The following is a 57,671-nucleotide window of genomic DNA, read 5'->3' as shown; positions in this document are numbered from 1 at the left end:
ATCTCGCAAGAGTCAACTCCATATCGCGGGTGTGAGCAGTCGAAGCGGCTTCGCTTGCTGGCGTACGGGCCTCAATATGGAGCGCTTGCGACTCAACCGTGCCTTCGTCGGGTACGGCATCCGGCGGATCCACTGCCTGGCTGATATTGGGCGCCGCCCTCGGGCCATCCTCGCCAGAGCTTCCATTGATGTCCAGCGAATTTCGATCACTGTACGCTGGCGACACCGGTATCGTTTCGTCGCGCTCCCCTACCGCCACGAAAATGATCTTGCCCGTTGCGAGAATAAGAAGGAATACTATACCCACGGCAGAGGCCAGGAAGCCTCTTCTCAAAACGCCGCGCTCGCTGGCAGCAACAGGAACATCGTCCGGGCGATACCAACCGAACCGCGTGTTTGCTACGGCTCTAACCTGGTTCTCTGGGCCAAGAACCATATCGCAATGCGGGCATACCTCAGCGTCGGATGTGACCAGCCTCTGGCAATGCCTGCAAGCGAAGAACCGGTGCCTGGAAAAGATGCTGCTCATGCTGATCCTCTACTGCAAGCAAGGTTGCGGGCATGGCGCATTACAACGGACGATAGACCATCGTAGCTTGATATCTTCGGAAGCGCAAACGATGTCTTTCTACTTCGATCCAATCTTGCTTTGCGGCCTACCGATAAGAAACAAGGGACGGGTTCGACGATTCCGCCACAACGGCGGAATGGTTTCGATTGCTCATGCCACAGGCCACTTTTTGATGCTTGGCTAATGAACGCAGGTCACAGCGATATTGTCTGAGATGACCGATTTCTCGTGCATCAGAAAGAAGCAATGTCGTGCTTAATATCGTTGTTGCTGGTGATGGACCAAACTATTACTATCGGTATGGAGCACGTCGCAGCCTTCGTGCGACGCGAAAGTCTGCTTTGCCTCCCTGGTGGTAGTTGGTCTATACGTACTCCGGGTCATAACGAAAATCTTTCTCGCGAACGACAAGTATGTTCGCCCGTCGCGCGTGATGCGCTGTACGGAAAGAGCCGTACGTCGAGGAGACAGGCATGCAAGAGTGCAGAGTGTTGGTTGTCAACGATTTCGTGCAAAAAGGCGGGGCCGAGGAGGTCTATCGCCAATCCGTTGAGTCGTTGAGGGCGATGCCCGGTGTTGATGTCAAATGCTTCGACAATAGTTCTCTGGATCCGCACGCGCCTGCGTCGCCAGCGTGGAACCGTGCTGCGGCGAAAGCACTGGAGGAGGCCATCAAGGATTTCAGGCCGCATCGCGTGATGGTCCACAACTATCACAACGTGTTGTCGGCATCGGTGCTCGGCGTCATTGCCCGGTACAAGCGAGAAATGGGCTATTCGACGTATATGACCTGCCACGACTATCACGTTGTCTACTACAACCCGATGTTGCAGTACTACACAAAAGATGGCGCTTACACGGTGCCGCTCGACGCATTGAATACCCTGCGGACCTTCCGCTTGCGGGCGAGCAAGAAGGGGCTGATTCATGACGCCCTGAAAAAATGCTATTGGCATGCAATGCGCGCGTTGATCAAGCCAGAGCGCGTGTTCGATGCGGTTCTGTGCCCTAGCCCATTCATGCAGCAGGCGTTGCGCCGTCGCGGCATCGTCAATACCGTGATGGTGTCCAATCCGTCGGCAGTCGATTTGCCGCCAATGCCACTCAAGGTGAGCACATCACCGCGCGTCAATCTGGCATTCGTAGGACGTGTCGCACCGGAGAAAGGGCTGGTGCAGTTCATCGAACTCGCGCAAGCGGCCGGCTTCGCGCATATCGAGCGGCTCGAGGTATATGGCGACGGCCCGGATCGCGCCGCGATCGAGCAACGGTTCGCATCGCTCATCGCAAGTGGCCAGCTAGTCTTCTTCGGCCGGCTCGCGCAGGACGATCTCTTTGCTCGATTGCGCGCATCCGCGGACGCGCTCGTGCTGCCCTCGTTGTGCGCCGAGAATGCACCGCTTGCGATCATCGAGGCCGCCTCGCTCGGTCTTCCCGCGCTAGTTCACGATGTGGGCAGTCTGTCTACCTTCGGCAACGAGGTCGGCAACAAGATCATGTTTCGGAGCGATCCGTCCAGTCTCCGAGCAGCGATGTCACAACTCGTCGAACATCTGTCGCAGCCGGGACGCGAGTATCACATCAGCGACTATTCGCCTCGTCATTACGCGGCACGGCTTGCCTCCGTCATGCGGATCGGTGATGAAAGCGCGATGCCCGCTCATAACACTGGAAGCAGTGCGCTGGCGGAATCGAAGCGGTACTACGCGTAGAGGACCATGCCGGCATATGCCCGCTAGGTTGGCCGCAGCATGGGATCTTTCAAATCAGGTGGTCGAAGCTGGCGGCAGAAATTCCAATCACAACACGATTCGGCTCAGCGGAGCCCGGTGCTTGCTGTGCGAATCGTGTTGGATCTTTCAACCGGTGTGAGTGAACGATGAAAGCGAAAACGTTGTTGAGAGAGTCCTTTGCGCACATCGTGGTTTATGGCGGAATCGCCAAGGCGATCCGCTCTTTTCTCTGGCGCGATCGTGTGGCGTTCCTCCTCTATCACGACCCCGATCCCGCCCTCCTCGACAAACATCTGGAGTATCTAAAAACGATTTGCGACGTCATTCCAATGGACCAGGCCAACACGCCGGGGCGCGGGCGGCCGAGAGCGGTATTGACGTTCGATGACGGTCACGCGCGTAATGAACAGTTGCTGCCCGTCTTGATCAAGCATGACGTAAAGCCCACGATCTATCTTTGTAGCAGCATCGTTGGGCACCCTCGCTCGTACTGGTGGCTGGACCCTTCCACAAGAGGCGCTGATTGCGAGCGCCTGAAGAGGCTGACGAATCAGGAACGACTCTCCGAGCTCGGCGCCCGGGGGTATCGCCAGGACGGCGACGCGAATCCAGAATACATCAGCGGCCTTAGCACTGCGCAACTCGAAGCGATGCGCCCCTATGTCGACTTTCAATCGCATACGAGGTTTCATCCGATCCTGACACGCTGCGACGACCGGGAATGCTTTGACGAGATCGCTGGTTCGAAGCGCGAAGTTGAGGAACTGATCGGCGGGCCGTGCGAGCACTTCGCCTATACCAACGGGAACTACGGACCGCGCGAGATCGCGGCGCTAAAAGACGCGGGGTATAAGACTGGACGCACGTGCGACGTTGGCTGGAACGATGAGCGCACCGATCCGTTCCGGCTCAAGGCGTTCGAAATTCCGGACGACGCCTCCGTTTCATGGCTTGCTGCGAACCTGACCGGTATCCCGCTATATCTGCGCCATCTCCGGCAAAGCGGTAATTGGAGGGGCTACAAACCACAGTTTTGAAGCCACGGGCGAGGTAAGCACGATTGATTCAGCGCGGTCGCTTATCGAAGCTGCGTTATCCGTCGCGTCTTCGGCGGACGATGCCGATCTACCAAAACCCATCATTAGTTCATTCGGTTTCCTACACGTCTCCCGCACATGCTGTCGACAAACCGCTGCCCTCGTGATAAGTGACGGGCACAAGTGGACGAGCTCCCCCCAGCGGCTACTCGAACTTCGGCCTAACCGAAAGACCAAGCGTCGCTACGACAAGCTCGCCGACAGCGCTCTCATGGCTGCATCGCCAGCCCGCATCGTTGGATCGAGCGTGCAAGCTGGAACACGACCTAGTCCCCTCCCATGACCAGCACGTCCGGCATGAGCCGCGAAACGAGCCGTTCGGGTGTGTCCTCGGATAACGGGACCACCCAGTCGACGCACGAGAGCGCCGAAACCATGCGCATGCGCGTCGAGAGCGGATTGACCGGACGCCGTACCCCTTTGCGACGTTGGATGGAAGCGTCGTCATTGACGGCCACGATCAGCTTGTCGCCCAACGCGCGCGCTTTCTCCAGGGCATCGATGTGTCCGGGATGAAGAGTGTCGAAATACCCATTCGTCATTACGATACGCTCACCTCTTGTTCGAGCGCCGCTTACCTGACAGAGCAAACCGTCTTCTTCGAAAATGCCTCCGGCCGCGAACGCCGCCTCATAGTTGAGCGCTTGCTGAAGCTCGACGGGACTGACTGTGGCGGTGCCCAATTTGGTCACGACAACACCCGCCGCAAGATTCGCAAGTGCGACGCACTCCGGAAGCGAAACACCGGCACCCAGCGCAGCGCTGAGCGTCGCGACGACCGTGTCGCCCGCCCCCGTCACGTCATACACTTCGCGCGCGCGCGTCGGCAAATGCAGTGGTGCGTGATCGCGAGCGAGCAATGTCATCCCGTTTTCGCTGCGAGTTACGAGCACTGCTTCAAGGTCGAGCGTGTCGCGGAGTACTTCACCCTTGCGTTCAATATCGGCTTCGTTCTCGCAACGCCCGACTACCGCCTCGAACTCCGACAGATTCGGCGTAATGATGGTAGCGCCGCGGTAGCGTTCGAAATCCGTTCCTTTTGGGTCGACGATTACAGGCTTCCCAGCCTCGCGAGCGGCCGAAATGAGATCCGATGACCGGCGCAAAGCACCTTTTGAATAGTCCGACAGAATGACCGCGTCGACGCCGCTTAACTGTCGCTCAAAGGCAAGCTGCAGCTCGGCGAAATTCCAGTTAAGAAATTGATCTTCGAAATCCGCTCTTATCAGCTGTTGATGGCGCGAAAGAATGCGAAGTTTTGTTATGGTTCTACTGCCCTTCACGCGCTGCACCAAACATTCGACGCCCCCGGCGATCAGCATCTGTTCGAGCTGATCGGCATGAATGTCCTCTCCTGCAAGACCAAGAAGACGAGTATGTGCGCCGAGGACCGCTGCGTTCAACGCGACGTTGCCAGCACCGCCGATCCGCGTCTCTTCCATTTGGACATGGACCACGGGGACAGGCGCCTCCGGTGAAAGACGAAGCGCCGGTCCGTGCCAGTATCGGTCGAGCATAACATCGCCGACTACCAGGACACGGGCTCGCGAAAAATCAGGTAGCGCAAGGAACGGCGGGTGATTCCCTGTCTCCAGCATGTTCATGGCTGCTCCAAAGAGTTCGCTAGTCCGAGCGCCACTTCCACGGCGCCGCAAATCGTGTGGCCGATGAGGATGTGTGCTTCCTGGATACGCGCGGTGACGGAAGACGGCACGATAATGCTCGTGTCGCAGAGCTTCGCCAACTTCCCGCCCTCACGGCCGAGCAGACCAATGGTACGAATGCCCATTTCTCTTGCCGACTCCACCGCGCGCAATACATTCGCTGAATTTCCCGAGGTTGAAATGCCGATCAGGCTATCGCCCTTGCGTCCCAGTGCAACGACCTGTCTGCTGAAGACATCATCGTATGAATAGTCATTGCTGATGCAGGTGAGCGCGGAAGTGTCCGTGGAAAGTGCCATCGCCGGAAGTGGCCGGCGATCCTTGATGAACCGCCCGGTGAATTCGGCCGCCAGGTGCTGGCTATCTGCCGCCGAACCCCCGTTTCCGCACAGCATCAACTTCCCGCCTGAGCGCATGGAATTCGCAATGACGTCGACAGCCGCCCAGATCTCGTCGTTCAGACTCGCCAGCCTGGAAATTACCGCTGCGTGCTCGTCCAGATTAGCCAGAAATATATTTGACATATCGAACCCCCAACGGATACCCACTAGATAATGGAATACTCGTCACGCAGAGCGTTGACGACCGCATCAACGCTAATCTTGTCCATCAGATACTTCGGCTTTTTCGGATACTCGAATCCCAAGTTTAGATACATCCCCCCTTCTCTTTCCGACACCGCGAGAACACCTCTTTCCTTGGACACGGGTCCCCATCGCGAGGGATTCGTGGGACCGTGCAAACTGATCATGGGCGTATCCAGCATGGCGGACAAATGCATGATTCCGGTGTTCACGCAGATTACGCAAGCCGCCCGACTGATTAGCTCGGCGACGCCGGAAAATCCAAACTTGGCTGCGGCGTTTATTACGTTCTCGCCTCCAATTAACTTCCTCAATTCCTCGGCGCGATCAGAATCGCCAGGACCTCCGGTAATTACAATTACATAGCCTCTCTCGATCAATGTGCGAGCGAGGTTGCACCAATATGTGATGGGCCACTCGCGCATGGCGCTATTAGTGCCCGCAGCCCACGGATGAAAAACGATATATTTGTCGCCCGTAATCTGTGACGCCCCCGTTGCTTGAACGTCTTTGGTTATCCGAGGATACTCCCGCGACTGCACCCCCAACGGATTCAATAACTTCCTGAAATTGTCAACCTCGTGCACATTACTGTTGTGCTCAACACATGCGTCATAGGCATAGTGACGAAATTGCTGACGTGTCTTGAATCCGATAGTAAATTTCGAGCGCGTGAAAGCCGCCAATATCGCAGATATTCTGGGCCACTGTGAAGTATCGATCAGCACATCGACCTTGAACTGCCTCACCAGACGAACGGCCTGGAACGGGTTTGTCACCGGAACGATCGAAATTTCATCGAATCCCTTGAACAGGTCATATATACCGGCATTACTTTTTGAAGCAAATACGATTACCTTCGAGACATTTGCAAGCCTTTTTACTTCGGCTATCAAAAACGACGATAGAATCGAGTCGCCTATCGCTGCGAACGCAAAGATCCCTACCGTCGAGTAATCGGACGGTACGCTCCTCTTCTTGCGAATTGCGCCCAATATGTATAGAAGGACGCCACCCACACAAAGATCAACCTTCTTCATAAGACCCTGCCCGCGCTCACTTTTCATATCAAATTCCGATAGATCGAGTCATTCAGTGGATCACCTGAGCAATTGCACGACAGCGGCAAATGCATGAGGTATAACGCGACAAATTCGCTGATCACCTCTCATGTACGGTTCGCGTCACGTTCCCGAACCCGCGCCTTCGACGATGGGGCGCTTGAGGAACGGTACGCCTTCCAAGTGCAGCGTGAACGCCATTCCGGCGGCCACGAGCGCCTCAACGATCAGCACTGTAGCCGCCGCACCCTGTTCGCTGAAGAGTTTCGCGAGCACGGCGAGCAAGCCAAAATTCAGCACGGCCGACGCGACCAATACCCGGCTAAACTGCGACTTCATGCCGAGCGGAAGCATCGTCTGAACACCGAACAGATCTGAGAGGCCAACCATCAACGGCACAAACGCCATCCAACGCAGTACCTCTACGGTGGGCAAGAACTGCGGTCCATACAAAAGTTTTACTGCAAGCGGAGCACCGAAAAATATCGTCAAAGAGATCAGCGACACTACCACGCCCTGTACGACCAACATCTTGCGCAGAAACGCAAATGCATCGTCCTTGGCGTGGTGCATGAGGAAGCTCACGCGAGGATAGGCAGCGGTCCTGAGCGGCTGAAGTATGTTCGTCGCCGCGCGGATCAGCTTGTCACCGGCGGCGAAATAGCCGCCCGCGACGTTGCCTGCAATGAAGGTGAGCAGCACAATGTTACTCGATGCATAGATGTCGACCAGCGATGTGGCGATGAACACGCTCCAGCCTTCTTTCAGACGGGCGACGATAGTCTTGAACGACACCCTCACGAAGTCGAGCTCGCGACGAAAGTACAGATACGTGCATAGCGCAATGCCCGAGAGCAGCGGCACCAGCGCGTTCACCACCATCGCAGTATTCAAGTCATCGCGCTCGCGCACAAAAATGTAGATCGCGGGAACGCTCAACGCGCGACCGGCGAATACCAGTACGCTTTCCACGCCCAGTTCCTCGATTCCCTGGAAGTACCATGTCGGAAGCAACATGGCGCCGACCGCTTGCCCATAGCCGATTAGCAAGAGTTCGCGATTCTCTTGCAGGTAGGGAACGACGACTGTCAGCGCGATCAGCACGGCGAAGCCGGCTATCGCGAGCGCAACTTGCGTGAGAATCGTTTCCCAGAACACCTTCGAGCGCAGTTCACGGCTTTCTCGGTTGATGGAAATCTTCGGTGTGGCCGTCAACGAGAAGCTGTAGTTTGTGATCGAAATGAAATAGGCGGTAAAGGCCATGGCGAATGAAAGGCGTCCATAGTCGGTCGGACCCAGGACGCGCGCAAGCCAAGGCAACGTCAGCAGCGGTGCAAGGTACGTGGACACCTGCAACGTCATCAGAATCGTTAAGTTCTTTCGAAAAGAAGCCATGCGACAATCCCCGTATTTATCCCAGCATAGTTTTGATGGCTATGATGCAAGGTTGCGAATTCGCAGGATCGACGCCTGATTCGAAATGGACTTGGCCGGCAAGGACTTCGAAAAGTGACCCAGAGAGCGATGCGAAAGGAGGCTTTTTTGTAGGAGCAGCATAGTGGGGCCTGTCATGGTGTCGGCGATCAACGACCGCTGTCGTCCGCGGCGGAGACGCTCTTATAGACCGCATTCGGCACTTTAGCCCGGCGCGACGATGTCAACGCGTGCGCAAACCGGATACACGGGGCTTCGACTGCCCGAAAGCTCAGCCATGAAAGACCAACCGCCATCACCGTCGTAACGATCATGTACACGCCGAGAGGGGCGCCGACCCAGCCAGCGCGCTCGCATACCCAATAGAGACAATACAAGGGTATTCCGTGCAGCAGGTAGATCGAATAGCTGATCTCCCCAAGCCACGCGAAAAGGCGCAGGTGTATCTTCCATATGGTCGTCAACAACGCAAACAGCGCGAGCCCGAGCACATAGCTGATCGAATTGATCATGTGCTGGCTGTCGTTTTGCACGAACGCGACGGCACCCGTCAACAGGGCGGTTCCTGCTATCACAACCGTCATCGCAAGCAGCCAGGTCCTGTAGGACCACTCTATATGCATTGCCAAGATACCCGGCAATCTTAAAGTCATCCGTTCATTCGGGGTATCGTACGCTTTTCGAAAGCATGCGCCCCAGAACATGATCGACAGGTGATACAGCATGCCCTTGTATTGGCCGAGCGCCGTGGCGGGAACGATCTTCAAAGCAGAGGTGACAACAAAAGCTGCACAAAGCCCGATGCAGGTCAGGCAAAGTGCGCGCATTTGCTGAATGCCTCCCAGCCAGAACAGCCCGAGGCACAGTAGGTAGAACACGAGCTCCGTCTCAAGTGTCCAATAGTGGCCCATCACTTCGGGCTGGCCAAGCACAACAGGAATCATTGTTGCGTTCGCCAGCCAACCGGCAGCGTCCAGCTTCTTGTCGAAGAGCGTCCAGTAAGCGAAATACCCCAAGGGTATCGATAGCCAGAAGGCCGGATAGAGCCGGAAAAATCGTCTAATCAGGAATCGACGCGAGCCATCGACAGCCGCCCCGGTCAAGCCTCGCGGAATCAGGAGACCACTGAGGGCGAAGAACACTACAACGCCAATACGGCCGAAGCCTCCATATTGTTGAAGGGCATTCAGCCATTGTTGCGAACCTGCAATCCCGGCAAACTCCTCCGCGTAGTGCGTCCACATGACGAGTAACACTGCCACGGCACGGATCGCGTCCACATGAGCCATGCGATGCGGGTGCACTTCCTCTGTCGTTCTCAACGGTAAGCCCCCTCCTGAAACAAGCAACCGTTATTCAGATGAATCCGTTTAAGCAGCGCCTTGTCATGCTAATTGCGCTACGTCTCTTGCTGAATCCATGAATTAGGTGCGGGTCAGGATATTCTCGACCAGTTCCTCTGCGGCCAATCCCCAATCGTAGAATTGCACGCGTCGCCTTCCCTTCTCGATCAACTCTCCTCTTATCTCGTCGCTTTTCAAAACCTCTTCAATCACCGTTGCCATGTCCTCGGGCGAATGGGGGTCGAAATACCGCGCGGCGTCGCCGCACACTTCGGGAAGCGATGCCGCGTTCGAACACACAACGGGAACGCCTAAGGCCATCGCTTCTATCGTGGGCAGCCCAAAGCCTTCGTACGTCGACGCCTGAACAAAACAGGCCGCGTGCGTGTACAGGGATCGAAGCTCGTCTTCGTTCACATATCCGGCAAAAACGCATTTCTTCGCATCAACGTCGATGCCTGACGAGAAAAGGCTCAGGTCGGTTCCACCGGCGACCACGAGCACATGATCGGTATCGATGTGGCTCACAGCGGCAAGCAAGTTGCGTAGATTCTTTCCCGCCTGCCGGCTTCCGACTGCTAATAGGTAAGCTTTCGGCTCCACCCCTAACCTGCTCAGAACATCGTCCGATCGACCGTTTCTCAAGACGTGGCCAGCACCTTCCCGGACGAGGATGAAGTCGTCATGGCGCTTACCGAGCGCAGACGCCAGTCGGCCCCTCGAGAAATTCGATACGGACGCCAGCCGACTTGAACCGGCCGCCAATAATCTCATCTGGAAGATCGCCCAACGTCGATACAACTTTGAGAAATTCTCAGGGACATCGAATACGGCGGCGTCGTGTAGAAGCACCAGTTGACGTCCATGAGCAAAAACTGGCGCCGTATTACATAGGTTGACGAGCGCACCGCGACGAGCTCGAAGCGGCAAAATCAGCTGCTCCCATAGTGCCGCGATAACGGGCCGTAACTTCGAACGCCCAATCCACTGTGGGGGAGTCAACACCTCACACGCGACATTTCTCCTCCGACATTCATCGACGATCCGGTTACCCAATTCATGCCCGACGCGCTGGACACCCGTCAGGCGTGTGAGTCGATACTTTCCGTTAATAAAAATCATTGTCGGTCGCGCGTTGAAATATTGGAGGCAGCCTCAAGCCACACGTTTCTCAGTAGGCCCCATCTTTCTCAAAGACAACCTTGAACGTCCGCAGAAGAATGGTCACATCGAGCAGGACGGAGCGCTCTTTTACATAGGAAACATCGAGCGAGACTCTCGTTGCATAGTCGACATTGTTTCTTCCGCTGACCTGCCATAGTCCTGTCATTCCTGGTTTAACCATCAAATAGTAGTGCGCGTCCGAGCCGTACCGTGGCAACTCCTTTTCGACGATTGGTCGCGGACCGACAAGACTCATGTCACCGACGAGCACGTTCCAAAGTTGTGGGAGCTCGTCAAGACTCGTCCGACGTAGAATCCGTCCGATAGGCGTTATCCGGATATCGTTTTTGAGCTTGAAGTCTCGATTCCATTCCTCTCTCGCCTGGGCATCTTTGGCAAGGAGATCAGCAAGCACCGCGTCGGCGCCGTTTACCATGGAGCGAAATTTGAAGCACCTGAATACGCGCCCGTCCCGCCCGATCCGATGATGACCAAAGATGGGGTTTCCCCCGTCCCTGGATACGATAAAGCTTATGGTCAAAAAGAACGGAAGTAACAGGATCAGCAATGTCGACGATCCGAAAATATCAATGGCGCGCTTGGCGCCGTCGCTAACAGAAGACCGCAGGCCGCGATTTTCGGCGCGCCCGGCAGGTCCGTCCGATGAAATCGGTTCGCCAGCGCCTGCGTACTCGGACGCACTGTCAATGCACGAACCGGATGGGCCTCTGCCACCCGAATGCAAAGCATTTGAGCGGGAGAGGGCCTCGTGTTCGTTTGAACCTGATTCCCATACCTCGTCGACTAAGGCCATTGCTGTCCCCGGTTCAAAGTTACATGACATTACATCAATGTTTCATATCGAAGTCGTGAATCGGCGCGCACGTTAGCGAGGTCATTGCTGTGTTCGCACCGCTTACTAACATTCTGATAGCAAAGAGCCAAACCAAGAATCCCGGTATATCGCGCATATCATTCCCAACCGGAATGCCGCGGCATTTGAATCAACTGTAGGAAGGCAACGCGCGACCGTACGTGTCTTCGAGGCGTACGATATCGTCCTCACCAAGGTAGGTTCCGGATTGGACCTCAATGATCTCAAGCTGCACTTTTCCCGGATTCTCAAGGCGATGTCGAACGCCGATCGGAATGTACGTCGACTGATTTTCCGATAACAGGAATTGTTCTTCGCCACGAGTCACCAGCGCGGTACCACATACGACGACCCAGTGCTCTGCACGGTGATGATGCATTTGGAGCGATAGTCGCGCACCGGGCGTCACCACGATGCGCTTGACCTGAAAACGCTCGCCATGTTCGATCGAATCGTAGAACCCCCACGGACGGCGCACCTTCCGATGCGTTTCTGCTTCGGGCGCGTTCTGCTCGTGAATGCGGTCGACGAGTCCCTTGATGTCTTGTGCACACGAGCGGTCCGCGACAAGCACCGCATCATCGGTCTCGACAACGATCAGGTTGGTCGTGCCAACGCATGCGACAAGGCGGCCGCCTTCGGACCGCGCGTAACTCGACGTCGCGCCCTCGAAGATGACGCGTCCGCTTGCGACGTTGCCAAACCGGTCCTTTTCCATCGCCTCCCAAACCGCATCCCACGAACCTAGGTCCGACCATCCAGCGACGAGTGGAACCACAGCGGCTTCGCAGGGGGAGTCCTGTTCACCGAGACGTTCCATCACGGCATAGTCGATCGAATCGGATGGAACACGGCCGAACGCAGACGCACAGGGACGGATGAACTTCCCGTCGTCGTGACCTCCTTTTTGCGCGGCGAAGCACTCCGCGTACATCTCGGCGTTGAGGTGGGCGAGCGTGTCGAGCCAAACGCTCGCGCGCACGATGAAAATTCCGCTGTTCCACCAGTAGATATTCGACGCAACATACTGCGCAGCAAGTTCAGGCGCAGGCTTTTCCACAAAGCCTTCAATGCGGTGTGCGCCGTCATCGAGCGCGTCCCCGATGCGGATATAGCCGAACGCGGTATCGGGGCGCGTGGGTGGAATGCCGAGCGTCGCGATCATGCCGCGTTGTGCGTATCCGGCGGCGACGGAAATTGCATGGTGAAGAGCAGGACCATCTGGGATCGAATGGTCAGCGGGCATGGCAACGATGATCGCGTCCTGCCCGTCCTTCATCACCTCGAGCGCGGCCAGCGTGAGCGCGGGAGCTGTGTCACGCCTCACCGGCTCTACGATGATGGTCGCTTCGAGGCCGCAGGAGCGCATCTGCTCATCCGTCGTGAAGCGATGCTCTTCGCCGCAAACGATGATCGGTTGCGCATCGACATCAAAGTCCCCCGTGAATCCTCTCATTCGTGTGGCGGTGGCCTGAAGTAGTGAGGTAGATGCGACCACGCCAATCAACTGCTTCGGAAACTGCCCCCGCGACATCGGCCACAGTCGCGTCCCGGAACCGCCAGCAAGAATAACCGGAACTAGCCTGCGACACGCCTGGCTGGCGAATGCCGGCATCGCACTTTCAGTTGTGCCCGCCGTCGTATGTTCCTGGGCCGTTGTATTCAGCATATATGCACTCCTAATTGGTGTTAGGAATTACATTGACGCTCTTGCTCGACCGCTTTAGGTCATCGATCCGACAGAAAGAAAGCCCGCTTCCGGGCAGTGAACAGCGAAGCTGCTCCGCTTATGCAGCTCAGATAGAAAGTAATCTGGAACAACCCTGACAGATGATCGATCGCACCGTATCGGCTTACGTCGTATGGCTGGATGCGACCAAGCACTCAGCATACTTCATGAGAGAAAAAATTCTCGCCAACACCTTGGTCAATCCTGCCAAGTTCCTCTTCGGCGGTCGAAAAAAGGCTGCCCGTTCTGTTCCGGCGCGATGAACGAGGCCCGCGCTCTCTGCCCCCGCGCGGTAAGGCTAAGGTTATGTTCTGCTGAATGTCACCGAGACGCGACAGGTCAGTACCGTGCTTTTCTGCGAATGCGGCTTATCCGCCGCTTACTGGCCGCTTTTTCTTCTCTTTGCGTGCATCTGCCGATCGCTGGAACAGGGGTTTGTGCGAGGCTAACTCACTTCGTCATCGCAATTTTATTGCTCGTGTTCGTCCTTCGGTGCTCTTGATCGCGCGACACATAACGCGCAGCCGAAAATTCCGATCAGCACCCCAAGTATTAAGCACGCAAAATGGGTAACAAAGCTCATCATTTAATGAAGTCCTTGATTGGTATAGATGCCTTAATAGACTTACCGTCACAGTTCGCGAGCCGCAGCGTCCCCATATTGTCGTGCTTCCGATGTGGCCAACCGCGCACACGTTCGGCTCCCGCCGCCCTCCCGGCCTCGACCAGGCGTCGTTCACTGTTTGCGTGGAATCCCGGGCCTAATATCGAAGCGTTCTTATCGTTACTTAAGAGCGAAGGCAGTACGAAAAATTAATGCTCGATCCCGGAGGCCGGCGGCCAAATTCGGCAGGCTTTGGATTATAGGCTCCGGCGTTGGTGCCGAACCGCACTCTTGGCGAAGGAGCAAGATGCGACCTGCATTTAGCTCTCAATCTGCTTTCGGCGAGACGAACGTTCGGGTGTCCGCGACGCTTTGGTTCGAACTACCGAAGACTTTTAACCGAGCAGAAGCTTAAGAAGACCTTCTTTCACGCCTCAATAGATCAGACAAATACATCACTTTCTGCTCCATCCGGTAAATTATCCCGCAAATACTACTTACACCTGATGATATAGCGGCAAATAGTATTTCATGTTATTATCTTACTATAGAACGCGTCCAATCGTATGAGTAATGATGTGTAAGAAGACGCGAAGGGGAGAAAGCCGGTTAGTTTTCGGCTTTCAATACAAACGTTTGCGGATATTCGGGGCCGCAGCGAGCTTGCGCGGCAGTCGGTCAAACTGGCCCTTAAAGCTGTTGTGCATTCGACGACGGTAGCGTCGTCGGGTCATCGCCTTGGCTCCGCTGCTTCGTCGTCGATACGTTAAGAACAGCGTTCGAACACGAAACGTCAGGCCTGATATGGCGTCTTCAAAGTATTCGTCGATCGCACCTTCAGTCAAACCCTTTTATTTCATTACCACTTTCAGTACTCCTCATTGATGAATCGCTCAAACTTTCCCTTTCGACTCACGACCATCTTTCCCATCAATCGGGCCAACAATCAGTCTTCTTGGGCACCTAAAGCCCGTCTGATCGCCGCAGCTATTACTGGCGGCGTCTTGCTGTCAGCTTGCGGAGGCGGCGAGGACGTGTCGGACAGCTCGGGCGTTAGCGCGGTCCAGAATGCAACACGAAGAAGCTACTCGGCATTCACGGTGGATTCGCCGGCGGCGAACGCCAACGTCTCAGGGACGGTAACGGTCAAGGGAACGGCTGGATCGAAATGGGTTAGCGTCGCGGTGTATGACTCGGCCAGCGGAAAGAAGATCGGTGCTTCCGTACAGCCGTCCAATGGACAATTCTCCGTATCGGTCGATACGTCGAAGCTGTCAGCCGGCTCGCAGACTTGGCAGGTAATCGCATCCAGTTCTCAAAATGGGATCCGCACTACGATCAACCTGAATGTCTCGGTGTCCCAATCGACTACCGCGCCTTCGAGTACCACCAAAGCTCCGGTGACGGGCAACCTGTTCTACGGTATCAACGGCCATATCACGCAAGGCGGCTCGTACGACAATTCGAGTACCGATGTGCAGCTCGCACAGCTGAAAGACCTTGGCGTCAAGATCTATCGCAACGACGTCGGCGACCGTACGGGCGCCGCAAGACTCGCTGCAGCCGCCAAGACGATGGCTGCCGGCGGTGTCACGCTCTATCCGGATATTGTCACCGACCTGAACTTCAACGACGAAGCCTCGGCTTACAACGCAGGATATACGCTGGCGCAACAGACAGCCTCCGAGATGCATGCACCGTACTACGAGATCGGCAATGAGTTGGAATTGGACTCTCTGGTCGGCGATGTAGACGGCACGCGTCCCACTGACTATGACAACCGCAAGTTCATGATTGCCCGCGGTGCAATTCGAGGAATGATTGCAGGCGTTAAGGCTGTGGACCCGCAAGCCAAGATTGTTATGGGCGGGTTAGGCTGGCTGCATTTCGCTTTTGACCAGATGCTCATGCAAGGCACTCAGCCAGACGGTACTAGTGGACATCCGGTTGTCTCATGGGACGTCACCGCATGGCATTGGTACTCGGACTTCGGCGACATCCAGAACGCGTGCGGTGGCACGGGATGCTACAACGTACTGTCCACGCTCCATGACTTCGGTAAGCCCATCTGGCTGACGGAGTATGGTGTGCGCCCCGAGATGGGCAGCAACTCTCAGGTCGCGACGTATCTGACCGGCAATTCCATGATGTCGCAGTACGCCTCGGTTGCGTCCACCTACGGCCTCGAGTCGATTCAGATGTATGAACTCTATGACGATCCCGCTGGGGGCGAGGGTGCCTACGGCTTGATTCAAAACGACGGAAGAACTCAAAAGGCCGCATATAGCGCCTATAAGTCTTTTGTCGCGTCCCACCCGAAATAAAGCGAGCCGCGGAACGCCAGGGCAGACTTCCATTCGCATAAGCACTTGACGCCGGGACACGCTGGCAACTCCGGTTCATGTGCCCGTGTGTGAGGTGAAGATCTCCGACTGCGAGGTCTTCCTGGCCGATGTGGAACCGCAGTTTATTCGCCTACTGCAATGCGTGAATAGCGCGCTGGCGAACTTTAATATTGCGAAGCAGGGCGGCTTGCCGCCCTGCTAGATAGCTCCGTTTTTGCGACGCTTCTCCTACAGCGTCGATGAAGACCCGACGCGCCGCTGCTCTCCGTATGCCGTCGTCGTCTTACAAACCTGTCACCACCCACGCCCGCACGCAAGGGCCGGGGCCCGCGCACTTCGCGTTTTTTTGCGACCCGTTTTCCCGATAAGTTCTGGCGCTCGACGGAGCAGTGAGCCGCGCTTGCGACGGGGTCCGACTCTATTAAAAGCAGGATTCCTATCCGCTGTCGCCTTCGTTGAGCGACAACAGTTCACGATGTTGAACGCAAAGGCGAAATATTCGCGCCAATCTACCACCTAGCTACATACGAAATGTAAAAGAACTCGCGTGCGAATTCTTCCAGACTAAAATGCTATGGTGTACGAAATGGAACCAAAGAGGAACCAAAAGGACGGGAACTACCGTACAGCGACGGCGCAGCCGTATGCGATCTGGGTCTGCAATACGTTTCTCACACGTGATCTTCAAGGTCGCCGGACCTGTCGGCGGCCGTGGAGAACAGTTGTGCGTGGCGATAGAGCCTGACACGAAAGGACATCTTCGCGATGAAAGTCGGGATCGTTATTGGCCTCGGTAAATAATGCGGGCGAGATGGCGACCGACTTGTGGACCGGCGTAAGCAGGATTCCCGACCTTTACTGGCGATATTGTCATGAAACTGGCGATTTTGTCATGGAGACGGTTCGTGACGACGCCCGTATTGTTGCACAGTCAACGTTAGGAGACTGAATGTCCGGCATCTGACAACACTCAAGGCAGATCGCATGATGGCCGCGAGATTACAGAATGCACGGTGTGGATTCGTTGCGAATGTTGGCTTGTCAGAAGTAGTAATCTAAAATTTTAAACAGCGGATGTTCGTTAGTACTTTTAATCATATATCGAGGTGTAAAACAGACGCTAATTGCTAGCAATGTCAGGAAGGCGAAATTTGCACGCGAATCCGCGGATTCACGGACGCGTGCCAGATGTATCGGGGCGGCACGAGTCGAAATCGGGTGGCGCAAATTTAAAGAGCGCCACGGCTACGGCGGAGGACATTGCAAATGTTCCATCGAGACCTTCGCGTGGTCACGGAGTTCATTGCGGATAAGAAAGCTCGAAAGTGGACTCGCCGCGACTTCCTGCGCGATATTACTTTCGCGATTCTTTCCGGCGTAGCGTCCCCGCTCTATGCACAACATGCCAGTCTGGTAGGAGTGGTCAACCCACCGACTTACCTCGGCGATTTCCCGCTGGTCGATCAAAACGGAAGGAAGCGGCAACTCAATGACTTTCTATTGCAGAGCGTAACGGCCCTGCAAACGATCTACACCGGCTGTGGGTCGGTGTGCCCTCTTCAGGGAGCCTTGTTTAGCGCCGTTCAGGATCGCATTCCTCAAATCAGCAATAAGCGTCAGGTTCGATTGCTGTCGATCGGGATCGATCCGCTCTCAGACTCGCCGTCCGCACTGCGCAATTGGCTTGCGCACTTCAATGCTGGCTCCGCCTGGAGCGCTGCGACACCGACTTTGCAGGACGTCGACCGTATGCGCTTGGCGCTTTCGGCAAGCACCCTTCCTCTAGGCGATATCGCCGAACATTCAACTCAAATCTACTGCTTCGACCCGAACGGGATGCTGCGCTACCGCAGCACCGAGCTTCCGCGCGTTGAGGAAATCTGTGACGTGATCGGCAAACTTGTTCGCCTGTAGCCCGGCATCAATGGAAGGTGACGAAATGAAACGCACTCGCTCAGTAAATTCGTACGTCTACACGATCGGCCGGTTCGCCCTCGCCTTATTCGTGTTGATCGCTGCATCGACCTTCGACAGCCAGTGGTTGGTCCACGCGCAGACGCCCGCCACGATCGTGCTTAGCGGCACCGGCCTTTGCGCGGACGTCAGCGGCCAATCCGTCACCCCTGGCGCGGCGGTAATTGCGTGGGCTTGCAACGGTGGATCGAATCAGAACTGGACGCCCCGAGCTTCCGGGTCGGGCTATAACTTCATCAGCCAAAACAGTGGCCAGTGCATGGATGTGAGCGGCGCGAGTACATCAACGAATGCGAAAATCATCCAATGGACTTGCAACGGTGGCACTAACCAGACCTTCACGCTTACTGCACAAGGCAGCGGCTACGCCGTCGTCGCGTCGCACAGTGGTCTTTGCGTCACCGCGGCGAGCACGACCGCGCAAGGTGGACAACTGACCCAGCAGCGGTGCAATGGGAGCGCAACACAGACGTGGCAAGTGAGCGGGCTGACTGCCGTTTCAGCGCTGCCGTCAAAATGGACTGCCCCGATCAAGCTGCCGCTCGTTCCGGTCGCAGCGGCCAATCTTATCGACGGCACCATTTTAGTTTGGTCTGCGGATTACACCAACAACTTCACTACGGGCGAGGTGACGCCGGGGAGAACGTACACGGCCATTTTCGACCCGACGTCGCAAACCGCCAGACGATACTTGGTAACAAACACCGGGCATGACATGTTCTGTCCGGGAGTCGCCAATCTTCCCGACGGTCGTATCTTCGTGACAGGAGGATCAAGCAGCGCGAAGGTAAGTTACTACGCGCAGGCGACAAATACATGGGTGTCGACGAACCAGATGAATATCCCGCGTGCCTATCAAGGCAGCCTGACCTTGAGCAACGGCAATGTGTTTGTAATCGGCGGCTCCTGGAACGGTGGTTTGGGCAACAAGACGGGCGAAACCTGGACTAGCGGCAGTGGCTGGAGGGTGAACTCGTCGCTGCTCGCCAACTACATCCTCACGCAGGATGCAGGCGGTATCTTCCGAAGCGATAACCATGCCTGGCTCTTTGCAATGTCCAACGGGCGGGTGTTTCACGCGGGACCGAGCAAAGCGATGCATTGGTTCGACACTGCCGGCAACGGTTCCGTGACCAACGCCGGGAACCGGGCAAACGACACCGACGCGATGAACGGCAACGCGGTCATGTACGACGTCGGAAAGGTTCTCGCGGTGGGCGGTGCGCCGAGCTACGAACAATCGACGGCCACCTCGAACGCAACGCTCATCGACATTAACAGCGGCTCGGCGACCGCAATCGGCCCGATGAGTTACAGGCGCGCGTTTGTCAACGGTGTCGTGCTTCCGAACGGGCAGGTGGTCGTGCTGGGTGGCCAGACTTTCGCTCAACCTTTTTCCGACGATACCGCTGTGCTCACGCCCGAACTCTGGGATCCGTCGACCAAGAAGTTCTCATTGCTGGCGGCCCAGGCCGTACCACGCGTGTATCACAGCGTGGCCCTGCTGCTTCCCGATGGCCGCGTATTGAGCGGCGGCGGCGGCCTGTGCGGTGGCTGCGGGACCGACCACGCCGACGTTGAGATCCTCACCCCGCCCTATCTGCTCAATGCGGACGGCTCGGCAGCGACCCGGCCGACGCTGAGCAACGCCCCCGGGGACGCGACGCTCGGCACGACGATCGCGGTAACGGCAAGCAGCGACGCGCAGGCCTTCGCGTTGATGCGGCTGTCATCGGTGACGCATTCGCTTAACGGCGAACAGCGGCGTATCCCGGTGACTTTCACGATTGGCACGGGCGGTGAGTTCCTGGTGAACGTGCCCTCGGATCCCGGCGTGGCACTGCCAGGCTATTACATGTTGTTCGCCCTGAATGCGAAGGGGGTGCCGAGCGTTTCGAAGACGCTGAGGCTGCATCAATGACACCGCAGGTAGCGCTGCGCCGGACCTTTCGCGCTGCGATCGGACTCGCATTCATGAGCGCGATGCATGCGAGCTGCGCGGCGCAGTCATGCTCGTCCGCCGATATGGGTCGCGCTATTTTCACGGGAGAGTGCGCCTTGGGGGCTCATCTTCGCGACGATGACCGCCGCTTACCGCCTTCCACTACCCGATGCGTGAACTGTCATGCCGGGACCGGTCGGGCAGCGGCGTTCGGACCGCTCCTGACACGAGACTACCTGCTCGTTCCGACGATGCGGCGAGGCGGCCCGGCGAGCAGCTACAACGAGCAGAATTTCTGCCGAGTCCTCAGAGAGGGCGTGGATCCGGCGGGCGTGATTGTGCGCAAAGCAATGCCACGCTACGAGATCTCCGATAGCGAGTGTGAGACGATGTGGCGCTACCTCGTTGCGCGATAGCGCCTTTCGGGAGAGGCTAAGGTCCGTCATACGCGTGGCAGCGCTGCTCTCACTTGATGAGTTCTTTTACTTCTCCTTTTTCAACTGTCCATTCGGTCACTCAGGTTGCTTTATTACAACAGCCACCTGTTCGTGCTTCGCGTTGTAACCGATGTACTCATAGGCGAGATGATGCGCGTCCAGAAACTCATGAAACGCCTTTATCTCACCGTCTTTCCACCCGGGATAATTAAAGTATTCGTCGAATACGATGATGCATCCCGGCTTTATTTTCTTCCCTAAATTTTCGAATATTACTTTCGTTGATGAGTAAAGGTCACAATCGATATGCAAGAATGCCGCGTCTTTTGATTGACTCTTTACAAACTCGGGCAAGGTTTTATCGAACCATCCTTTAATCAGGGTTACATTTTTTGCAACTCTGGGCAGTCTGTCGACGCTAAAGAATCCCCGACTATACCCATCTCTCCAGCGCTCGGGAAGACCTTCAAAAGAGTCAAAGCCGTAGACTACAGCATCTACCTGGCTCGCAATATGGTTGATCGACTTCCCGCTAAACACTCCAAATTCACAGATTAACCCGTCACCTTTTACCATCGACAAGGCTTTCGAAAGCAGTTCCTGCGCAGATGCCACGGAGTCTACTCCGAGCATCTTTCTTTCCACGTAATCGATTGTTTCCTCAAGGGCTCTTCTCTGAAGCGCGGCGTGAATATTCTGGTCTCTAAGTGCTAAGGAGGAATTTATTTCAGACCTTATGAGATACCGGAGCGGCCTACTTACGAAGGTTAGCGGCAATTTTAGAAAATTATACAATTTCGTCGCTCCATTCAAAAAGTCATCAATTAATCGCGACAGCCTTCCTGCCCGCCCAACGTAATAACCGACGATACGGCGCGAGTATTATTTCAACGAACCGGATTGGCCTCTCGAAGGCCGCGTTTTTCGCTTGGTATAGTGAAGCCACGGGAGATACTCCTTTACAAGCCCCATATAATTGACGAGATTTTTCCGCCGCACAGGGTGGCTGCCTTTCACCGCATGGATAAGAAAGACGGGATTGCCCAGCCGCCCACTGGTGTACGTTGTACCCACGATACTCCGTTTGCCCTGCAGGACTTTTATCGACGCGCGCAACCCGTAGCGTGAGAGCGCCTGGTTCAGTTCAGACCACGGGTTTGTCTTCGCCCCGTCTCCTGTGCCGTGCCCAGCCGAACCGACCGGGCGTGTATGGAATACGGAAACCCGATCGACAATACCAACCTTTCCCAGTGACGCTACCCGCGCGGGCCACAGGAAATCGAGGCCCCAGCCTGATTTGGTGTTTTCGAAGCTATCTTTTATCGCATCCAAAGCGCTCGACGAAAAGCATGGCACCATCACTTCTACAAAGTTTGTTTCGCGAAATTCGAACGCCCTGTTTTGCAACGTCGCTGCGTGACAGAAATAGCTTCTCTCGTCGAGAGACGGTTGCGCGAGCGCAAAATTCTCCCGTTCCACATACCCAAAAAACTCGTTCAAGGTTTGAACGTCGGTCAGGATATCGTCGTCCGGGAGCCAGATATAACGATATTGCGAAATCAGTTGGGCATTGTGCAATATGAAGTCGTGGATGCCTTCCCACTTTGACCCTTTGAATCGATGTATGGTACTGGCAAACCCGTCTGCGTAGTTTTCGTTTTTCCCATAGTAGCTCAGCGCCAGGTCGAAGCTTGGGGTCTCCGCGCCAGTGAACCACTGCGGATGCAAGGAACTATCTCCACACCTGAGAATGACCAAATACCTTTTCATCTCTCAATCCCCTATGACATAAGAGCCAGATTGCGGGACACAGAAAGACAATCACTGGTGAAAAATTGCATCTGACCGAGGGCGGTCGTGACACCTTGAAGCAATTACTGCCGACAGCGGTTTATACGAGTCCTTCGGCAGCCTTGAGCGCGGCGCCGATAACCTGGTCCATGTTGTAATAGCGGTACTGCGCCAGCCTGCCCACGAAGGTGACATCCACCGTTTCCTCCGCGAGTGCGCTGTACCGCATGAACAAGGCCTCATTCTCCTTCCGTGGAATCGGGTAGTACGGCTCACCTTCAGCTCGCGGATATTCCTTCACGATCGACGTTCCCTGATGCTGTTGGCCGGTGAGATGCTTGAACTCCGTAATCCTTGTGTATTCGTGATCGTTCGGATAGTTGATCGTTCCTGTCGACTGAAAGCGCTCCACGTCGCTCAGATGAAGATGTTGAAAGTGCAGGCTGCGGTACGGAAGTTTGCCGAAACGGTAGCCAAAATAAGCGTCGATCGGTCCAGTGTACACAAGGTGGCCATATTCGATAATCGCCTTCATCTCGTTGTAGTCGGTCGAGAGGCGCACTTCGATATCCGCACTGGCAAGCATCTTTTCGAACATCGCGGTGTAGCCTTGTGCCGGCATGAATTGAAAAGTGTCGGTGAAGTAGCGGTCATCGTCGTTGGAGCGCGTCGGGATTCGCGCAGCAACACCCGCGGATAGTTCGGACAGATCCAGTCCCCATTGCTTTCGCGTGTACCCACGGAAGAACTTGTCACACAGATCGCGGCCGACGTTGCTGAGCACCACATCTTCGCTGGTGGTGACGGTGTCTCGCGCTTCACGTACGGATTCGAGGAACGCCACCGTGTCCTGCTCGCTCAAATTTATACCGTATAGCTTGTTGATCGTCGTGCGATTGATCGGTATTGGATAGAGATCACCATCCACCCAGGCCTTTACGCGATGCTCGTAAAAGCGCCAATCCGTAAAACCGGACAGGTATTCGAAGATGCGCTTGCTATTCGTATGGAAAATATGCGGACCATACGGATGGATGAGCACGCCGCTCGCATCCTTATGATCATAGGCATTGCCGCCGATATGATTGCGCTTATCGACGACAAGCACGCGCTTCCCGTGTGCCGCCAGGCGTTCGGCACAAACCGCGCCTGCAAATCCGGCGCCTACGATAAGGAAGTCATATTTCATCTCTGCGCATCCTCGTATGGAAGGCCGGAATTTTTCGTTTGATCAGGTAGAGCGCCATTGAGCTCGTGACGAGAAATTCGGTGGCAAGCGCTGACATTGCCGCGCCCTGAGCGCCGTAGACCGATGCAAGCGGAATGAGCAAGGCGAGGTTGAACAGGCCGGCGACGATCAGTATCTCGCTGACTTTTTTCTTCATTCCAAGCGGCAGCATCACCTGAACGCCGAGTACATTGCTCAGACCGACGAGCAAAGGCATGAGCGACATCCACTTCAGAACGATGATTGCTGGTTCATACCCGGGGCCCATTGCAATGCGCACGATCCATTCGGCGCCCACCCAGAGCGCGATCGAAGCCAGCAACATTGTTGAGCCCAGCAAATAGAGCATCTTGCGCACCAACACAAACGCCTTTTCTGAGTCTTCAGAAAAAAGCGCCGTCACGCGCGGGTAGATCGCGTTGGAGAGCGGTCCGAGCGGCGCTTGCGCGACATTCCGAACCTTGTCGGCTACGCCAAAGTAACCAACAGCGACGTCTCCGGAAACAAATCCGAGGACCACGCTATTAGTGGTTGTGTACAGACTGATCGCTGCCGTGGAGATGAACGTGTGCCAGCCTTCACGAAGCGCCTCGATGATGTCCGCCCTGCTCGGCATCAACGCGATGATCATCCGGTTTTTGGCTATCAGAATTGATGCGACGACTCCGGCAACTACCATGCTCATCGAGTTGATGAGCGACGCAATCCACGTGTCATCCGACGAGCGCACCAAGACGAACGTCAGCGGCAAGAGGAGCAGCCGCGCGCTCAAAACCGAAACCGTGGTGTACGTCATCCGTTCCAGCCCTTGGAAAAGCCACTGTGGAAATAGAACTGTTCCGAGAACGAGCGGATAAGTAGCCAGCAAGAGCGGCAGCATTGCACGCAACCTTGGTGCGAAGAATGCGACTGACAGCAGAATGGCGAAGCCGACCACGGCGATAAGGGCCTTTGCGCCTTGTGTCGCCCAGAAAATTCTGGATACCGCATACCGATCATGCTGGGCCCGTGCGACCTGGGCCGTGGATGACCAGTTAAACCCGTACTCAGTCAGTAGCACGAGATAGCCAACGATGGCTTGCGCAAAGACGTATGCACCGAAGTTTTCCGGACGGAGAACGCGCAATAGATACGGAAATGTTGCTAGCGGAAGCAGCATATTGGCCGCTTGCAGAACTGCCAGCGCAACGATGTTCCGTCGGAGTCGGCTCGCCATGACTTATCTCGTCGTCAGTACATGATGAGGATCGCTTGGAGACATGTCTTTTGTACACGAGTCAACCGAGCCTCGCACGAAATGCGCGTTGTGTTTCCGCTGCAGCGAAACCAAGGCGACGCTAGATGCTAACGTCCGAGTCCCATCGCTCCAAGCTTGGAAACTTCAGTTCGCACTGCCGGCAGGTGTGCGCTGGTGCGAAAGCAACAGTAGGAAGAATGGCGAAGGCAATACGAAGAATGGCACTAAGTATCTCGCGTTGGCGTTTGTCGAGGCGGCCAATTTCATCATCCGCTCGTGTCCGGAAGCCAAGCGCGTTCATGTGCGCAAAAGCAGATTATCGCGATCGAGGCACCGGCGCACCGACTGGCGCGGGCCTGCTAATCCATGCCTCTGAAACACAGGCCATTTGAGATGGACCTATGGGCACTAGTTCACCATCGCCGAAACGCCGGCCCGATCCGGACATAGGCAAGTTGGCGTGCGCATCGCGGTTCAGTGGAGCCGGCTTATTATGCTGATGGCTTCTTTTGTTATGTCCACTGAGAAATTTCGTCCTGGCCAAGCCTTTCGCGCGGTGTAAATGCTACGACCATAGCGATTGCTGCCTCGTGGATCGCGCGCATGTCCACGTCGTGAACGGGGCCCACGGCCAGCACGTGACGCAATTAAATGGATATGGAGAGGGACACGACAGTTTCGTCGGACAGACAAAGATCCGATCTGACATTCGTTCGATGTCTCTCGATCGAATCGCCCTTTTCGGCGTGCTGCTGCACGGAGCGGGCGGCTGCTGCCAGCCGCGCCCGCGTCCGGCACGCTTCAAACGATGGCTTCCATCTGGCGACGCGGCAGCATCCGGTCGAACTCACGCTTGACGATGCCGTAGCATTCGCATGCGCGCTCTTCCAGAGCGGCGCGATCCAGGATCTTGATGCAGCCGCGGCTGTGATGGATCAGGCCGGCGTCATGCAGCTTTCCCGCGGCTTCCGTTACGCCTTCGCGACGCACGCCGAGCATGTCGGCGATCATCTGCTGCGTCACGCGCAGTTGATCCGACGGCGTGCGGTCCGTCTGAATCAGCAGCCAGCGGCACAGTTGCTTCGAGAGCGAGTGATGCCGATTGCATGCAGCCGTCTGCGCCACTTGCGTGAGCAGGGCTTGCATGTACAGCAGCATCACGCGGCGCAGGAAGTCGGAGCGGCCGAAGTGCTCGCGCAACGCGCCCGCGCTCATGCGATACGCGAAGCCCGCGCACTGCACCTGGACGCGCGTCGGCATGGTGTCGCCGCCCGTCAGCACGGGAACGCCCGACATGCCTTCACGCCCCACCGCAGCGACCTCGACCGAGCCGCCGTCTTCCATCGTATGCAGCAGCGAGATGATCGCCGTGGTCGGGAAATACACGTGGTGGATGCGTTGCCCGGAATCGCACAGCAACTGCTCCGTGCGCAACTGAACCAGTTCGAGATGCGGTGCGATGGCTTGCCATTCTTGCGCGGGAAGCGCGCCCAACAGATGGTTGCCGTGCAGGTCTGATTGAAGTGTCAGCATTTTTTTAGTCTCGTGCGTGTGCGCTTCGCGCTATTACTTTTCTTCTGGCTCGCAACAGGATTCGTGCATGCATCTGACGGCGTGCATCGAACCCTGTTGCGACCAGCCCCGTGTCATGAAGTCCCCGCTCGTTGGTTTTGGTTGAGCGTCGCGGTGATCTTCGTGCGTGGTCGTACATTAGCGAGAGCCATGCCAGCGCGCGTCAATCCTTATACCAGTGAGGGTTTGCGCGATCCCCGCTGCAACGGCCCCGAACGTGCGCTCAAGTACGAACAAAATTGATTCAATCGTGAAAAGCGACCTTCATATGGTTCGCCGTCCGGGGCAGGTCAATGCCAAACGTTTTCCTCTGTCGAATGCCCTGTCGGCGCGAGATCCCGGCGATGCGCTCAACAGGCAAAACGCTGCTCATCAGGGGCGCGAAAGCCTTGTCGCAGTGGAAACAGACCGCGCGTCAAAAATGTTGCAAACGTGGTCGATACTCCCGCGGTCCGCATCGGGCGTTGTTACATCAGGCACGCCGGGAGCCTTGTGTGGCGGGCCTCGGCGGTAATCACCGAGATCTGTACGCCCGACCCGGCACGATCGGGGCCGGACCGGCGGAGCGGACAAAAATGTTGCATTGCCTATACCGAGACGCAATGCGGCCACGCATGACGCAAGCATGAATGGCACTCATGCATCCTTGAACAACCTTCGTTTGTACTCAGGCTTCGCTCGCGGCACCATGCATCACATACCCACTTTCATCCGCATGGAGCGAGAACATGAGCGACGTCATGGAGACCCCCGAGAAAACCGCAACGGCCATCGACCTCAAGGGCCGTGTTTCGATTTATCAGCCGGAGCAGGAAGGCCTGATCTTCCCCGAGCTGCCGACGTTTGCGAGCCACGCCGAACATCGCCAGTATCTGAAGGAGCGCCTCGTCGCCGCTTGCCGCGCGTTCGCGCTGCAAGGCTTCGATTACGGTTTCGCGGGCCACCTCACCGTGCGCGATCCGGAGCATCCGTCGCTTTACTGGACCAACCCGATGGCCGTTCACTTCGCGCAAGTGAAGGTCTCGAACCTCATCTGCGCGGATCATCAGGGCAATGTCGTCGAAGGCAATCATGCGATCAATCGCGCGGGCTTCGTGCTGCACGCCGCCGTGCATGAGCAGCATCGGGACATCGTCGCGATGTGCCACGCACATACCGTCTACGGCACCGCGTTCGCGGCGCTCGGCAAGCCGCTCGTCCCGATGTCGCAGGACGCCTGCGCGTTCTTCGAAGATCACGTCGTGATCGGCGACGAGGCGGGCAAGGTCGCCGTCGAAGTAAAGGGCGGCAACAAGGTCGCCAATGCGTTCAAGGGCGTGAAGGCGGCGATCCATCAGAATCACGGCCTGCTCACGGCGAGCCGTCACAGCATCGATTCGGCGGCGTTCTGGTTCATCGCGCTCGAGCGCTGCTGCCAGCAACAGCTGATGATCGAAGCGACGGGCATCACGCCGAAGCTCGTGCCGGAAGACCGCGCGCGCTATAGCCGCGAGCATGTCGGCAGCGACTACATCGGCTGGCTGCACTTCCAGACCATCTGGAACGACCTCGTCGCCACGCAGCCCGACATGTTCGACTGATCTTCCTGTTCCCAGCAATACCTCGCCTTCGGAGAAAGGCGAGGCGATTTCCCTTATAAGATTCGGAGACTTCCCCATGACTACGTCGAGACAAGCGTTCCCGACGTCGCCTGAGTATCAGCGCGCGCACACTTCGGAGTCCGCGCTCTACGCGAAAGTGACGTGGCGCCTCATTCCCCTTCTGTTCCTGTGCTACGTCGCGGCCTATCTGGACCGCGTGAATGTAGGCTTCGCCAAGCTGCAGATGCTGAAGGATCTCGGCTTCAGCGAGACCGTGTACGGGCTGGGCGCGGGCATTTTCTTCATCGGCTATTTCATCTTCGAGGTGCCGAGCAACATCATCCTGCACAAGGTCGGCGCGCGGCTCTGGATCGCGCGCGTGATGATCACCTGGGCGATCATCTCCGCCGCGATGATGTTCGTGCAGACGCCCACGACGTTCTACATCCTGCGCTTCCTGCTCGGTCTCGCCGAAGCGGGCCTGTTCCCTGGCGTGATTCTGTATCTGACGTACTGGTATCCGTCGGCGCGGCGCGGCAAGATCATCGCGCTCTTCATGACGGGCATTCCCATCTCGGGCGTGATCGGCGGTCCGGTGTCCGGCTGGATTCTTCATGCGATGAGCGGCGCGCACGGCTTCGCGGGCTGGCAATGGCTCTTCTTCCTCGAAGCGATTCCTTCGTTCGTGCTGGGCTTCGTCATCATCTTCATGCTCGACAAGGGTATCGAACAGGCGAAGTGGCTCACCGATAGCGAGAAGAAGATGCTCGCCGCCAACGTTGCGGCCGATGCGCAGGGCGTCGAATCGCACTCGTTCAAGGACGGCTTCACGAACCCGATGGTCTGGGTGCTGTCCGTGATCTATCTGTTCTTCATCATGGGCCTGTACGGCGTGGGCTTCTGGCTGCCGACGCTCATCAAGGGCTCGGGCGTGAAGGATCCGCTGATGATCGGCTTCCTGACGACGCTGCCGTATGCGGCCGCCGCGATCTCGATGATCGTCGTCGGACGCAGCTCGGATGCGCGCCGCGAACGCCGCTGGCACGTCGCGGTGCCGGGTCTGATCGGCACGGTGGGCTGGATCCTGGCGGTGATGGCGGGCAGCGGCAACGTCACGCTCGCGATGACCGGCCTCACGATCGCCACGATGGGCGTCATGACCACGCTGTGCCAGTTCTGGTGCCTGCCGACGGCGATCCTCGCCGGCGCGGCTGCGGCGACGGGCGTGGCGGTGGTGAATTCGTTCGGCAACCTCGCGGGCTTCGTGAGCCCGTATGTGATCGGCTGGATCATCGACAAGACGCATTCGACCGACCTCGGCGTCTATACGCTCGCGGCTTGTCTCACGATCGGCGGATTGCTGGTGCTGCTGATGCCGAAGCGGATGGTGAATCGCTGATCCGAAAGGGCCTCGCAGAAAAAGGGCGATGCGGCGAAATCCGCTTCGCCCTTTTTTGTATGATGGCGGACCATCCCTCGCAAACACTCAAGGACCACCGCCATGACCGCCGCAACCCAATTCGATCAGGTTTCCGTTATCAAACGCGCCAACGTCTACTTTGACGGCAAGTGCGTGTCGCACACTGTTCTCTTCGCCGACGGCACGAAGAAGACGCTCGGCGTGATCCTGCCCGGCGCGCTCAACTTCGGCACCGACGCGCCCGAGCTCATGGAAGTGCAGGCCGGCCAATGCCGCATCCGTCTCGATGGCAGCGACGAATGGAAGACGTATGGCGCGGGCGAATCGTTCTCGGTGCCGGGCAAGAGCCGCTTCGATATCGACGTGATCGAAACGCTCGACTACGTCTGCAGCTATCTCTGATCGTCCCGGCAAGCAGTTTGTCCAATTTTTCATGCTGTCCACGTTTCGTGTACACTGACTGAAATTGGACAATCGATCCGCCAATGCCGCCCGCCGACCATCACATCGAGCAGTTCGTCGAGGCTGCCGCAGCCGCCTTCACCGATGCGACCGGCCTCGCCGCCCGACGCGTCAAGGCGCCGGCGCGCGGTAACTTCGACGCCGCCATCGAGTTCCGCATCGGCGGTGCGCGCTTCAGGCGTCCCGTCGTCGTGCGGGACCATATCGACCGGTACGCCGCGTTATCGGCCATCGGCACACTGGACAGCGCGAAATCCACGCTCGTCACCACGCATCTCTCCCCGAACATGATCCGCGCCTGCCGCGAACTGGGCGTCGATGCGCTCGATCTCGCCGGCAACGCGAGCCTCATCGAAGGCGATAGCGTCGTGATCGTTTCGGGCCGGCCGCGCGTGGCGGAAAGCCGGGCGCGCCGCGCCAGAACCTGGACGAAATCCACACTGCGCGTCACGCTCGCCCTGCTCGTCACGCCTGCGCTATTGGAACGCGGCTATCGCGATATCGCGCAAAATGCGGGCGTGAGTCATGGCACGGTGCAGAACGCCGTGCGCGCGCTCGTCGATCATCGCGATATATTCGAGCGGCCCGATGGACGCGGCCTGCAATTCGCCGACAAGGACCGCCTGATCGACGAATGGGTCACGCTGTATCCGCGGCAATTGCGCGAATCGCTCGTCATCGGGCGCTATCGCGCGGAATCGAACGACTGGTGGCGCGAGGTTCCCGATCTGCCCGGTCAATGCCAGTTCGGCGGCGAGCCCGCCGCTGCGATACTCACCGAATATCTGAAACCCGCGACGGTCACCGCTTATTGCGCCGATGCCGTGCCGCGCGAGTGGATCATGAAGGCGCGATTGCGGCCCGACCCCGCCGGAAACGTCGAATTCCTGCGCGCGCCCGTTGCGCTTGCGCCCGTCGACGGACTTCCGCCGAACGTCGTCGCGCCGCTCATCGTCTACGCCGATCTCATCGCGAGCGGCGACCCGCGCAATCTCGAAACCGCCAGGATGCTGCGTGAACGCTATCTTGCCGCTTGACCTGCTGCCGCACCGGCCGATCGTCGCATCGACCGCCGCGATGCTGCGCGAAGTCGTCGCCGCGTCGCATGTGACGAACATCGCGTGGTTCGTCGGCGGGGCGAGCGCGCGCGACATTCTGCTCACGCACGTCCACGATATCGAAGCGATCCGCGCGACCGCGGACGTCGATATCGGCATCTCGATTCAAAGCTGGACCCGCCACGAAGCGTTGCGGCACGCGCTGCTCGCATCGGGCAATTTCAAGGCGCCGAAAGGCTCGGCGCATCGGCTGAATTACAGCGTGCCGAAAACCGGCGAGCGCACATGGCTCGATATCGTGCCGTTCGGCGGCGTGCAGGACGAGCATGGGGAAATCGCGTGGCCGCCGGACTGGTCGGTGCGCATGAACGTCGCGGGCTTCCGGCAGGCGCTCGACGCGGCGATTCCCGTGCGTATCGCGAAGGATTGCGTCGTGCCGGTCGCGTCGCTGCCCGCGCAGGCGATGCTCAAGATCGTCGCGTGGCAGGACCGGCACGCGGCCGACCGCAAGGACGCGATCGACCTGCTCTTTCTGATGGCGCGTTACGCGCAGGCGGGCAACCTGGACCGCCTCTATTCCGATGCCTTCGATCTCGTCGAGCGGCACGGCCACGATCCGGATATCGCGGGCGCGGCGCTGCTCGGCCGCGACATGGCGGCCATTGCAGGCGACGACGACATCCGCACGCAGATTCTCGCGATCCTGCGCCCGGACGATCCCGCGCCGCCAATTCTCGCGCACATGCTCGGCTCGCGCATGCCGGTCTTCGAAGCCGATACGTCGGAACGCGTCGCCGCGTTGTTTTACGCATTCCGCGACGCCTTCTAGACAATCAGCCGTTGCGGAACAAGTAGCTATAAGCGTTGATCGCGGGCACGCCGCCGAGATGCGCGTACAGCACCTTCGAGCCTTCCGGGAATTCGCCGTTGCGCACCATCTGGATCATGCCGTCCATCGATTTGCCTTCGTAGACGGGATCGGTCAGCACGCCTTCGAGCCGCGCGCACAGACGAATCGCCTCCAGCGTGCCTTCGTTCGGCAAGCCGTACTCCGGGCCGCCGAAGCGCGTATCGAGAATCACGTCCTCGCGCGTGATGTCCTGCCCGAGATCGACGAGCTCCGCCGTGTGCTTCGCGATGCGCAGAATCTGCTCGTGCGTCTGCTCCGGTTTCGCCGATGCATCGATGCCGATCACGCGCCGCGCGCGCCCATCCGCCGCGAAGCCGACGACCATGCCCGCCTGCGTGCTGCCCGTCACCGAGCACACGACGATGTAATCGAACTTGAAGCCCAGTTCCGCTTCCTGTGCGCGCACTTCTTCCGCGAAGCCGACGAAGCCGAGCCCGCCCAGCGGATGCTCGGAGCAACCGGCGGGAACCGGAAACGGCTTGCCGCCCGCCGCGCGCACGCTTTCCATCGCGTCCTGCCAGCTTTTGCGGATGCCGATATCGAAGCCATCGGCGACGAGGCGCACGTCCGCGCCCATCATCCGCGACATCTGGATATTGCCGACGCGGTCGTACACCGCATCGGAGTAATTGACCCAGTTCTCCTGCACGAGCACGCACTTCATGCCGAGGTGCGCCGCGACCGCCGCGACCTGACGCGTCTGGTTCGACTGCACGCCGCCGATCGATACGAGCGTGTCGCAGCCTTCGGCGATCGCCTCGGGAATCAGATATTCGAGCTTGCGGGTCTTGTTGCCGCCGAATGCGAGGCCGCTGTTGCAGTCCTCGCGCTTGGCGTAGAGATCGACCTTGCCGCCGAGATGCGCGGAGAGGCGCTTGAGCGGCTGAATGGGCGTCGGTCCGAAGGTGAGCGGATAACGGGGAAAACGTTGCAGGTTCATGATCGGCATCCTCGTGAGGGTGGGACTGCATGAACGCAATCGTAGAGATTCTCGTGGTCGTCCGGGTTGCGAAAAAAAGGCGCTCGGCCTAACGTTTCATGATGTCCGAAATCGGACACTTTCTTTTATTTTGCAAAATGCGCTGTTGACGCAATGAAAAAAACCGCATCCGCCGCAAAGCCGCATCCGGCAAGCGCTCAGACCGACCGCGTCGATCGCGCGATCCTGCGTCAGCTTCAGCGCGACGCATCCATCTCGAACGTCGCGCTCGCCGAGAAGGTCAACCTGAGCCCGCCCGCGTGTTTGCGGCGCGTCGAGCGGCTGCGCGAAGCGGGATTGATCCGCGCGACCGTCGCGCTGCTCGACCCGAAAGCGCTCGACGCCGGCATGCTCGTGCTGATCGGCGTGATCCTCGACCGTTCCACGCCGGACTCCTTCGCCGAATTCGAGAAAGCGGCGCAGAAAGTGCCCGGCTGCATGGAATGCCACGTCGTGACGGGCGAATTCGACTTCTTCATGCTGATCCGCACGCGCGACAGCGAGAGCTTCAACCGTCTCCATGCCGAGAAGCTGCTGTATCTGCCCGGCGTGCGGCAGATCCGCACGTTCATCGTGCTGCGAGAGATTCTTTCGACGACGGCGTTCCCCATCGGCGAATCGGCCGGAACGCGCACGGCGTAGCCCCGAAGACACAATGCGCAAGATTTGCTGAAAAATTACGCTACGATTCAGGGTTTTCCATGTCTGGGCATCCCGTTTCGTTGTGACCGCGTCTGAAATCAAAGCCCTGGCCAAGGCGGTTCTGGCTCGCGCGGCATTGCGGCTGCGTCCGCATCTGCGTCCCCGCACGCTGCTCCTGCTGCCAGCGCTCTTTCTTATATATGTGCTGGTGCTGATTCCGTTCACGCCCGGCATCCGCGATATCCGCCGTGCGAAGGTCGACCAGCCCGCGCAGATCTATTCCGCCGATGGCAAGCTCCTCGCCGAATTCAAGCCGACGCATCGCGAATGGGTGAGCCTGAAGGAAATCTCGCCGCAGGTGATCGACGCGCTCATCGCGACGGAAGACCGGCGTTTCTACGAGCATCACGGCATCGACTTCAGGCGCACGGCGGGCGCGGCGCTGCGCACGTTCTCGGGCGACCGGCAGGGCGGCTCGACGCTCACGCAGCAGCTTGCGCGCAATCTGTATCCCGAGGAAATCGGCCGCTCGCAGACGCTCACGCGCAAGCTCAAGGAAGCGATCACCGCGTTCAAGATCGAAGCGGTCTATTCGAAGGACGAGATCCTCGAAACGTATCTGAACACGGTGCCGTTCCTGTACAACGCGTACGGCATCGAAATGGCCGCGCGCACCTACTTCGACAAATCCGCGGGCCAGCTCGACGTGCTCGAAAGCGCGACGCTCATCGGCATGTTGAAGGGCAACAGCTACTACAACCCGGTGATCAACCCGGAGCGCGCGCTCGACCGGCGCAACATCGTGCTCGGGCAGATGGTGAAGTTCGGCCACTTGCCGGCCGCGAAGCTCGACGCGCTCAGAAAGCGTCCGCTGCGCATCGATTTCGAGCGCCAGACGGAAGAGCCCGGCCGCGCGCCGCACTTCGCGCAGCAGTTGCGCAAGTGGCTGATCGCGTGGGCCGACGACAACGACTACAACATTTATTCCGATGGCCTCGTCGTGCGCACGACCATCGACTCACGCCTGCAGACGATGGCCACCAACGCGCTCGCCTGGCAGGGCAATCAGCTTCAGTCGATCGCCAACGCGGCGTGGGGCGGGCGCGGCGGCTGCGCGGGCGCGAACGCGGACCTCGCGCATGCGTTCATCCGCGAGACGGATCAATACCGCGCGATGCGCACGAGCGGCGCGACCGATCCCGATGCGCTCAAGCATCTCGGCTCGGACCGCGCGTTCATGCAGGCGCTGTGCGAGAGCAAGACGCGCGTGCAGGCCGCGTTCGTGGCGCTCGATCCGCGCAATGGCCAGATCAAGGCGTGGGTCGGCAGCCGCGATTTCACGCAGGACCCGTTCGATCACGTCGCGCAGGCGCGCCGCCAGCCCGGCTCGACCTTCAAGCCTTTCGTCTACGGCGCGGCGTTCGAGCACGGCGCGAAGCCCACGGACACGTTCATCGATCAGGCCGTGGAAATTCCGGTGCGCGGCGCCGAAACCTGGCGTCCCACCGACGATTCGCCGCCCTCGGGCCGCCCGGTGAGCCTGCGCGACGGCATCGCGTACTCGAAGAACCGCATCACCGCGCAACTGATGGAACAGGTCGGACCCGGGCGCGTCGCGCGGCTCGCGCGCGACATGGGCGTGCGCGAGAGCCATCTCGACGTGGTGCCGTCGCTCGCGCTCGGCACGAGCCCGGTCACGCTGAAGGAAATGGTGTCGTCGTACGGCACCATCGCGAATGACGGTAGTTATATAGAGCCGCTGCTCGTCACGCGCATCGAGAACAAGGACGGCGACGTGCTCGCGCAGTTCGAGAGCACGCCCGAGCGCGCGCTGTCGGTCGATGCGACCCGCAAGCTCGTCGACGTGATGCGCGACGTTATCAATCGCGGCACCGGCACGGCGATCCGCACGCGCTTCGGCATTCGCGCGGATGTCGCGGGCAAGACCGGCACGACGCAGGACAACGCCGACGGCTGGTTCATCCTGATGCATCCGCAGCTCGTGGCGGGCGCGTGGGTCGGCTTCAACGACAGCCGCGTGACGCTGCGCAGCGATTACTGGGGGCAAGGCGCCCACAGCGCGTTGCCGATCGTCGGCGACTTCATGCAGCGCTCGCTGCGCTCGCATCTGATCGACGCGCGCGCGCGCTTCGACACGCAGGAAACGCCGGGCGTCTGGCAGACGATGGTCACGCGCGTGCGCGCCTGGTTCGACGAGACGTTCTCCAAGGCGCCGAAGCCGGGCGCGCCGAAGACGGCGCAAACGGCGGCGCAACGTCCGGTGCGCGCGAAGCGCGCGGCGTCGGAGCCGGTCGCGGAAGTGACCGAAGCGCCGCCGCAAGCGCCGGTTTTCACGACGATGCCGCCGATCCTGCCGCCGCCGGGCGAAGGCGCGAGCGACGCGGCCACCGCACCGGCACCGGTACCGGCACCGGCACCGGCCGAAGCGGCTTCCGGCATGCAGCAGTAACGATCATCGCGTGCAGGCGGCTGGCCGCATGGCGCCGCCGCACGACCGTCCTATTCCCGCCTTTCCTCCGATATGAGCGCCCGCGCACATAACGCGCGCCGCAACGATGGTTCGATTCGATTAGGCGAAACGAGCTGACCCAAGATTTCGCCGCACCCGCCGGCGCGCTGTGGCCACACGCGCCAGTCAAACCGGACAAGAGCCGGTTCTGCTGAGTTTCCAATCCTGAGGACGCACGCGGCGTGTTGCGTAACGTCCGATCAATACCCGGCTGGTATCGGAGAACGAAGTGAACAAGCGATTTCCTCGCCTCAGGCGAGCCCTCGTGGCCACCGCACTCGCACTACCCTTCGCATCGTCTAGCTTCGGGCAGAGCGTCAGCGCTACCCTGCCGTGGACCGGCACATGGTCCGCCGCGCCGATGATCACCGGCGACGGCGGCTTCAATAATCAGACGATCCGGCAGATCGTGCACACGAGCATCGGCGGCACGGCGGCCGGCGTGCAGTTTTCCAACCTGTACGGCAACAAGCCGCTCGTGATCGGCGACGTGCATGTCGCGTTGCGCGATAGCGGCCAGCGCACCGTGCCCGGCAGCGACCGGCCCGTCACCTTCAACGGGCAAACCTTCGTCACGATCGCGCCGGGCCGCTCGGAGATGAGCGATCCTGTCGCGTTCCAGGTGCCGGCGCTCGCGGACATCGTCGTCAGCGCCTATCTGCCGCAACAGACGCCGATGGAAACGACCGGTCACGCCGAAGGCTTTCAGGACGTGTATATCGCCCCGGGCGATGTCAGCACCGATCCGGAGTTCAAGGGCGGCGCCGTCAACGCGCTCGGCGCGCAGTCGTATTACTTCCTCACCGACGTCGTCGTGCAGAACGCCAGTGCGACGGGCGCGGTGGTCGCGTTCGGCGCGTCCATCACGGACGGCTCCGCATCCGCGCCGAACACGAACGGCCGCTGGCCGAACCTGCTGGCGAAGCGCCTGCAGGCGTCCGGCATGACAGTCGGCGTGCTGAACCAGGGCATTTCCGGCAACGACTTCTTCACGAACGATTCGGGCGAGTCGGGCCTCGGGCGCTTCAAGCGCGACGTGCTGGATCAGTACAACGTGAAGTGGGTGATCATTTCCGACGACGCGGTCAACAACCTCATCGGCGGCGCGCCGCCGTCGGCGGACCGTCTCAACAACGCGCTCGCCGAGCTGGTCCGGAGCGCGCATGCGGCGGGCGTGGGCGTGATCTGCTCGACGCTCACGCCGTTTCGGGGCGTGGATTCGTGGACGCCGGACATCGAGGCGTCGCGCGAATCGGTCAACGCGTTCGTCGCCACGTCCGACAGCGGATGCGACGCCGTGCTCGATCAGGCCGCGGCGCTCGGGGATCCGGCCAACCCGGCCACGATGCGCGGCGCGTACGACAGCGGCGACCATCTGCATCCGAATCAGGCGGGACTGCAGGCCATCGCCAATTCCGTGAAGCTCGACTGGTTCAAGTAAGCGCCGCGAGAAAGCAAAAAAACGCCATGCGGAAATGTTTCCCGCATGGCGTTTTTCATGGCGTCGCCGATTACGACTTGACGATCGTCGGGTTGGTGACGTTGATGCTCGGGCCACCGTTGTCCCACTGCTCGACGATCAGCGGGTACTTCCACTTCGGGTTCGAGCTGCTGATCTGGCCGTTCACGGTGTAACCGTCCAGGAACAGACCCTGAACCGCGAACGAACCGCCCGGGCTCGTCGTGTCGACGTGGTTGGTGATCGCGATGGTGACAGTCTTGGGCTGCGGACCCGCCAGCGAGCCGAACCACACGTTGATACCGCCGCCCTTGCAGTTCGCCGTCGTCGGGCTGTTGATCGTGATGTTCTTGAACACGGCCGAGTTGTCGTTCGGCTCGAAGTCGAGACCGCACGCCGGCGCCGTGCCGTTGATGTTTTGCCAGGTCGGGCTGTTGAACGTGATCGTGTCGCCCGAGATGATCGACACGCCCTGACGGCGGCAACCGTCGGCCTTGTGGTTGTCGACGCGCAGGTTGTACGTCGGCGTGCCCTTCTTCGTCTGGCTGTCGTTGATGTAGATGCCATCGCCCCACGTGTTGATCGTGGTCGGCGACGTGAGCGTCACGTTCGTCGCGCCCATGATCGTGAAGCCCATGCCGTGCTCGCCGCCCGACGCCGAGTTCAGCTCCTTGCTGCCGTCGAGGTAGGCGTTTTCGACCGTGACGTTGCTCACGTCGACGATACGAATCATCTGGTAGATGTCCGCGTTGTGCGCCAGCAGCTTGATGGAAGCGCCCGATGCGAAGCGGATGTGGCTGTTCGAGCGCAGCGTGAGACCGGTCGTGTCGATGCGGACCTGGCCCGAGATCAGGAGGATCTGGCCGACGGTGCCGTCGATGGCGGCCTGCAGCGCGGCGCGGTCATTGGTCTTGCCGTCGGCCTTCACGCCGAACGACGAAGCGGAAACGGTGCCTGCGGTGTTGTCGGCCGCGGCAGAGGTGGTCGAGCTCGCCGCAGCGGGCGCGCTCGCGGTGGTCGTGGCGCTGGCCGACGAGGCCGGTGCGGCGTCGCTCGCGGCAGCCGTCGAATCGGCGCTCGTGTGGTTGCGTCGTCTCCAGCGATCTGCGACGGAATCAGGCGTCGCACCGTCGCCGCCGCCGCCGCATGCGGCGAGCACGAGCGCACCGCCGCCCGCGATGAGCGAGGTCAGCAGCTTGCGACGGGTTGCGAGGGGAGCGTCGACTACGGTGTTTTCTGCCTGGTTGTTGTTCGGAAACATTATTCTTTCCAATGGGTCGTGGCGATTTCGACGGGTGAACCCGTTCCTGCGACATCGGCCGCACGCGACGTTTCTTTATGGGCGATGAGATGCCCGACGCATAAAAAGCAGGTGCAAACGATCGCACCGCTCAGCGCTCGGCAGTCGCGCATGACGACTCCGACAGGCATCTCGGCGAATACAGACGAACTTCGGGATTGGAGGAACCAGATATTCCGGAAGAACTCATTTACCCCGTGCCTCGATGGGCCCGCGAACGGACCGATGAGACAACCGGTTTCGACGGCAGTTATTACCGTCTTTTATTTATACTACAGAACGTTACGAGGTGTTTCTACCGCGCACTTGTTACAGAATGTACGCTTGTAACTTTTCATTTTTCGTTTTTGGCTTTTTTTAGCGTTGCATTTTCCGCTTTAATAAACCGTGAGTGAAATAATCTACGCCGCGTTCATTGTTAATATGAAACCGGATGAAGCGCAGTGAATAAGCATTCTATACGACGATTAATAATTCATATGACGAAACGCGGCGCGGAATAAAAAAGCGCGGGCAAAAATATCGTGTCGGATCGCTGCGCATCGCCCCGCAAGGCTTGGCTGGCAAGGCGGCCGCCTGTCGAAATGATTACAAACGTTCCGATCATTTCATTTAATAACACGATTTTCTCTTTCATCATTCTTATTACGAAACGCGGTATTTCCGCATTTTGTACGGTCCTGCATTCGCGCAAACCGCCAATGAGAATCTTTTCACTCGCTTTCGCCCGATGAATCAGATTTTGTAAGTGCCGCACTAAAACTTTTTTCAGGGAATAAAGTAAAAACCCTACAGTGGTTACCCTTATCGGGTTTATACGAGGCGTGTCCAGACTTTCTCCCCATCCACGCTGCGACAAGCGTTCGCGGGAATTGCTAATAATCAGATCAAAACATTAAGAGATAATCCGCAGACGAATAACGGCCGTTGCGGAAATTCATGCCGCAGGAATCGGTCATTTGTTCCAATTCCGACTTCCGGAGCGCTGATCCGGACCGCCCGTGACACGCGCGGCGCTATCGGAGACGACGGGTGCCCTTGCCAACATTCGCGCCGCCCGCTTTGATGCATGCTCCTTCACTTGCGAAGACCTCCCAGGCCTTCGCGGCATTGAGTTGCATGACGAGTTCGTCCTGACGTCGGGCCACGCGACGTAAGGCTCCCACGCAGGAGGAGTACAGTGCTGAGCGCAGCGGTGCAATCGGTAAGACGACGTTTCGGCGGCGTGCATCAGGATCACAAGCGAATCGCGAGAAGCGCCGTCGTTCTGCTGATCTTCGTGATCGCCGGGAAGTGCATCGGCGCATCGAAGGAAATGGCGATCGCGTATCGCTACGGGATCAGCGGCACCGTCGACGCCTATCAGTTCGCGCTCACGCTCGTCACCTGGCTGCCCACAATGCTGACGAACGTGCTGAGCGTGCTGCTCGTTCCCGCGCTCGTGTCGCTCAGGGAAGACAAGACCCAGCAGAACGGCTTTCTCGGCGAGCTGGAGGGCGTGGGGCTCGTCATCGGTCTCGCGTTCTGCCTTCTGCTCTGGCTCTTCTGGCCGTATCTGGCGGACGTCGTCGCGGGCAGTCTCGCGGAATCGACGCGCGACATGTGCCGCGAGATGATCATCAGCATGACGCCGGTGGGCGTGCTGACCTTCACCATTTGCATATCGTCGTCGCGGCTGCAGGCTTCGGGCAGGCACATCAACACGTTGCTCGAATGCGTGCCGGCCATCGGCCTGCTCGTCTTCGTGCTCGCCGCGCGCGACGACACGTCGATCATGCCGCTCGTCGTGGGCACGTCGCTCGGCTTCGTGGTGCAGGCCGCGTGGCTGCGCGTGCTGGCGAAACGCGCCGACACCATGTCGGCGGTGCCGCGCGTCTCGGTGCGCGCGAAGCAGTGGCCGGAGACGATCCGCTCGATGGGCACGCTGACGGTCGGCGCGGTCGTCGCGAGTCTCTGGCTTCCGCTCGACCAGTACTTCATGGCGCAGCAGGGCGACGGCGCCATCGCGACGCTCGGCTACGCGAGCCGTCTGCTCTCGCTCGTGCTCAGCATGGGCGCGCTCGCCATCACGCGCGCGACCTTGCCGATCCTCGCGGAGATTCTCCATCGCGGCGATCATGCCCGCGCGCGCAGCACGGCCCTGAAATGGTCGGGCGTGATGGCGACGGTCGGCCTCGTCGGCAGCATCATCGCGTATGTGCTCGCGCCTTATGTCGTGAAGCTGCTCTTCCAGAAGGGCGCGTTCACGGCGGACGACACCCTTGCCGTCACGACGCTCTTCCGCTACGGGTTGCTGCAGGTGCCGTTCTACTTCGGCATGTGCGTGCTCGTGCAGTTGTTCGCGAGCGAGACGCGCTATCGCGCCATCTCCGTCATCTCGCTGATCGGCTTCGGGACCAAGGTCATCGGCAACGTCGTCCTGGTGCGCTTCTACGGCGCGCAGGGCGTGCTGCTCGCGACCGGCATCGGCGCGATCGCCGTGCTCGCGTCCTACATCTTCTGGACGCGCTTCGCGCCGCCCTTCACGGGCGCCGGTCCGAACGCCGGAGCGGACACGCCGCTGTAAGCGTGGCCTGTGCGCGGACGGGCGGTGTGCCCGTCCGGCTGTTCTCTTCACCACCCGCACGGTGTTTGCGAGGTTCGCTCATCGCGCGTTGCGCCGTTTTCTCCCTGGTCCGAAACCGAACTCGAACGAGCCGAACGGCCTCGTCTAATCCGCGCGCAGTCCACCTTTCCTCGACGCTGAATCCGAACGACCTGAACAGCCTCGTCTAACGCGCAACCAGTCCGCCTTTCCTCGACGCCGAACCCGAACGACCTGAACATCCTCGTCTAACGCGCAACCACGCCGCCTTTCTTCGACGCCGAATCCTAACGACCTGAACAGCCTCGTCTAACGCGCAACCACGCCGCCTCTCCTCGACGTCGAATCCTAACGACCTGAACATCCTCGTCTAACGCGCAACCACGCCGCCTCTCCTCGACGCCGAATCCGAATGACCTGAACATCCTCGTTTAACGCGCAACCACGCCGCCTTTCCTCGACGCCGAACTCGAATGACCTCAAACGCCCCATAAAACGAACACGGCCTCCCGAAGGAGGCCGCGCACTTTGCAATCTCACCAGCCGAAGGCTACGAGCCCGCCAGGCTCTGATCGAAGACCCGCCTGAACATCGGCACGAGGAAGCGATTGCCGTATTCGCTCATGTGATGAAAGTCGGAATAGAGCGGCCGGCCATCGTGCGAGCCCATGCATTTGCCGTCCGGGCACAGATAAGGGCGCGGGTCGAGCAGATGGATGCCGCATTGCTCGTGCGCCTGATCCATCGCCTGAAGCAAGGCGCCGTTGCGCGCGACGTAATCGGAAAGCGTGATCGACAGATCCGGCGCCTTCGGGTCCTTCACTTTCTCGTGCGCGAGCGTCAGCGGCACATTGAAGTCGAATTCGGGAATCGGCTCCACCAGATAGACGGGACGAATCTTCGCGATGCGGCACACGGTCGAGAGCAAATGATCGCGATAACGCTCGGTCGAGAACGGCGCGGGCATCTGTCCGGGCCGGTCGAGGTTGACGAACGAGAAATCCGCCATGCCCGGGCTCGACCAGTATTGCGACCAGTGATTCGCGATGATGACCGGCGTCTTCGCCGTCTCGTCGCGGCTCAGGATATCGATGTACTTGCGGTCCTGATCGAAGCAGTCTCCGTTGCCGCGGCGGATGCCGTAGATCGTCGGGCAGCCCTCGATCGTGATCAGCAGGACGTCGCCGTCCTTGCCCTTGGGCACCGCCGCAACGACCGCTTCGGCGATCGCCTCCGCGTGACTGTCGCCGAGCACGACCACGCGGCTCTGCTTCTGCTTGCTCGCGACATCGCACGGATCGATCATCATGTGGCACTTCGTGCGGTGCGGATTCGTGTCGTAGGTCTCGCTGTCGGCGACGAACACCGAGCGGTCGAAGCGCTCCGGCACGCCCTGGCTCGCGTAGATGCTGCCGCCGCCGATCGCGAGCAGCGTCGCGAACACGAGCATCGGGCGCAGCGTGATGAATCTCGGGAACGCGCGCGTCTCGCCGCCCGCCGGCTTTCTCGTCTTCGATTCGATGAGCGCATACGAGAGCCAGCCCATCACGAAGCCGCCCGCGATGGCGCCCACGCGCCACGGCAGCGAGCCGTCCTTGTCGAAGTACGTGAGCGCGACGACGAACGGCCAGTGCCACAGATAAACCGAATACGAAATCCTGCCGATGAACTGCGCGAACCGGTTGCCCGTGAAGATCGACCTGCCGCGCGCCGCGAGCAGCACGAGCGCCGTGCCCAGTACCGGCACGAGCGCGAGCATGCCCGGCCACGCATTGTCTTCGTTGAAGGTGAGCGCGCCGTACATGATCATCGCGAGCCCGGCGAACTCCATCGCCCGGCGAACGGGCCGGCCGGGCCGAATCGGGAACAGACAGACGAGACCGCCCGCGAGCATCTCCCAGGCGCGCGTCGGCAGCAGGAAGAATGCAGCCGTCGGCCACTTGGTCGGATCGGAGAGATAGGCGCACAGCGCGAACGACACGAGCGCCGCGCCGATCAGCGCGACTACCGTCCCGCGCTGCCCGAACAGCTTGCGCACGAGCAGAATGGCGAGCGGATACAGCAGATAGAACTGCCACTCGACCGAAAGCGACCACGTGTGCAGCAGCCACTTCAGGTGCGAGCGGACATCGAAGTAGCCCGCTTCGCGCCAGTAGACGATATTGGAGAAGAACCCGAGGCTCGATCCCGCTGCCTTGCCGAACGCACGGAACTCGGAGGGCAGAAGCACGATCCAGCCGAACACCGTGAGCGCGAAGCAAAGAAACGCGAGCGCCGGGATGATGCGTCTCGCGCGGTCCGCGTAGAACTCGATCACCGAGAATCTGCCCTTCGCGATCCGCCTGAAAATGATGTCCGTCATCAGGTAGCCGGAGATCACGAAGAACACGTCGACGCCGAGAAAGCCGCCCTTGAAGCCGGGCACGTCGAAGTGAAAGAGGACCACAGCGAGGACTGCGAACGCGCGCAGTCCGTTGATATCGTTACGAAAGTTCATCGCGACCTTTCTCCTTTTCGTGCGTGCCGCGCGCGTGACGGCCCGCCGCGATGGCGTTCGCCATCGCGTCGTACCGCGTGAGTCAACTTTCTTTCAAACGAACAGACCGAACTCCATCTCCGCAAGCCGGCTCTCTTCGGACTGCGTGGCCCGCGCGACTTCTGCCATGGTCGCGGGCTGCACGCCGTATGTGTCTCTCAGATGAGCGTGGTGCCTGAGCACCGCTTCGAGCACGGCGAGATTCTCGGCGAGATTGGCGCCGAAGTTATGCGGATGCCACCACAGGTGAAACGACTTTCCGGTACGCGCCGCCGAAGTCATCGACTGCTTGATCCGATGGATCCGCAGCCACTCCAGCGCGCGCTTGTTGCGCGCGTACGGGCGCAGAAAGCGGCTCGAACGCACGTCCACGAGGCCGCGTGAAGGGCGCGGATCGAAGGCGTGATCGCCCGAGAGATTGACATAGGCATCGGCGAGACGCGCGGCGCGCCGCAACGCGGCTTCATCGGCGCGCGATGTTTCGCGGTACATCCAGCTGCGCTCGGTGCCCCGGTATGCGACGAGCCCCTGCGCCGCGCAGACCGAGAGATACGCGTTGTTCACCTGATTGCGCGGAAACACGATGCTCGCGGGCGGATCGGCGAGACGCCGGATCGACGCGACCGAGGCTTCCATGTCCGCCGCGAATTGCGCCTTGTCCTGCCCCGCTTCGAGACAGTAGTAATGGCAGAAGGTATGGCTCGCGAGCTCGCTGCCTTCGGTGTCGACGATCTGGCGCGCGAGCGACAGCCCGTAGTGGTACGGATCGCTCTTCTCGTTTTCGCCGATCGAATCGATATAGCCGTTCACGTACGGGCTCAGCTTCGCATCGGTGTAGGTCGGCCGGATGTCGGGCAGGTTCGCGAGCAGGTCCTTCTTGTTATCGAAGAGCAGCATGCCGACCGTCGCCCACGTCGCCTTCACGCGATACTTCGTGAACATCGCGAGCATGGCGGGAATCGCCTCGCGCACGCCGAGGATGTTCTTTCCATATGTGGCGATCGTGCGATGGTCGCGCACGCCCCACATCAGTTCGAAATCGAGCGAAATCAGGAAGTAGGACATCGTCGTCAGGGCATCAGGAAGTAGTGGTAGACGCCTTCGAAATAACTCTTCGTGGCGTCGGCGGCGACCGCCACGTACACGCCAACGGTGATCGCGAGCACAATCGCGTTCTTGAACTTGATCTGCGGGGCGAGGAACGGCAGCAGCAAGGGCACGCAATACCAGACGCGGCCCTTCGCGAACGGAAACACGAAGAAGGCGACGATGAGATACACGAACAGGCCGACATGCATGATCGACAGGCGCGTGAGGCTGCTCTGTTCCTTCGTGTCCGGCGAGCGCCACGTCGAGTAGAGCACCATCACGGACGCCATCGTGTAGAAGAACAAGAGCGCGAGCAGCTTGATCGTGAAGTTTTCCTGATAGCCGGTGTACTCGTCGATGCGCCGCCCGCCGTAGGTCGCGAACAGGAACCGCGCCGCGGATGCCAGCACGACCGCCGCCACGCTGACCGCGACGAGCGCCCGCCCCTTCTTCTCGCCGAAGAAACTCGCGGTCAGCAGGAACGCCGTGGGCACCGCGAAGGTCGTGTGCACGAAGCTCGCGAGTCCCATGCCGAGCGTGGGCCGGTTGAAGCGGAATGCGAACAGCATCGCGAGCGCGAGCCCGAAGCCCTGGCGGATCTGAAACAGGCCGACCGTGGCGAGCGCATACGGAATCACGAGCCACAGCACGAGCCCCACGAGCGGGCGGCGCGTCTGCAGCAGCGAATACATCACGATGAGATTGAGCAGGATCACCGTGGTGCGGATGCCGCCCTCGGGCGTCACGCCGAACGAATTCAGCAGAATGACCCACGAGCGCCAGCCCAATTCCTCGGTGATGAGGCTGACGAGAAAGCCGAAGTCCGACTCGCGGTTGCGATAGAACTGCACGAGCCAGTGCCAGTCCGTCGAGCGGAAGTACTGGATGTACGCTTCCTGGTCGAAGATCAGCCCGACGCTGCGCTCGCGGAACGCGACGATCGAAATCGCGGTGGCCGCGAGCACGAGGAACGCCCATCCCGAGGGCGTCATGAAGTACGCGAATCCGGTCACTCGCCTCGCGGGTGCGCGTTGCTGCGCGGTGTTGTCCATGGTCGTTGCTTGCATCGTTTTGGCCTTTTTCCGCTTTAGTTATTGTGTGCAGGCGCGGCTTTCATGGCACGAGCCTCAGGTTGTTGACGACGATCTTCGGTCCCGCCTTGTCATAGTCGATGCTCTCGACAGTCGTGAGCCGCGGGCTCACCCACGTCGGCGAATGGCTCGCGATCTTCCCCGACACCATGCGCCCGTTCAGCTTGAGCGACGACACGGCGAACGCGGCATCGCTCGCGCCTTCGTCGCGATGATTCGTGATGTCGATGTCGATATGCTTGGGCACCGGCCCCACGATCTCTTCCAGCCAGACGATGATCCCGTACCGGCAGTTGCGCGTCGTCGGATTGACGATGCGAATGTTCTCGAGAATGTCGGCGTTGCTGTTCGGCTCCGCGTCCAGGCCCGCTTCCGGCTGCGTGCCGCCGATGTTCTCCCACAGCGGATTCTCGAACACGATATTGCGCCCGCTGATGATCGACACGCCCTGGCGGCGGCAGCGGTCCGCATGATGCTTCACCACGCGGATGCCGCTGCTGTACTTGTGCGCGACGTTGTAGCTGTTGGCGATATAGATGCCGTCGCCCCAGCAGCCGACCGTCTTCGGCGCAATCAGCGTCACCTCCGTGCTGCCCGCTATCGAAAAACCCATGCCGTGGCCGTTCTCGCGCAACTCCGGCTTGGCGGCGTTCAGCTCCTTGCTGCCGTCGAGCACCGCGTTCTCGACGAACACGTTGCTCACGTCCCAGATGCGCAACATCGAGTAGAACGACGTGTCGTGCGGCAGCAGCTTGATCGACGCGCCCGGCGCGAAGCGCACATGGCTGTCGCGGCGCAGATCCAGTCCTTTTGCGTCGATGCGGCATTTACCGGTGATCAAAAGCGTCTGATCCACCGACCGGTCGATGGCCGTCTGCAGCGCGACGCGGTCGTTGGTCCTGCCATCGCCCTTCACGCCGAACGACTTGTCGGTGACGACATCGCGCTTCAGCGCCGCGCGCGCGTCGAGTCCCAGCGCGCCCGCACTGCCGGCCACGGCTCCCATCAGCAGAGAGTGGATCACGCGCCGCCTGTCGACCATTACGCCTTTTCTCCCGTGACCGTGCGCGGGTAAGCCGCGCTCTTGCCTTCGTCGCCGCGTGCGCGCGCGCCGAGCCGCGCGAAGATGCCGTCCCACTGGCGCAGGATCGCCGGCGACGAGTAGCGTTGCCGCACCGAGGCCGCCGCCTTGCGTCCGAGCTCGGCGCGCAGCGCTTCGTCCGACATCACGCGGCGCAGCGCATCGATGAGCGCCGCCTTGTCGCCGGGCGGCACGAGCACGCCGTCTTCGCCGTCGCGCGTCAGTTCGCGCGGGCCGCTCTTGCAGTCGAACGCGACCGTCGCGAGACCGAGCGCCATGCCTTCGAGCATCGCCATCGGCAGGCCTTCGTAGCGCGACGACAGCACGAAGGCATCGGAACGCGCCATCTCTTCCCAGGGCGTCGTCGTCTTGCCGGGCATCAGCACGCGTTCGCTCATCTTCAGCTGCGCGACCTGCGCTTCCAGCACCGCGCGCTCCGGGCCTTCGCCCCAGATCCACAAGTCCCAGTCCGGGAACTCCGGCGCGAGCGTCGCGAATACGTCGATCAGCAAATCGAACTGCTTCTGCGTATTCAGACGCCCCACCGCGACGAGCCGCCTGCGCGCGCTCTTTTCGACGGTCTCGGGGCGCAGCAGAAGCAGTTCGTCCGGCAGCGGATTGGGCACCACCTCGATGCCCTTCACGCGCGGCACCATCTTCCGGAACGACGCCTCCATGTTGTCCGTGAGCAGCGTGAGCAAGTCCGCGCTCGGATAGACGAAGCGGCACATCCGGCTCATGAGCTGCGAGCGGCCGTCGGCGGACGGATCGATATGCTCGCTCGCGATCACCGGAATGCCGAGCCCGCGCGTGGCGAGAATCGTCGTGATGTTCACGTTCGAGAGAAACGACACGACCACGTCCGGCGCGCTCTCGCGAATCAGCGCGCGCAGCGCCCGAAAACGCGCGGGATACTGCAGCATGCGCGCGCCGGCCTTCACGCGATCCGCGAGAAAGATGCAGCGCACGTTCTCATGGAGCGGATAGAAGCACGCGCCGCGGCCGCTGTACGTGATGACGAGCGTCACGGTATCGCCGCGCTGCGCCCACGCATTGACGAGCGATGCCGCGACGCGCTCCGCGCCGCCGCTTCCCATCGAACTGACCACCAGCATGATTTTCATCGGCTGCGGCTCCTCATGCTTTGCCGGGAACGCGCAGGCTCGCGCGCCGCGGAACCGCCACGCCGGACGCTTCGAATACTTCCTGCCACAGCGCGATGGTCTTCGGCAGCGCGAAGGTCTCGTTGACGGAGGTTGCGCAGAGCGCCATGCGATGCCGTTCGGCGTCGTCGTTCATCAGCGTTTCGAGCGCTTCGGCGAGCGCGTTCGCATCGCCGACCGGCTTCACGAGCAGGCCGTTCGTGCCGGGCGTGACGATCACGCGCGGCCCGGAATCGCAGTCGTAACTGACCGCGGCGCAGCCGCTCGCCATGGCTTCGACGAGCGTCATCGAAAAGCCTTCGAAGCGCGAGCTCAGCACGTAGAGATCCGCGCGCTCGTACCAGTCCGCGACGTTGCCCGCGCGGCCCGGCAGGAACACGCGGCCATGCAGCTTCGCCTCGTCGACGCGGCGCTCGAGGCTCGCGCGCGCCTGGCCTTCGCCGACGATCACGAGGTCCCATTGCGGCAGCGCGCCGGCGATCTTCCTGAACGCGTCGATGAGACTGTCGAAGCCCTTTTCCGGCGACAGCCGGCCGACCGCGAGCAGCACGCGCCGGTCATCGCGCACGACGCTCTTCGGCTCGATGATCGGGTTCGTGCGCGCGATCGGCAGCGTGAACGGCGGCGGAATCACCTTCACGTCGGTGCAGCCGCAATATGTCTCGATCCATTGCCGGGTTTCGTCGGTGAGCGCGACGACCTTGTCCGCGAAGCGGTATGTCAGGCGGCGCAGGCGCTCCCAGAACGGCGTGAGCGGCGCCCGCGGCGGATGCGTGTGCTCGCTCGCGATGATCTTGTACGGCAGGCCGATGCCCGCGAGCACGGCGAGCACGTTGGCGGTTGCCATGACGCCGAGCGCAACGGTCGGCTTGGTCTCGCGCAGCACCTTGCGGAAGGCCAGCACGCGCTTCACGTTCGACATCAGCGTGCGCACGAAGCCGCCGCCTTCCACGCCGCCCGCGAGACCCAGCTCGATGCGCTTCACGCCCGGATGGAACGGATAGACATCGCCTTCACCGGCCGTCAGCGTGACGACGGTCACGTCCCAGCCGAGCGCCGCCCACTCGTTCGCGAGATTCGCGGTGACGCGCTCCGCGCCGCCGCCGTGCATCGAGTAGATGAAAACGACGATCTTCATGCGGTCCTCGTCGCCATGTCGGCTTCGGCCGGCACGCGCCGCCCGGAAAGGAAGCGGATGTACCAGGGCATCGCGATCGCGAGACCGTCGGCGAGCGGAATCGCGTTCGCATAGCCGAGCAGTTGCGCGGCCTTGTCGACATTGGCCTGCGAATGGCGCACGTCGCCGGCGCGGAACGGCGCGTACACCGCGCTGCCGTCATTCACCACGCCGTTATCGGCGAGCACGCGCTTCAGGCCATCGTATAGCTGATTGAGTGTCGTGCGGTCGCCGACCGCGACGTTGTAGACCTGGTTGCGCGCGTCGGCGCCGGATGTTGCCGCGAGGATGTTCATCTGCACCACGTTGTCGATGAAGCAGAAATCGCGGCTCGTTTCGCCATCGCCGTTGATGGTCACCTGCTCGTCGTCGATGAGCGCGGCGGTCCACTTCGGGATCACGGCCGCATACGCGCCGTCCGGGTCCTGGCGCTTGCCGAACACGTTGAAATAACGCAGGCCGATGGCGTTCAGGCCGTAGGTGCGCGCGAACACCGATGCGTACAGCTCGTTCGCATACTTCGTCACCGCATACGGCGAAAGCGGCTGGCCGATGCGGTCCTCGACCTTCGGCAGGCCAGGATGGTCGCCATAGGTCGAGCTGGACGCCGCGTACGTGAAGCTTTCCACTTTCGCGTCGCGCGCGGCGACGAGCATGTTCAGAAAGCCGCTGATGTTGACTTCGTGCGTCGTGATCGGGTCGTTCACCGAGCGCGGCACCGAGCCGAGCGCGGCTTCGTGCAGCACGTGCGCGGCGCCCTTCACCGCGGCGCGGCAGTCGTCGAGATTGCGGATGTCGCCCTCGATGAAGCGGAAGTGGCTCCATTGCGCGGGCGTCACGAGCGAGCGCACCTCGTCCAGATTGCGCTGATGGCCGGTCGCGAAGTTGTCGAGCCCGACGACTTCCTGATCCAGCTTGAGCAGCGCTTCGAGCAGGTTCGAGCCGATGAAGCCGGCGACACCGGTGATCAGCCACTTCTGCGGGTGGCTCTTCAGTTGTTCACGGACCGATTCGTAACGATCAGACATGAAAGTCTCCAAATTGACCGACGGGCGCGGCATGCTCGCGGCGCTCGCCTTCAATCACGATCGAGGGCACCAGCTCGCGATACACGGCGAGCGTCTTCTCGATCACGATGCGTTCGTCGAAATTCTTGAGCGCCTTTTCGCGCGCGGCGAGGCCGAGCTTTCTCGCGAGCGCGCGATCGTCGTCGAGCGTGCGGATCGCATCGGCGAGCGCGCCGGCGTCGCGCACCGGCACCTGCAAACCGTCGACGCCCGACTCGCTCACCACTTCGCGGCAGCCCGGCGCATCCGTCGTGATCAGCGGCAATGCGCAACCGGCGGCTTCGATCAACGCTTTCGGCAGCCCTTCGCGATAGCTCGGCAGCGCCATCACATCCACTTCCTTGAACAGCTTCGGCATGTCGCTCACGTGGCCGAGCCATTCGACGAGCCCTTCCTTCACCCAGCCCTGCACCATCGCCGTGCTCACCGACGCCGGATTGCCGTCATCGGGCGAGCCCGCGAGCAGGAAGCGCACGGTGCGGTTCTCGCGCCGCAGCATGCGCGCGGCCTCCACATATTCCTCGATGCCCTTGTCCCACACGAGCCGCGCCGCCAGCAGCACGCGCAGCGGCCTCGTCGCGTCTTCCGGCGATTCCTCGCGCACCTTGAAGCGCGTCAGATCGACGCCCGACCCCTTGATGAGCCGGATTCCATTCTTCTCGACGATGCGCGCGGCCTCGAACAGCTTGATGTCGTCCGGATTCTGCAGGACGAGAATGCTGTCGCGGCCGTTCAGCGCCGAGCGCATCACCGAGCGCACGACCGGCTTCAGGAGCCGCGCCTTGAGGTCGCGGCTCGTGAAGACGTAGCCCATGCCCGCCACCGCGTTCACGCGCGCCGGCACGCCGGCCAGCTTGCTCGCGAACGAGCCGTACACCGCGCTCTTGATCGTGAAGCCGTGCACGAGCTGCGGCTTTTCGCGGCGGAAAAAGCGCGCGAGCCACAGCACGAGCGCGAGCTCGCGCAGCGGATTCAGGCTGCGGCGGTTCATCGGCACCGCATGCCAGCGAAAGCCCAGATCGCGCAGCTTCGGGCCGTATTCGCCGTCCGGTGACAACAGAATGACCTCGAAACCCGCGTCGCGCAGTTTGCGAGCGAACGAAAGACGAAAGTTATATAGATACCAATCGGTGTTGGCGTACAGAACTACCTTGGGCATCTTCATTGCAGACTCCGAACGTCCGGTGGACATCGCCGCGGGCAACCCCCGAACGTCGAGGGCCGAACCGCGGCGATGTTGTGCGACGGGGTGCATCGGCCGATGCGGACGTGGCCCTCATTCCCTGGCCTCGCCCGTCTTCCGATGACGCTCCAGCCTCAGAGACGCATGTCGCTCGCCTCGGGCGGCAGGACGTATTTGAGGTCGCACAGGACGTGCTGCGCCTTGCCGTAGGCGTGAATGCCTTCCGCGCCTTCATCGGCGAACTGGCGGTGTGCCACGGCGAGCACGATCGCGTCGTAGATGCCCTTGGCCGGCTGGTCGATCGGATCGATGCCGTACTCGTGATGCGCCTCTTCCTTCGACACCCACGGGTCGTACACGTCCACCTGGACGCCGTATTCCTTGAGGTCGGCGATGATGTCGACCACGCGCGTGTTGCGCAGGTCGGGGCAGTTCTCCTTGAAGGTGAGGCCCATGATGAGCACGCGCGCGCCCGAGATGGCGATATCGCGCTTGGTCATGGTCTTCACGAGCTGCGAGACCACATAGTTGCCCATGCTGTCGTTCAGGCGGCGCCCGGCGAGGATGATCTCCGGGTGATAGCCGATCGCCTGCGCCTTGTGCGTCAGGTAGTACGGGTCCACGCCGATGCAGTGGCCGCCCACGAGGCCCGGACGGAACGGGATGAAGTTCCACTTCGTGCCCGCCGCGAGCAGCACGGACTCGGTATCGATATTCATCTTGTTGAAGATGATCGAGAGTTCGTTGATGAGCGCGATGTTGACGTCGCGCTGCGTGTTCTCGATCACCTTGGCCGCTTCCGCCACGCGAATGCTGCTCGCCTTGTGCGTGCCCGCCGCGATGATTCCGCGATACAACTCGTCGACGAAATCGGCCACTTCGGGCGTCGATCCGGACGTCACCTTCTTGATGTCCGGCAGACGGTGCGACTTGTCGCCCGGGTTGATGCGCTCCGGGCTATAGCCGACGAAGAAGTCCTCGTTGAACTTGAGGCCCGACATCTTTTCGAGCACCGGCACGCACTCTTCTTCGGTCGCGCCCGGATAAACCGTCGATTCATAGATGACGACGTCGCCCTTCTTCAGCACGCTGCCGATGGTCGTCGACGCGCCGATCAGCGGCGAGAGATCCGGACGCTTGTAGTGGTCGATCGGCGTCGGCACGGTGGCGATGAAGACGGTGCAGCTGCGCAGATCCTCGACATCCGCGCTGTATTGCATGAAGGTGGCCGAGGCCAGTTCGGCATCGTCGACTTCGAGCGTGACATCGCGGCCTTCGCGCAGCGCGTTGATGCGCGCGCGGTTGATATCGAATCCGACGACAGGATGACGCTTGCCAAATTCCACGGCGAGCGGCAGGCCCACGTAGCCCAGACCCACAATGCCGAGTTTCAACTCATGCGGCGAGAACATATTCACTTCTCCTCGTTTTACACACTCAGGACGTTTGGTTTGATTAGTAGTACTTTTTGATTCAGAGTCCAACAGGAGCGGATGCCCGATGAGTCAGCCTCTAGTCTTCCTTGTCGGCCTTGTAGGCAGCGTAGGCGTAGCCGCCGTATTGGCGCGCCTGGGCGTAGTTGCCGTAATGCACCTTGAAGCCGTTGAGCAGCACGCCGGTGACGCTCGCGCCCGACTGTTCCAACCGCTTCACGGACTCCGAGATTTCCCCGGAGCGCGTATCCCCATAACGCGCGACGAGGAAGATCGAGCCCGCGACGGGCGCCATGATCGCCGTGTCCGACACAGCCAGGATCGCCGGTGCGTCGAGCAACACGATGTCGTAGTCCTCCGATGCGCGGCTCACCGATTCCGTGAACGCATTCGACAGGAGCAGCTCGGCCGGGTCCGGCGGATAGAAGCCGGCCTGGACGAAGTCGAGGTTGTTCAGCACCGAACGATGCACGGTCTCTTCGAGCGTGCTCGAGCCGTTGACGATATCCACGAGGCCCTTGCCGCGCGGCAGGCCGAAGTACTGGTTCAGGTGGCCACGGCGCAGATCGCAATCGACGAGCAGCACGCGCTTGCCGCCGGCCGCCAGCAGGGTCGCCAGGTTCGCCGACACGAACGACTTGCCGATGCCCGGCAGCGGGCCGGCCAGCATCACGACGTTGTTCGGCGCGTCCATCAGCGCGTGGTGCAGGGAGGAGCGCATCATGCGCAGCCCTTCGACGGCCGGGTCGGTCGGATACCGCGAGGCGAGTGCGAGCTGCTCCGGCGCCTTGTCGGCGATGCGCTTCGCCAGCTCTTTCTGGCGCTCGCTGTCCGGAATGGTCGCGAACACCGAAAGACCCGTCTTCGATTCCAGTTCCTTCGGATCCAGCACGCCCTTGAACAGGAAGTCGCGCGCGAAAGCCAGCACGATGCCGAGGAAGAGGCCGATGCCAGCCGCCATCACGAGCACGAGCGCCTTGACCGGCTTGACGGGACGCTCGGGCACTTCGGCGCGGTCGAGCAGTTCCACCGTGGGCACGCGGCCTGCCTTGATGAGACGCATCGTCTCGATGTTGTTGCGCAGAGCCGAATACACGTCGGTGGTCACGCGCACATCGCGCTGCAGGCGAAGCGCGCCCTGCTCGGCCGCCGGCATCGCCTTGACGCGCGCCGCGAGGTCGTTGATGTACTTCTCGGTCGCCGCGATCTGCTGGTCGATCACCACGACGCTCGGGTGAGCCGCCGAAAAGTGGATCGCCAGGTCCGAACGACGGCGCTTGAGGTCGAGCAACTGGGCATCCGCCTGGGAGGCCTGCTGCATGACAATGCGGCCTTCCTCGTCCGGGTTGAACAGCGTGCGGCTGTTACGGTAGGCGTTGTAGTTGTCCTCCGCCGTTTCCATCTGACGCTTGGCGTCCGGAAGCTGCTGCTCAAGATACTCGAGCGACTTCTCGGCGTTGATCCCGCGGCGGTCGGCGTTCTGCTTGACGTACATGCGCGACAGCTCGTTGATCGTCGCCGCCACGAGCACCGGGTCCTTGCCCTCGAGCGTCGTGCTGATCACGCCCGACTTGTTGCCCTGCTCGGCGATCAGCAGCGTGTTCTGCAGCCGGTCGATAGCGGACGTGCGCGAGTTGCGCGTGAGATCGAACTCGACACCCTTCTCGCCGTGGATGAAGCTCACGAGCAGCGAGATCGGGCCCGCATCGGTGTCGAAGCGCTGCACGGCGCCGACCTGGCCGCCGACACCCGTCTCGACGCCCGGGCCGCGCACCTGATACTGGCCGTTGCCGAGATAGCGGAGCGTGTACTCCTTGCCTTCATATTTGCGCGGCACGTCGAACGCGGAAACGTCGATCGACTCGGCGCCCCACGCGTAGCCGCCGCGGCCGAAGAGGCCCGGCGTCGACGTTTCGTCGCTCATGCGCGCGATCATGCCGCCGACGATCGGGAAGCGATGCGGCGCGGCCTGGATATAGAGCTTGAGCGCATCGACGACGGGGCCGAGCACGAACTTCGAGCCGATGACCTGGATCTCGCCTTCGGCCGTCGCCCGCTGATCGAACATCGACGCGGCTGTCCTCACCATGTCGCGCGGATCGCCCTGCGGCGCGGCGGTCGACTCGTCGACCTTGACGAGCATGCCCGCCTGATAAATCGGTGATGAGAAGAATGCATACACCACCCCGAGGGTGAAAACGATCGCCACGGTCGCCGCGATCATCTTCCAGTGACGGCCCAGCGTTTCGAGGATCGAGGTGAGCTCGATCTCGTTGTCGGTCTCGGCCGTTAAGACTGACGCCTGATTTTTAACTTTCATGGAACGTCTCGTTACTGGCTCTTATGGGACCGGCGCGCGGAGTGCACACCGGATGCGGATCGAAACACCATCAGCGCGCCCTTCAAAAGGACGCAAACCCAATATGTATTGATGACTTCTGACCTGCCATTCGAGGCCGTTAAAATCCCGCCCCGGCATTGCAGTCGTATTGAAACACACGACTCAAAAAAAGAGAAATACCACCAGACGATTTTTGTTGTTTAACGAACCTTTCACCGCGGCCAAGTGTTCATTCGCGCATTTTTAAGAATTTTTTGAGTATGCGGGCCATTTGACCAGATCGAAAATTATCACAGCGCACCTTGTTGTATGCGCGGCACCGCACATATAATCGCTGTTAACCGGTCTGCTAATTATAAGAAGAAAACCGGTTCAGCCTGCAGGCGGTTTCCGGACATTTTTTCGCTGACAATCAGCAGGCCTCTAGCCCTTGCTGGCGGTAGAAAAGAGGCTCACGACCCCGCTCGTGAAGCAGAACGTACCGACCTCCACCAAAATGCATACGAAGGTGTGTTTGCGCACCGACGAATCACGATTTATCAATTCCGATTTTCTAAAACTCTTTGCCAAACCGGTATTTCTCTTTGATTTTAAAAACCGGTTTGTATGAATAATCGGGGGAAATCCCAATATAATCATAGTTGGCTCGGTTTCACACATTAAAGCGCTATAAACCCGTGGACAATGACTGGGGTTGTACCTAACATACGTTTTCGGGTTTTGATATTCGAAAAGAGATGCGCCCTCTTCGTGAGTGAAAAAAATGTTAAACCTTGCGCTTGGCTTCATCAGTTCTTTCTGCATGACGCTACTTATTGTTCGATTCGGGGGACGCTACGGGGCGCTCTCCCTGGATCATGACTTGAAAGGTGTTCAAAAGAACCATTCCTATCCGGTTCCGAGAATCGGCGGTATTGCATTGATGGTCGCGGCCTGCGTGACCTTTACGCTCGGCGGCACGGTCTTCGACGGAAATCCGCTCGGCGAATCCATGCTGCTGCTGCTCTGCGCGGCGCCCGCGTTCGCGAGCGGCGTGATCGAGGACCTGACCAAGCGCGTGAGCGTCAGAGCGCGCCTTCTGAGCGCGATGCTGGCGGCGCTCGTGGGTGTTTTCCTGCTCAACGGCGTGATCGGTCGCGTGGACCTGCCGCTCGTCGATCCGATCCTCTCCGTCGCGCCCATCGCGATCGGTCTGACGGTGCTCGCCGTCGCGGGGCTCACTAACGCGGTCAATATCATCGATGGTTTCAACGGGCTCGCCGCGGTCGTTTCGATCCTGATCTTCGGCTCGATCGGTTATGTCGCGCACGAGGTCGGAGACTGGCTCGTGATGAGCGTCGCGCTCACGATGATCGGCGCGATCGGCGGCTTCGCGATCTGGAACTACCCCGCCGCGTCCATTTTCCTCGGCGACGGCGGTGCCTATTTCATCGGCTTCACGATCGCTGAACTGCTGGTGCTGCTCGTGGCGAGGCACCCGAACATCTGCGCGTGGTATGCGATCGTCGTCGCCATTTATCCGGCCTTCGAGACGCTGTTCTCGATCTATCGACGCAGGATCGTGCGGGGCCGGCCGGTCGGTGCGCCCGACGGCATCCATCTTCACACGCTGATCTTCAAGCGCGTCGTGCGCAAGGGCACGGACCCCCGTCAGCGGCAGCGCAGAAACGCGCGCACGTCGCCGTATCTGTGGGTGCTGAGCATGATCGGCATCGTGCCCGCCTCGCTCTTCTGGCACAACCCGGTGGTGCTCGCGGTCACGGCCGTCGTGTTCGTCGTCGCGTACGTCTGGCTGTACACGGCGATCGTGCGGTTCAGGACGCCGCGCTGGCTGGTCAGCAGTCAGGGCATCGTCACCGGCGCCGGCGCCGTTCCCGAGCAGACGCATCACAAGCAATCCGAAAGGTCGTAATTCCGGCGCGGCGCGCGCCGGTGACTGGTAAAACCCGAAAAGAGGCCCTGGTCGGCGCTGAACTGACCCCGCAAAGTTGGACAGTTTTGGGCTAGGCCGCTAAGGGCTGAGTTCTGTACATCACAGGACTCAGCCCTTTCAGCTTCAGCTTGATGCGGTGGTGATTGTAGTAGTGAATGTAGCGTCTGATTCCGGCCTGAAGGGCTTCGATGCTCTCGAAGTGGTTGGGGTAGAAGAACTCCGACTTCAAAGTGCCGAAGAAGCTTTCCATGGTGGCGTTGTCGTGGCAG

General features: G+C 60.1%; 42 protein-coding genes and 1 pseudogene (1 of these 43 cut by a window edge). 16 read left to right on the top strand and 27 right to left on the bottom strand.

All coding sequences use genetic code 11. The features are described 5' to 3' along the window. Window positions 1-1,044: 1,044 nt before the first annotated feature. Together AC1Z32_RS35660 and AC1Z32_RS35655 are read left to right on the top strand one after the other, a co-directional pair. A complete protein-coding gene (locus AC1Z32_RS35660; RefSeq protein ID WP_483483569.1) occupies window positions 1,045-2,283 on the top strand; it encodes a glycosyltransferase in 1,239 nt (412 codons plus the stop codon). 167 nt (window positions 2,284-2,450) lie between these two features. Continuing rightward, on the top strand, window positions 2,451-3,341 hold the full coding sequence (locus AC1Z32_RS35655; RefSeq protein ID WP_483483568.1) for a polysaccharide deacetylase family protein: 891 nt from the start codon (window positions 2,451-2,453) through the stop codon (window positions 3,339-3,341). Window positions 3,342-3,667: 326 nt separating this feature from the next. Here the strand turns inward: AC1Z32_RS35655 and hldE are convergent, their stop codons facing one another. The 8 genes and pseudogenes from hldE to AC1Z32_RS35615 all read right to left on the bottom strand — a co-directional run bounded on the left by hldE (window position 3,668) and on the right by AC1Z32_RS35615 (window position 13,194). Continuing rightward, a complete protein-coding gene (gene hldE, locus AC1Z32_RS35650) occupies window positions 3,668-5,005 on the bottom strand; it encodes a bifunctional D-glycero-beta-D-manno-heptose-7-phosphate kinase/D-glycero-beta-D-manno-heptose 1-phosphate adenylyltransferase HldE (RefSeq protein WP_483483567.1) in 1,338 nt (445 codons plus the stop codon). Continuing rightward, entirely contained in the window at window positions 5,002-5,589 is a 588-nt protein-coding gene (gmhA, locus tag AC1Z32_RS35645; protein ID WP_483483566.1) for a D-sedoheptulose 7-phosphate isomerase, read from the bottom strand. Before gmhA ends, hldE begins: the two co-directional genes overlap by 4 nt. A 23-nt stretch (window positions 5,590-5,612) precedes the next feature. After that, the gene (locus AC1Z32_RS35640; protein ID WP_483483565.1) at window positions 5,613-6,716 is read right to left on the bottom strand and encodes a glycosyltransferase family 9 protein; all 1,104 of its coding nucleotides are present in this window, start codon (window positions 6,714-6,716) and stop codon (window positions 5,613-5,615) included. Between the two features lie 117 nt (window positions 6,717-6,833). Continuing rightward, on the bottom strand, window positions 6,834-8,105 hold the full coding sequence (locus AC1Z32_RS35635) for a flippase (RefSeq protein ID WP_483483564.1): 1,272 nt from the start codon (window positions 8,103-8,105) through the stop codon (window positions 6,834-6,836). A 188-nt stretch (window positions 8,106-8,293) separates the two neighbouring features. Next, window positions 8,294-9,433 carry an acyltransferase family protein gene (locus AC1Z32_RS35630; protein ID WP_483483563.1) on the bottom strand — a complete coding sequence of 380 codons (1,140 nt, stop codon included), beginning with the start codon at window positions 9,431-9,433 and terminating at the stop codon, window positions 8,294-8,296. Between the two features lie 135 nt (window positions 9,434-9,568). Then, entirely contained in the window at window positions 9,569-10,609 is a 1,041-nt protein-coding gene (locus AC1Z32_RS35625) for a glycosyltransferase family 4 protein (RefSeq protein ID WP_483483562.1), read from the bottom strand. Window positions 10,610-10,658: 49 nt separating this feature from the next. Continuing rightward, window positions 10,659-11,252, bottom strand: a pseudogene (locus AC1Z32_RS35620) (sugar transferase); the annotation flags it as partial. Between the two features lie 403 nt (window positions 11,253-11,655). Continuing rightward, on the bottom strand, window positions 11,656-13,194 hold the full coding sequence (locus tag AC1Z32_RS35615) for a mannose-1-phosphate guanylyltransferase/mannose-6-phosphate isomerase (RefSeq protein WP_483483561.1): 1,539 nt from the start codon (window positions 13,192-13,194) through the stop codon (window positions 11,656-11,658). 161 nt (window positions 13,195-13,355) lie between these two features. On the opposite strand from AC1Z32_RS35615, the gene AC1Z32_RS35610 reads away from it, so the two are divergent. From AC1Z32_RS35610 to AC1Z32_RS35595, 4 genes are all read left to right on the top strand, one after another. Beyond that, a complete protein-coding gene (locus tag AC1Z32_RS35610; protein WP_483483560.1) occupies window positions 13,356-13,517 on the top strand; it encodes a hypothetical protein in 162 nt (53 codons plus the stop codon). A 1,225-nt stretch (window positions 13,518-14,742) separates the two neighbouring features. Next, the gene (locus AC1Z32_RS35605) at window positions 14,743-16,182 is read left to right on the top strand and encodes a glycosyl hydrolase (RefSeq protein ID WP_483483559.1); all 1,440 of its coding nucleotides are present in this window, start codon (window positions 14,743-14,745) and stop codon (window positions 16,180-16,182) included. A 1,287-nt stretch (window positions 16,183-17,469) separates the two neighbouring features. After that, complete coding sequence (locus tag AC1Z32_RS35600) at window positions 17,470-18,117, top strand: SCO family protein (RefSeq protein WP_483483558.1); 648 nt, start codon at window positions 17,470-17,472, stop codon at window positions 18,115-18,117. 25 nt (window positions 18,118-18,142) lie between these two features. Then, window positions 18,143-20,098, top strand: a complete 1,956-nt coding sequence (locus AC1Z32_RS35595) for an RICIN domain-containing protein (RefSeq protein WP_483483557.1) — start codon at window positions 18,143-18,145, stop codon at window positions 20,096-20,098. Between the two features lie 533 nt (window positions 20,099-20,631). Here AC1Z32_RS35595 and AC1Z32_RS35590 read toward each other — a convergent pair. The 5 genes from AC1Z32_RS35590 to AC1Z32_RS35570 all read right to left on the bottom strand — a co-directional run bounded on the left by AC1Z32_RS35590 (window position 20,632) and on the right by AC1Z32_RS35570 (window position 26,345). Beyond that, complete coding sequence (locus AC1Z32_RS35590) at window positions 20,632-21,351, bottom strand: class I SAM-dependent methyltransferase (RefSeq protein WP_483483556.1); 720 nt, start codon at window positions 21,349-21,351, stop codon at window positions 20,632-20,634. Between the two features lie 87 nt (window positions 21,352-21,438). Next, complete coding sequence (locus tag AC1Z32_RS35585; protein WP_483483555.1) at window positions 21,439-22,284, bottom strand: DUF707 domain-containing protein; 846 nt, start codon at window positions 22,282-22,284, stop codon at window positions 21,439-21,441. Window positions 22,285-22,447: 163 nt separating this feature from the next. Continuing rightward, the gene (glf, locus tag AC1Z32_RS35580) at window positions 22,448-23,536 is read right to left on the bottom strand and encodes a UDP-galactopyranose mutase (protein WP_483483554.1); all 1,089 of its coding nucleotides are present in this window, start codon (window positions 23,534-23,536) and stop codon (window positions 22,448-22,450) included. Next, complete coding sequence (locus AC1Z32_RS35575) at window positions 23,526-24,791, bottom strand: flippase (RefSeq protein WP_483483553.1); 1,266 nt, start codon at window positions 24,789-24,791, stop codon at window positions 23,526-23,528. The genes glf and AC1Z32_RS35575 overlap by 11 nt, the downstream gene beginning before the upstream one ends. Window positions 24,792-25,613: 822 nt before the next feature. Next, window positions 25,614-26,345, bottom strand: coding sequence for a Crp/Fnr family transcriptional regulator (locus AC1Z32_RS35570; RefSeq protein WP_483483552.1), 732 nt, complete (start codon window positions 26,343-26,345; stop codon window positions 25,614-25,616). Window positions 26,346-27,112: 767 nt separating this feature from the next. On the opposite strand from AC1Z32_RS35570, the gene AC1Z32_RS35565 reads away from it, so the two are divergent. The 5 genes from AC1Z32_RS35565 (at window position 27,113) to AC1Z32_RS35545 (ending at window position 31,733) form a co-directional block, all read left to right on the top strand. Further along, the gene (locus tag AC1Z32_RS35565) at window positions 27,113-27,964 is read left to right on the top strand and encodes a class II aldolase/adducin family protein (RefSeq protein WP_483483551.1); all 852 of its coding nucleotides are present in this window, start codon (window positions 27,113-27,115) and stop codon (window positions 27,962-27,964) included. A gap of 76 nt (window positions 27,965-28,040) precedes the next feature. Beyond that, on the top strand, window positions 28,041-29,363 hold the full coding sequence (locus AC1Z32_RS35560) for an MFS transporter (protein ID WP_483483550.1): 1,323 nt from the start codon (window positions 28,041-28,043) through the stop codon (window positions 29,361-29,363). 102 nt (window positions 29,364-29,465) lie between these two features. Continuing rightward, on the top strand, window positions 29,466-29,786 hold the full coding sequence (gene ppnP / locus AC1Z32_RS35555) for a pyrimidine/purine nucleoside phosphorylase (protein WP_014193901.1): 321 nt from the start codon (window positions 29,466-29,468) through the stop codon (window positions 29,784-29,786). An 83-nt stretch (window positions 29,787-29,869) separates the two neighbouring features. Further along, complete coding sequence (locus AC1Z32_RS35550; RefSeq protein ID WP_483483549.1) at window positions 29,870-30,883, top strand: type IV toxin-antitoxin system AbiEi family antitoxin; 1,014 nt, start codon at window positions 29,870-29,872, stop codon at window positions 30,881-30,883. Beyond that, window positions 30,861-31,733: a nucleotidyl transferase AbiEii/AbiGii toxin family protein gene (locus tag AC1Z32_RS35545; protein WP_483483548.1), complete on the top strand. Its 873-nt coding sequence runs from the start codon at window positions 30,861-30,863 to the stop codon at window positions 31,731-31,733. Before AC1Z32_RS35550 ends, AC1Z32_RS35545 begins: the two co-directional genes overlap by 23 nt. Window positions 31,734-31,737: 4 nt before the next feature. Here AC1Z32_RS35545 and AC1Z32_RS35540 read toward each other — a convergent pair whose 3' ends face one another. Beyond that, window positions 31,738-32,754: a 1-aminocyclopropane-1-carboxylate deaminase gene (locus tag AC1Z32_RS35540; protein ID WP_483483547.1), complete on the bottom strand. Its 1,017-nt coding sequence runs from the start codon at window positions 32,752-32,754 to the stop codon at window positions 31,738-31,740. A gap of 153 nt (window positions 32,755-32,907) precedes the next feature. Between AC1Z32_RS35540 and AC1Z32_RS35535 the strand changes: the two genes are divergently transcribed. The 3 genes from AC1Z32_RS35535 (at window position 32,908) to AC1Z32_RS35525 (ending at window position 37,406) form a co-directional block, all read left to right on the top strand. Further along, window positions 32,908-33,435 (top strand): Lrp/AsnC family transcriptional regulator, encoded by a 528-nt coding sequence (locus tag AC1Z32_RS35535; protein ID WP_483483546.1) that lies wholly within the window; start codon window positions 32,908-32,910, stop codon window positions 33,433-33,435. 82 nt (window positions 33,436-33,517) lie between these two features. Continuing rightward, window positions 33,518-35,905, top strand: coding sequence for a penicillin-binding protein 1A (locus AC1Z32_RS35530; RefSeq protein ID WP_483483545.1), 2,388 nt, complete (start codon window positions 33,518-33,520; stop codon window positions 35,903-35,905). Window positions 35,906-36,230: 325 nt separating this feature from the next. Beyond that, complete coding sequence (locus tag AC1Z32_RS35525; RefSeq protein WP_483483544.1) at window positions 36,231-37,406, top strand: GDSL-type esterase/lipase family protein; 1,176 nt, start codon at window positions 36,231-36,233, stop codon at window positions 37,404-37,406. Between the two features lie 70 nt (window positions 37,407-37,476). On the opposite strand, the gene AC1Z32_RS35520 is transcribed toward AC1Z32_RS35525, so the two are convergent. Beyond that, a complete protein-coding gene (locus tag AC1Z32_RS35520) occupies window positions 37,477-38,685 on the bottom strand; it encodes a glycoside hydrolase family protein (RefSeq protein ID WP_483483543.1) in 1,209 nt (402 codons plus the stop codon). A 514-nt stretch (window positions 38,686-39,199) separates the two neighbouring features. Next, window positions 39,200-39,583: a hypothetical protein gene (locus tag AC1Z32_RS35515; protein WP_483483542.1), complete on the bottom strand. Its 384-nt coding sequence runs from the start codon at window positions 39,581-39,583 to the stop codon at window positions 39,200-39,202. Between the two features lie 321 nt (window positions 39,584-39,904). Between AC1Z32_RS35515 and murJ the strand changes: the two genes are divergently transcribed. Continuing rightward, entirely contained in the window at window positions 39,905-41,290 is a 1,386-nt protein-coding gene (gene murJ, locus AC1Z32_RS35510) for a murein biosynthesis integral membrane protein MurJ (protein WP_483483541.1), read from the top strand. A 568-nt stretch (window positions 41,291-41,858) separates the two neighbouring features. Here murJ and AC1Z32_RS35505 read toward each other — a convergent pair. The 10 genes from AC1Z32_RS35505 to AC1Z32_RS35460 all read right to left on the bottom strand — a co-directional run bounded on the left by AC1Z32_RS35505 (window position 41,859) and on the right by AC1Z32_RS35460 (window position 55,448). Next, window positions 41,859-43,805: an acyltransferase family protein gene (locus AC1Z32_RS35505; RefSeq protein ID WP_483483540.1), complete on the bottom strand. Its 1,947-nt coding sequence runs from the start codon at window positions 43,803-43,805 to the stop codon at window positions 41,859-41,861. 93 nt (window positions 43,806-43,898) lie between these two features. Next, window positions 43,899-44,909, bottom strand: a complete 1,011-nt coding sequence (locus tag AC1Z32_RS35500; RefSeq protein WP_483483539.1) for a polysaccharide deacetylase family protein — start codon at window positions 44,907-44,909, stop codon at window positions 43,899-43,901. Window positions 44,910-44,914: 5 nt separating this feature from the next. Further along, window positions 44,915-46,000, bottom strand: coding sequence for an EpsG family protein (locus tag AC1Z32_RS35495; protein ID WP_483483538.1), 1,086 nt, complete (start codon window positions 45,998-46,000; stop codon window positions 44,915-44,917). Window positions 46,001-46,046: 46 nt separating this feature from the next. Then, window positions 46,047-47,066, bottom strand: coding sequence for a hypothetical protein (locus AC1Z32_RS35490; protein WP_483483537.1), 1,020 nt, complete (start codon window positions 47,064-47,066; stop codon window positions 46,047-46,049). Next, window positions 47,066-48,229, bottom strand: coding sequence for a glycosyltransferase family 4 protein (locus AC1Z32_RS35485; protein WP_483483536.1), 1,164 nt, complete (start codon window positions 48,227-48,229; stop codon window positions 47,066-47,068). The genes AC1Z32_RS35490 and AC1Z32_RS35485 overlap by 1 nt, the downstream gene beginning before the upstream one ends. 13 nt (window positions 48,230-48,242) lie before the next feature. Further along, window positions 48,243-49,406, bottom strand: coding sequence for a glycosyltransferase family 4 protein (locus AC1Z32_RS35480; RefSeq protein WP_483483535.1), 1,164 nt, complete (start codon window positions 49,404-49,406; stop codon window positions 48,243-48,245). After that, window positions 49,403-50,473, bottom strand: coding sequence for an SDR family oxidoreductase (locus AC1Z32_RS35475; protein WP_483483534.1), 1,071 nt, complete (start codon window positions 50,471-50,473; stop codon window positions 49,403-49,405). The genes AC1Z32_RS35480 and AC1Z32_RS35475 overlap by 4 nt, the downstream gene beginning before the upstream one ends. Next, a complete protein-coding gene (locus AC1Z32_RS35470) occupies window positions 50,466-51,677 on the bottom strand; it encodes a glycosyltransferase family 4 protein (RefSeq protein ID WP_483483533.1) in 1,212 nt (403 codons plus the stop codon). Before AC1Z32_RS35470 ends, AC1Z32_RS35475 begins: the two co-directional genes overlap by 8 nt. A gap of 152 nt (window positions 51,678-51,829) precedes the next feature. Further along, window positions 51,830-53,107 (bottom strand): Vi polysaccharide biosynthesis UDP-N-acetylglucosamine C-6 dehydrogenase TviB, encoded by a 1,278-nt coding sequence (gene tviB / locus AC1Z32_RS35465; RefSeq protein WP_483483532.1) that lies wholly within the window; start codon window positions 53,105-53,107, stop codon window positions 51,830-51,832. Window positions 53,108-53,207: 100 nt separating this feature from the next. After that, on the bottom strand, window positions 53,208-55,448 hold the full coding sequence (locus AC1Z32_RS35460) for a polysaccharide biosynthesis tyrosine autokinase (RefSeq protein WP_483483531.1): 2,241 nt from the start codon (window positions 55,446-55,448) through the stop codon (window positions 53,208-53,210). Window positions 55,449-56,232: 784 nt separating this feature from the next. Here AC1Z32_RS35460 and AC1Z32_RS35455 point away from each other — a divergent pair. Beyond that, window positions 56,233-57,381, top strand: coding sequence for an MraY family glycosyltransferase (locus AC1Z32_RS35455; protein ID WP_483483530.1), 1,149 nt, complete (start codon window positions 56,233-56,235; stop codon window positions 57,379-57,381). Window positions 57,382-57,472: 91 nt separating this feature from the next. Here the strand turns inward: AC1Z32_RS35455 and AC1Z32_RS35450 are convergent. Continuing rightward, the gene (locus AC1Z32_RS35450; protein ID WP_483482470.1) for an IS3 family transposase occupies window positions 57,473-57,671 on the bottom strand (it continues 1,165 nt past the right edge of the window). Within the gene, window positions 57,473-57,671 belong to an annotated coding region that runs on past the window's edge; the region does not span the whole gene.

The organism is Caballeronia sp. 11_S32, from assembly GCF_056930355.1.
The sequence above is the reverse complement of the archived record's forward strand: the minus strand, read 5'-3'. Positions and strand labels throughout refer to the sequence as shown.

Excerpts from the sequence above, each read along its gene's own strand:
- AC1Z32_RS35660 (WP_483483569.1), top strand. The coding sequence starts at position 1,045 with ATGCAAGAGTGCAGAGTGTTGGTTGTCAACGATTTCGTGCAAAAAGGC.
- AC1Z32_RS35655 (WP_483483568.1), top strand. The coding sequence starts at position 2,451 with ATGAAAGCGAAAACGTTGTTGAGAGAGTCCTTTGCGCACATCGTGGTT.
- hldE (WP_483483567.1), bottom strand. The coding sequence starts at position 5,005 with ATGAACATGCTGGAGACAGGGAATCACCCGCCGTTCCTTGCGCTACCT.
- gmhA (WP_483483566.1), bottom strand. The coding sequence starts at position 5,589 with ATGTCAAATATATTTCTGGCTAATCTGGACGAGCACGCAGCGGTAATT.
- AC1Z32_RS35640 (WP_483483565.1), bottom strand. The coding sequence starts at position 6,716 with ATGAAAAGTGAGCGCGGGCAGGGTCTTATGAAGAAGGTTGATCTTTGT.
- AC1Z32_RS35635 (WP_483483564.1), bottom strand. The coding sequence starts at position 8,105 with ATGGCTTCTTTTCGAAAGAACTTAACGATTCTGATGACGTTGCAGGTG.
- AC1Z32_RS35630 (WP_483483563.1), bottom strand. The coding sequence starts at position 9,433 with ATGGCTCATGTGGACGCGATCCGTGCCGTGGCAGTGTTACTCGTCATG.
- AC1Z32_RS35625 (WP_483483562.1), bottom strand. The coding sequence starts at position 10,609 with ATGATTTTTATTAACGGAAAGTATCGACTCACACGCCTGACGGGTGTC.
- AC1Z32_RS35615 (WP_483483561.1), bottom strand. The coding sequence starts at position 13,194 with ATGCTGAATACAACGGCCCAGGAACATACGACGGCGGGCACAACTGAA.
- AC1Z32_RS35610 (WP_483483560.1), top strand. The coding sequence starts at position 13,356 with ATGATCGATCGCACCGTATCGGCTTACGTCGTATGGCTGGATGCGACC.
- AC1Z32_RS35605 (WP_483483559.1), top strand. The coding sequence starts at position 14,743 with ATGAATCGCTCAAACTTTCCCTTTCGACTCACGACCATCTTTCCCATC.
- AC1Z32_RS35600 (WP_483483558.1), top strand. The coding sequence starts at position 17,470 with ATGTTCCATCGAGACCTTCGCGTGGTCACGGAGTTCATTGCGGATAAG.
- AC1Z32_RS35595 (WP_483483557.1), top strand. The coding sequence starts at position 18,143 with ATGAAACGCACTCGCTCAGTAAATTCGTACGTCTACACGATCGGCCGG.
- glf (WP_483483554.1), bottom strand. The coding sequence starts at position 23,536 with ATGAAATATGACTTCCTTATCGTAGGCGCCGGATTTGCAGGCGCGGTT.
- AC1Z32_RS35575 (WP_483483553.1), bottom strand. The coding sequence starts at position 24,791 with ATGGCGAGCCGACTCCGACGGAACATCGTTGCGCTGGCAGTTCTGCAA.
- AC1Z32_RS35570 (WP_483483552.1), bottom strand. The coding sequence starts at position 26,345 with ATGCTGACACTTCAATCAGACCTGCACGGCAACCATCTGTTGGGCGCG.
- AC1Z32_RS35565 (WP_483483551.1), top strand. The coding sequence starts at position 27,113 with ATGAGCGACGTCATGGAGACCCCCGAGAAAACCGCAACGGCCATCGAC.
- AC1Z32_RS35560 (WP_483483550.1), top strand. The coding sequence starts at position 28,041 with ATGACTACGTCGAGACAAGCGTTCCCGACGTCGCCTGAGTATCAGCGC.
- ppnP (WP_014193901.1), top strand. The coding sequence starts at position 29,466 with ATGACCGCCGCAACCCAATTCGATCAGGTTTCCGTTATCAAACGCGCC.
- AC1Z32_RS35550 (WP_483483549.1), top strand. The coding sequence starts at position 29,870 with ATGCCGCCCGCCGACCATCACATCGAGCAGTTCGTCGAGGCTGCCGCA.
- AC1Z32_RS35540 (WP_483483547.1), bottom strand. The coding sequence starts at position 32,754 with ATGAACCTGCAACGTTTTCCCCGTTATCCGCTCACCTTCGGACCGACG.
- AC1Z32_RS35535 (WP_483483546.1), top strand. The coding sequence starts at position 32,908 with ATGAAAAAAACCGCATCCGCCGCAAAGCCGCATCCGGCAAGCGCTCAG.
- AC1Z32_RS35520 (WP_483483543.1), bottom strand. The coding sequence starts at position 38,685 with ATGTTTCCGAACAACAACCAGGCAGAAAACACCGTAGTCGACGCTCCC.
- AC1Z32_RS35505 (WP_483483540.1), bottom strand. The coding sequence starts at position 43,805 with ATGAACTTTCGTAACGATATCAACGGACTGCGCGCGTTCGCAGTCCTC.
- AC1Z32_RS35500 (WP_483483539.1), bottom strand. The coding sequence starts at position 44,909 with ATGTCCTACTTCCTGATTTCGCTCGATTTCGAACTGATGTGGGGCGTG.
- AC1Z32_RS35495 (WP_483483538.1), bottom strand. The coding sequence starts at position 46,000 with ATGCAAGCAACGACCATGGACAACACCGCGCAGCAACGCGCACCCGCG.
- AC1Z32_RS35490 (WP_483483537.1), bottom strand. The coding sequence starts at position 47,066 with ATGGTCGACAGGCGGCGCGTGATCCACTCTCTGCTGATGGGAGCCGTG.
- AC1Z32_RS35485 (WP_483483536.1), bottom strand. The coding sequence starts at position 48,229 with ATGAAAATCATGCTGGTGGTCAGTTCGATGGGAAGCGGCGGCGCGGAG.
- AC1Z32_RS35480 (WP_483483535.1), bottom strand. The coding sequence starts at position 49,406 with ATGAAGATCGTCGTTTTCATCTACTCGATGCACGGCGGCGGCGCGGAG.
- AC1Z32_RS35475 (WP_483483534.1), bottom strand. The coding sequence starts at position 50,473 with ATGTCTGATCGTTACGAATCGGTCCGTGAACAACTGAAGAGCCACCCG.
- AC1Z32_RS35470 (WP_483483533.1), bottom strand. The coding sequence starts at position 51,677 with ATGAAGATGCCCAAGGTAGTTCTGTACGCCAACACCGATTGGTATCTA.
- tviB (WP_483483532.1), bottom strand. The coding sequence starts at position 53,107 with ATGTTCTCGCCGCATGAGTTGAAACTCGGCATTGTGGGTCTGGGCTAC.
- AC1Z32_RS35460 (WP_483483531.1), bottom strand. The coding sequence starts at position 55,448 with ATGAAAGTTAAAAATCAGGCGTCAGTCTTAACGGCCGAGACCGACAAC.
- AC1Z32_RS35455 (WP_483483530.1), top strand. The coding sequence starts at position 56,233 with ATGTTAAACCTTGCGCTTGGCTTCATCAGTTCTTTCTGCATGACGCTA.